This window comes from Burkholderia sp. Bp9099 (genome assembly GCF_003857805.1).
Classification (GTDB): domain Bacteria; phylum Pseudomonadota; class Gammaproteobacteria; order Burkholderiales; family Burkholderiaceae; genus Burkholderia.
Genome location: NZ_QTPU01000006.1, coordinates 1 through 57,671, shown reverse-complemented (window position 1 = coordinate 57,671; position 57,671 = coordinate 1). Strand labels below are relative to the sequence as shown.

Below are 57,671 nucleotides of genomic sequence, written 5' to 3'. Positions count from 1 at the left end.
CGCTGCGAGCGCCTGTCGCGCGATGAAGTCGATGCATGGCTCGCGCAGCAGGACGGCGGCGGCCCGCCGTCGATCGCGGGCGTCGCGCACGTCGCGAAGAGTGTGTCGCGCGACGCGTTCGACGCGGCGATCGCCGCGGTGCACGACGCGCTGCGGGCGGGCGATTCGTATCAGATCAACTACACGTACCGGCTGAATTTCGACATGTTCGGCACGCCGCTCGCGCTGTACCGGCGGCTGCGCGCGCGTCAGCCCGTGCGTTACGGCGCGCTGATCGCGCTGCCCGACGGCGCGTGGGTCGTGTCGTGCTCGCCGGAGCTGTTCGTCGAGAAGCACGGCGACGTGCTGCGCGCGCGGCCGATGAAGGGCACCGCGCCGCGCTCGGCCGATCCGCGCGACGATGCGGCGGCCGCCGCGTTCCTCGCGAGCGATCCGAAGAACCGCGCGGAAAACGTGATGATCGTCGACCTGCTGCGCAACGACGTGTCGCGGATCGCGCGCACGGGCACGGTCAAGGTGCCGGCGCTGTTCTCGGTCGAGCCGTATGCGTCGGTGTGGCAGATGACGTCGACGGTCGAGGCCGGCTGGCGTGACGGCACCTCGTTCGCGCAGATGCTGCGCGCGCTGTTTCCGTGCGGATCGATTACCGGTGCGCCGAAGCACAAGACGATGGAACTGATCGACGCGATCGAGTCGACGCCGCGCGGGCTCTATACGGGCGCGATCGGCTGGCTCGATGCACCGAAGGAAGGCCTTTCGGCAGGCGCTGCGGTGCCCGACGGCGTGGCCGGCTGCGGCGATTTCTGCCTGTCGGTCGCGATCCGGACGCTGACGCTCGATGCGATCGCCGTCGATGCGGCCGCAACGATCGGCTCGCGCGACGCGGCAACGGCCGCTAGCGGCCGGCGGCGCGGCAGGATGGGTGTCGGCGCGGGCATCGTGCTCGACAGCGTCGCCGCCGACGAATATGCGGAGTGTGAATTGAAAGCGCGATTCCTGACCGATGCCGATCCCGGCTTCCAGTTGTTCGAAACCACGGCCGCGACACGTGCGGACGGCATCCGGCATCTCGAGCGCCATCTCGCGCGGCTGCAGCGCAGCGCGGATGCGTTCGGCTTCCGCCTCGACGCCGACGCGTTGCGCCGCGAGATCGACGCGCGCTGCGCGGCGCTGGACGGCGACGGCCCGTACCGGATGAAGCTCGCGCTCGCGAAGGACGGCACGGTCGACATCACGGCCGCGGCGCTGAAGCCGCTGCCCGCGGGGCCGGTCGGCGTGATGCTCGCGTCCGCGCACGGCTTCGCGCCGACCCGCGCGGACGATGCGTTGCTCTTGCACAAGACGACGCACCGCGCGGAATACGATCGCGCGTGGCAGGCGGCGGAAGCGCTCGGCGGCTTCGACATGCTGTTCGTCAACGAGCGCGGCGAGGTGACGGAAGGCGGGCGGTCGAATGTGTTCGTGAAGCGTGATGGCGTGTGGTTGACGCCGCCGTTGTCGTGCGGCGTGTTGCCCGGCGTGATGCGCGGTGTGCTGCTCGACGATCCGGCGCTAGGCGCAAAAGAGCGTGTGCTGACGCTCGACGATGTGCTGAACGCAGACGAGTTGATGATCTGCAATGCGTTGCGCGGGTCGGTCGCGGCGCGGCTGATTCAAGGCAGCGCACCGGCCTGAACGCGGATTACTTCCGCGGCGTGCATTGCCAGCTTTGTACGATGGCGTGCCCACGCCTGTAACGCGCGACGCAAGTCTGCGCCTGTCTGCCGAGCGGTCGTGCGATCACGACGCTCGTATTCCCGTAGTCGCATGAGACCCAGTAATCCTCACGGTTTTCAGCGAGCGACCAGGTATAGACGTCGCTTTTGGGTTCGGAGCGCGAGCGGTTCGGCAGCAAGGACATCATCCGGTCCGGCGGCCCTGACCAGAAGGTGACGCTGGCAAGCGGGTAGGTGCTTTGCGTGTCGAAGCTTTTCCAGCCATCGGGTGGTTGACCGTCGAGTTGCTGGGTAACGGCAACGCGTGCGGGGCAGTCTTCGGTCGCAGCGGACGCGGGTAATGCGACGAGTGAACTGCATGCGAGCGCGGCGATGGCGAGCAGCCGATACGGTGTTTGGCGGATGAGCGTCATTATTTCACGACCGAAAATGCATCGGCGTTATTGCTCGGATCGATGTAACGGCCATTTTTGTCCTTGCCTTTGAACGGAATGCATCTTCTCTGAATTGCCTTGAGTGAGCGCCATTGTTCAACGACGTGGATACCGCGCACATCCTGGCCCAGATAGAACGCCGCATGATTCCCATGCGATCGGCTTGGGTAGCGATCGTTCTCGAAAGTCGCAATGACGGTACCGGCGCGGATACTCCCGTCGCCGCCTATCTTTTTTCTGGGCGCCAGATGGCGGTGGGGCCGACGGAAGTAAAAATTTTGACCAGCGCGACGCATTCTCCGTCGCCTGCCAGCTTTTGCCCGACGAGGTCAGCCGCCTTTTCATACACGTGCGCCATCCTTTCCACTCCTTCGATCGACGAAGGCTTGATGGTCGCAGCGACGAAGGTGTGCAGGAATAGGACGAGTTAGAAAGTACGCGCTGTTCGTCATGCACTACGAGAAACGGCGCACCGCATCGCGGCCACGTCAGCGAGTGTGCCGCAGCAAGCGCCGACCGCGCGCCACGGCACGCCCGTCCCGCGTCAGAACGAGTGTTCCGGGCCCGGGAACGTGCGGTCCTTCACCGCGCTCACGTACGCCTCGACGGCCGCCTGGATGTTCGGCTGCCCCTGCATGAAATCCTTCACGAAACGCGGCCGCTTGCCGGGGAAGATGCCGAGCATGTCGTGCAGCACCAGCACCTGACCCGAGCAATCGAGCCCTGCGCCGATGCCGATCGTCGGGATCTTCAGCATGTGCGTGACTTCGGACGCGACGAGCGTCGGCACCGCCTCGAGCACCACGAGCTGCGCGCCCGCATCTTCGATCGCCCGCGCATCGCGCAGCAACTGCGCGGCGCCGGCTTCCGTGCGGCCCTGCACCTTGAAGCCCCCGAACGCATGCACCGACTGCGGCGTGAGGCCGAGGTGCGCACACACCGGCACCGAGCGTTCGACGAGGAAGCGGATCGTGTCGGCGAGCCATTCGCCGCCTTCGAGCTTCACCATCTGCGCGCCGGCGCGCATCAGCGTGACCGCGTTCGCGAACGCCTCGGCCGGCGTGCCGTACGTGCCGAACGGCAGATCGGCGACGACGAGCGCGCGCGGCTGCACGCGCGCGACGCATGCGGTGTGGTACGCGATGTCGTCGAGCGACACCGGGAGCGTGGTCGTGTGGCCCTGCAGCACGTTGCCGAGCGAGTCGCCGATCAGCAGCACGTCGGTGCCGGCGCGATCGAGCAGCGCGGAAAAGCTCGCGTCGTAGCAGGTGAGCATCGCGATCTTCTCGTCGGCTTCGCGCATTGCCTGCAGCTTGGGCACCGTGACGGCAGGCCGGCTCGATTCCTGGAGATAGGTCATGGGAAATCCGGTTCGATGGGGAGGAACGACAGGCGAGGACGCGTCAGCGCGTCGTCTCGCCCTTGACGAAGAATTCCTTGCGGCCGCGCATCGTGTCGATGCGCTCGATCAGCAGCGCGAGGTCTTCGGGGGAATCCAGCGGGTTCAGGTGTTCGGCTGCGACCGTCAGCACCGGCGTGCGGTCGTAGTGATAGAAGAATTCGTTGTATGCATCGACGAGCGAGCGCAGGTACGCGTCGCTGATCTGCAGCTCCATCGGCAGCCCGCGCTTCTGGATGCGCGAGAACAGCACCTCGGGGCTCGCCTGCAGGTAGACGACGAGATCGGGCGCGGGTGCCTGCGGCACGTCGAGGTGCGTCGCGATCGACCGGTACAGCTGCCATTCGTCTTCCGGCAGGTTCAGCCGCGCGAAGATGTCGTTCTTCTGCGGCATGAAATCGGCGACGACGGGCCGGCCCGTATCGAGCGCGCCGATCAGTTCGCGCGCCTGCTGCGCGCGCTGCAGCGCGAACGACAGCTGCGCGGGCAGCGCGTAGCGCGCGGTGTCGCGATAGAAGCGTTCGAGGAACGGGTTGTCCTGCGGGCGTTCGAGCAGCGCCTGCATCGACCAGCGCTCGGCGAAGAGGCGCGCGAGCGTCGTCTTGCCGACGCCGATCGGGCCTTCGATCACGAGGTAGCGATGCGGGGCGCGCAGGTCGGGCGCGGTGACGGTCAGCGGAGTGGTGTTCATCGGCAGGGGTTCTTGTCGGCGTCGGCGCCGGCGGCAAGGGCCTTCTGCATCAGGCATTGGCAGGTCTGCACCTTCTCGACGCGCTGATCGGCGACGGCGGCGAGGAACGCATCGGCGCGGCCGCGCGCGGGGATGTCGAGCGCCGGTTCGATTTCGACGAGCGGCACGAGCGCGAATGCGCGATCGGTGAGGCGCGGATGCGGGACGATCAGGTCGGGTTCGTCGATCGAATCGGAGCCGAACAGCAGGATGTCGAGGTCGAGCGTACGCGGCGCGTTGCGATACGGGCGCTCGCGCCCGAAGTGATGTTCGATCTTCTGGCAGAGCGCGAGCAGCTCCCGGGCCGACAGCGTCGTGTCGAGCTTGACGACGCAGTTGTAGTAATCGTCGCCGCCCGCTTCGAAGGGCGCCGTGCGATACAGGCTCGATTTGCCGAGGATCGAGATGGTGCGCTGCTGCGCGAGGCACACCACCGCGTCCTTCAGGGTCTGGCGCGCATCGCCGAGATTCGCCCCCAGTCCGATATATGCAACCGTCATGGCATCACTTCCTACGTCGTTCGCCGGCGAGCGCGTCAGTCGTCGGAACCGCCCGCGGTGTCCGGCGCCTGCTCGGCGGCGCCTTCGCCCGGCTTGCGGTTTCGCGCACCGCCGCGGCGGCGCCGCTTGCGGGGCGATTTTTCCTTCGAGCCGCCCTGCGTGAGGAGTGCCTCACGGGCGGCCGCGTCGCCTTCGATGAAATCCGTCCACCACTGTCCGACTTCCGCATCGAGCTCGCCGGATTCGCAGCGTAACAGGAGGAAATCATACCCCGCTCTAAACCTTTGGTGTTCCAGCAGCCGCATCGCGCTGCGGCCCGAGCGTTTTTCGAGGCGCAGTTGCAGGCCCCAGATCTCGCGCATGTCGGCCGAGTAGCGCTTGTGGATCGCGAGCTTCTCGGTCTGCATGTCGAGCACGTCGTCCATCGCGCGATGGAGCGCCGGCACCGGGATTTCGCCCTCCGCCGTGTATTGCTCGAAGCGCTGGCGCATGTCGTGCCACAGCAGCGTCGCGAACAGGAAGCCCGGCGACACCGGCTTGCCGGCGCGCACGCGCGCATCGGTGTTGTTCAGCGCGAGCGTGATGAACTTCTCGCCCTGCGGCTGCTCGAGCACGACGTCGAGCAGCGGCAGCAGCCCGTGGTGCAGGCCTTCCTTGCGCAGCTGCTGCAGGCACGCGAGCGCATGGCCCGACAGCAGCAGCTTCAGCATTTCGTCGAACAGGCGCGCGGCCGGCACGTTGTTGATCAGGTCGGCGAGCGCGTTGATCGGCTCGCGCGTGTGCGGCTCGATCTCGAAGCCGAGCTTCGCCGCGAAGCGCACGACGCGCAGCATCCGCACCGGATCCTCGCGGAAGCGCGTGGCCGGGTCGCCGATCATCCGCAACAGGCGGGCGCGCATGTCGGCCATCCCGTCGTGGTAGTCGAGCACCGTCTGCGTCGACGGGTCGTAGTACATCGCGTTGATCGTGAAGTCGCGGCGCGCGGCATCTTCGTGCTGTTCGCCCCACACGTTGTCGCGCAGCACGCGGCCGCTCGCGTCCACCGCATGCGTGCGGCGGTCGAGCTCGTCGCGCTTCAGGCGCTTCGGCGGCTCGGCCGCGGCCGCTTCGGGCGGCGCGTCGACCAGCGCGCGGAACGTCGACACCTCGATCAGTTCCTGGCCGAACTGCACGTGGACGATCTGGAAGCGGCGGCCGATCAGGCGCGCGCGGCGGAACAGGCGCTGCACCTCGGTCGGCGTCGCGTCGGTCGCGACGTCGAAGTCCTTCGGCGCGATGCCGAGCAGCAGGTCGCGCACGGCGCCGCCGACGATGAACGCGCGAAAGCCCGCCTGCTGCAGCGTGTCGGTCACGCGCACGGCGTTCCGCGAGATCAGCGACGGATCGATCTGGTGCACGCTGGCCGGCACGACGGTCGGCTCGTGGTTGCTGCGCGCCTTCCTGGCGCCGCCGCCGCGGCTCCCCTTCGCGGGGCGCGGGGCAGGGGCCGTTTCGACGGCGGGCGCCTCGACGGGTGACGTGTGTTCGGCGCCGTCCTGGCCGAGCAGCTTGCGAATGAATTTTTTGATCACGACGTTCAGAAGAGATCGAGGATGCGCCAGCCGCGGTCGCTTGCATGCGCACGCAGCGTGTCGTCGGGGTTGGTCGCGATCGGGTCGGTGACTTTCTCGAGCAACGGGATGTCGTTGTGCGAGTCGCTGTAGAAGTAGCTGTGTTCGAAGTCGTCCCAGTGCTTGCCGAGCGACGCGAGCCACGCTTCGGTGCGCACGATCTTGCCTTCGCGATAGCTCGGCGTGCCGGTCGGCCGGCCCGTGTACGGCGAGTCGGGATGGCCGTCGGTCGTTTCGACCTCGCACGCGATCAGCGTGTCGACGCCGAACGCGGTCGCGATCGGACGCGTGATGAACTCGTTGGTCGCGGTCACGACGCAGCACAGGTCGCCGGCATCGAGGTGCTTGCGCACGAGTTCGAGCGCGGCGGGCGTCATCGCGGGGCGGATCACCTCGTGCATGTACTGCTCGTGCCATTCGGCCAGTTGCGCGCGCGAATACTTCGCGAGCGGCGTGAGCATCGCGCACAGGTAAGCATGGATGTCGAGCTTGCCGGCCTTGTAGTCGGCGAAGAACTGATCGTTCTGACGCGAGAAGCTTTCCGCGTCGACGATGCCGAGCTTCACCATGAAGCGGCCCCATTCGTGGTCGCTATCGGTCGGGATCAGCGTGTGATCGAGGTCAAAGAGTGCCAGATTAGTCATGGAAGCGCATTTTACTCGAAGCGGTTCGGGCCTGTGCCCGGTGGTGCGATGTCGTCGCCGGGGCGGGCCAGCATCCGGCGCAGCAGCGGCAGCGTGACGGCGCGTTTCTGCTCGAGCGAGAAGCGGTCGAGCGCGTCGAGCAGCGCCATCAGGCTCGGCATGTCGCGGCGGAAATGGGTGAGCAGGTAAGCGGCGATGTCGTCGGTGAGCGCGATCCCGCGCTCCTTCGCCGCGAGCTTCAGTACGGCGATCTTGCCGGCGTCGGACGGCGGCGACAGGTGGAACACGAGCCCCCAGCCGAGGCGCGTGCGCAGATCCTCGCGCACGTCGAGCGCGAGCGGCGCCGCGGGGCCCGCCGCGACGAACGCGCTCGACGGGTGCGCGCGGACCTCGTTGAACAGGTTGAACAGGGCGACCTGCTGCGTGTCGCTCATCTTGTCGCAGTCGTCGATCGCGTAGATGCCGATGCGCGGGTCGAACGTGAACGCGCCGAGCGGGCTTTGCGGCGTCAGATAGCGCGCGTAGCCGTACGACGCGTCGCTCACGAGCGCCTGCAGCAGGTGGGTGCGGCCGCTGCCGGGCTCGCCCCAGATGTAGAACGACCGGTCCGGCACGGGCCCCGCCGCGAGCGCGAGGTCGAGCTTCTGGAGCCGCGAGATGAGCTCGTCGTTCTCCTCATTCATGATGAAGTTGTCGAACGTGGCGGGCGGCGGCGTGCCGAGATCGAGCGTCAGTTGACGGGACACAACAGTCACAATGCAGGTCGGTTGATGAAACGCGCGCCGTACGCCGGGCACGCGCGCGGGGCTGCTCCGGTGCCTGAACACGCGGCCGCACGCACGGCGGCGCGCGGTTTCCGGCGCGGCTCGCGGGGCGATGAAAACGGGGACGTGTCGACCAAGATGCAATCCCTGACGATTCGGTGCTGGGAATTCCGGCCAACGGGCCGGCTTCGGGTAAAATCGCATTTTACCGACCTTCTCGCATTCCCCCATGAATCCTCCGAAATCCGCTCCCGACGCCCAAGGTCTGTCCTACCGCGACGCAGGCGTCGACATCGACGCGGGCGACGCGCTCATCGACAAGATCAAGCCTTTTGCGAAGAAAACCCTGCGCGACGGCGTGCTCGGCGGCATCGGCGGGTTCGGCGCGCTGTTCGAAGTGCCGAAGAAGTACCAGGAGCCCGTGCTCGTGTCGGGCACCGACGGCGTCGGCACCAAGCTCAAGCTGGCGTTTCATCTGAACAAACATGACACCGTCGGCCAGGATCTGGTGGCGATGAGCGTGAACGACATCCTCGTGCAGGGCGCCGAGCCGCTGTTCTTCCTCGATTACTTCGCGTGCGGCAAGCTCGACGTCGACACGGCCGCGACCGTCGTCAAGGGCATCGCGCACGGCTGCGAACTGTCGGGCTGCGCGCTGATCGGCGGTGAAACGGCCGAAATGCCGGGCATGTACCCGGACGGCGAATACGACCTGGCCGGTTTCGCGGTCGGCGCGGTCGAGAAGAGCAAGATCATCGACGGCAGCACGATCGCCGAAGGCGACGTGGTGCTCGGCCTTGCCTCGAGCGGCATCCACTCGAACGGCTTCTCGCTCGTGCGCAAGATCATCGAGCGCGCGAACCCCGACCTGTCGGCCGATTTCCACGGCCGCTCGCTGGCCGACACGCTGATGGCGCCGACGCGCATCTACGTGAAGCCGCTGCTCGCGCTGATGCAGAAGCTGTCGGTGAAGGGCATGGCCCACATCACCGGCGGCGGCCTCGTCGAGAACATTCCGCGCGTGCTGCGCGAAGGCCTCACGGCCGAGCTCGACCAGACCGCGTGGCCGCTGCCGCCGCTGTTCAAGTGGCTGCAGGAGCACGGCGGCGTCGCCGACGCGGAAATGCACCGGGTGTTCAACTGCGGGATCGGGATGGCCGTGATCGTCTCGGCGGCCGATGCCGACGCGGCGATCGCCGACCTGACGGCCGCCGGCGAACAGGTGTGGAAGATCGGCACCGTGCGTGCGAGCCGCGAAGGCGAGGCGCAGACGGTCGTGGTCTGACGCAGCGCACGCAGGATGCAGCAAGGAGAGCCGCCCGGAGTCGATCCGGGCGGCTTTTTTTCTGGCGTGGCGCTTGGCGTATTGGCGGGCGGCCCGAAAGAGGAACGACGCTGACCGAAGACGAGGGTATCGCGCGCAAGCAGGATCGATGCGCGGCGATCCTGCCCCGTTATTGATCGTCGATGCGGCCGTCGAGCACGCGTTCGAGCGTGTCGAGCGCCTGCGCCGTCGAATCCGGCGCGACGCAGTCGACGACGATCCGCTCCGGCATCGCGCGCAGCCACGTGATCTGCCGTTTGCACAGCTGGCGCGTCGCGAAGATGCCTTTGTCGCGCATGGTCCGGTAGTCGGTGTCGCCGTCGAGGAATTCCCATGCCTGCCGGTAGCCGACACAGCGCATCGACGGCAGGCCGAGATGCAGATCCTCGCGGCGGCGCAGCCGTTCGACTTCGTCGATGAAGCCCGCGTCGAGCATCGCGTCGAAGCGTTGCGCGATGCGCGCGTGCAGCACCGCGCGGTCCGACGGTTCGAGCGCGACCGGCACGAAGCGATAGGCCGCGGCCGCGTCGTCCGCGCGCCGCGGCGCGGCGAGCAGCGCCGACATCGGCTGCCCGCTCAGCAGGAACACTTCGAGCGCGCGCTGGATCCGCTGCGAATCGTTCGGTGCGAGCCGCGCGGCCGTCGCGGGGTCGACCTGCGCGAGCCGCGCGTGGAGTGCCGGCCAGCCGTCGCGCGCGGCCTCGGCGTCGAGCTCCGCGCGCACGGCCGGATCGGCGGTCGGCAGGTCGTTGAGGCCCTGCGTGAGCGCCTTGTAGTACAGCATCGTGCCGCCCGCGAGCAGCGGCGTGCGGCCGCGCGCGGCGATCTCGCCGATCAGGCGCAGCGCGTCCGCGCGGAATTCGGCCGCCGAATATGCATCGGCCGGGTCGATGATGTCGATCAGGTGATGCGGCACGCTCGCGCGCTCGTCGCGCGTCGGTTTCGCGGTGCCGATGTCCATGTCGCGGTAGACGAGCGCCGAATCGACGCTGACGATCTCGATCGGACGGCGCGCGGCGAGCGCCAGCGCGGCGGCCGTCTTGCCGGAGGCGGTGGGGCCGAGCAGGCAGGCGATCGTCGTCGGGGCGGACTGCGGTGAAGCGTTCATTGCCCGCGCATGAAGAGACGGTCGAGATCGTTCAGCGTGAGCTGATACCACGTCGGCCGGCCGTGATTGCACTGGTCCGCACGTTCGGTCGCTTCCATCTGGCGCAGCAGCGCGTTCATCTCGTCGAGCGTCAGGCGCCGGTTCGCGCGCACCGCGTGGTGACACGCAAGCGTGCCGAGCAACTCGTGCTGGCGTTCGGTGAGCACGCGCGAACCGCCGAACGCGTGCAGGTCGGCGAGCACCGCGCGCGCGAGCGACTGCAGGTCCGCGTCCTTCAGCAGCGCGGGCACCGCGCGGATCGCGAGCGACGTCGGCGACAGCACCGCGAGGTCGAAGCCGAGCGATTCGAGCGTGTCGCGTTCTTCCTCGACCGTGCCGATCTCGACCGGCGTCGCCGTCATCGAGATCGGCAGCAGCAGCGACTGCACGGCGACCGTGCGGTCGGCGAGCGCGTTCTTGAACTGTTCGTACAGGATCCGTTCGTGCGCCGCGTGCATGTCGACGATCACGAGGCCGTGCGCGTTCTGCGCGAGCACGTAGATCCCGTGGATCTGGCCGAGCGCGAAGCCGAGCGGCTGCTCGTCGTGCGCGGTGGCGGCGAGCGGCGACGCGACGAAGCCCGACAGCGGCGCGGCCGGCGCGGCCGGCGCAGCCGCTGCATCGGCCGCGTCGCGCGCGACGATCGTCGTGCCGTCCGGCGTGCCCGCGCCGGTGTCCTTGCGGCCGAACAGCGCGTCGTAGAGCGCGAGCGGCTGCGCGACCGGCAGCGTGCCCTGCGTCATGCGCGCCTGGCGCATCCACGTGTTGCCCGACGACGAGGAGGACGACGGCGACGAGAAGCCGCTGCCGCCCGTGCCGGCGGCCGCGCCCTGGCCGAGCGGCGTATTCAGGAACGACGCGGGGCCGCTCGGCGCCGGTGAGAGTTGTGCGGCATGGCCGCCCACGGTGGTTTCCGGCGACGCGCCTGCATGGCGCGCGAGCGCGCGCTGCACCGCGTGGAAGACGTACTGGTGGATCGAGCGCGAATCGCGGAACCGCACCTCGATCTTCGACGGGTGCACGTTCACGTCGACGGCTTCGGGCGGCAGATCGAGGAACAGCACGTACGACGGGTAACGGTCGCCGTGGAGGACATCCTCGTACGCCGCGCGCACCGCGTGCGTGAGCAGCTTGTCGCGCACGAAGCGGCCGTTGACGAAGAAGTATTGCTGGTCGGCGCGGCCGCGGCTCGCGGTCGGCAGGCCCGCGCAGCCGTAGACGGCGAGCGGCCCGGCCTGCTCGTCGAGCGGCAGGTGTGCGGTCGCGAAGCCGTCGCCAAGGATCTTCGCGACGCGCTGTGCGGGTTCGGTCGCGTTCCAGTGCTCGACGGCCTTGCCGTTGTGCAGCACCGAGATCGCGACGTCCGGCCGCGCGAGCGCCGCGCGGCGGATCATTTCGAGGCAGTGGCCGAACTCGGTCTGCTCGCTTTTCAGGAATTTGCGGCGCGCGGGCGTGTTGAAGTACAGCTCGCGCACCTCGATCGTCGTGCCGACCGCGCCGGCGGCCGGCGACAGCGCGCCCGTGGTCGCGTCGATCTTCGTCGCATGCGCGACCTCGGCCGTGCGGCTCGTGATCGACATCTCGGCGACCGACGCGATCGACGCGAGCGCTTCGCCGCGAAAACCCAGCGTCGCGACCGCCTCGAGCTCCTCGAGCGAGCGGATCTTGCTCGTCGCGTGGCGCATAAGCGCGAGTGGCAGTTCGTCGGGCGGAATCCCGCAGCCGTCGTCGGTGATCGAGATGCGCTTGACCCCGCCTTCCTCGAGCACGATGCGCAGCGTCGTCGCGCCGGCGTCCATCGCGTTCTCGAGCAACTCCTTGACGACCGACGCCGGGCGTTCGACCACCTCGCCGGCGGCGATCTGGCTGATCAGCTGGTCGGGCAGGGGCTGGATCGCGCGCAGCGGGCGCGCGGCGGGCGTGGGCACGGCGCCTGCGGCCGTTTCGGTGATTTCGGACATGGCCGAATTATAGCGAGGCGGCGGCGGATGCCGTGGCCGGGGCCGCTTACGTTTTTTTCACGGAGCCTTAAGGTAGTTTCGGTATGATGACTGCGTTCCGCGCACCGCCTTGTCCGGCGGGCACTTCCGCTTTTCGGCCACTCCGGCCCTTTCGCCTTCGAGGAATCGCATTTGGATACGCTGCTTCATTTCGTCAACCTGGTCCTGCATATCGACGCGTTCCTCGGCGACTTCATCCGGCAGTACGGTGCGTGGGTGTATCTGGTGCTGTTCCTGATCGTGTTCTGCGAGACGGGGCTCGTCGTGTTGCCGTTCCTGCCGGGCGATTCGCTGCTGTTCATCGGCGGCGCGTTCGCGGCGACGGGCGACATGAACGTCGGCGGGCTGATCGTGCTGCTGCTGGTCGCGGCGATTGCCGGCAATACCGTGAACTACCTGATCGGCCGCTGGGTCGGGCCCAAGGTGTTCAATACGCATATCCCGGTGCTCGAGCGCTTCCTCGATCGCGCTGCGCTGCAGAAGACCCACTCGTTCTACGACAAGCACGGCGGCAAGACGATCGTGCTCGCGCGCTTCATCCCGGTCGTGCGCACGTTCGCACCGTTCGTCGCCGGCGCGTCGTCGATGAGCGTCGCGCGCTTCCAGCTGTTCAACGTGATCGGCGCGTTGCTCTGGGTGCTGCTGCTGGTGCTGCTCGGCTACTTCTTCGGCAATATTCCGTTCATCCGCCAGTATCTGAACGTGATCGTGCTGGCGGGGATCGGCGCGGCGATCGTGCCGGTCGCGCTCGGCGCGCTGTGGAAGCTGGTGCGCGGGCGGCATTCGGGCGGTACGCAGAACACGCGCGGCCACTGAGCCTGCGCGTTTTCGCTTCGGCGCAGTAAAAAGCGTGGCAGTTGCCACGCTTTTTTTCGTCCGTGCGGTTCGTGCGGTCCGATCGATTGCCGATGTGCGGTATCGGCCGATCCGGCTGCTTGACGCCGGCTGCTTCAGTCAGAATCCTGCGAACCGCTTGGCGACACCGTTCCTCAGGTCGTGCGATGGAAGATCGGCGTTTCGGGCGTCGGGTATTGCGCGTCGCGGAACGTCTCGAGGATCACGCGGTTGGTGTCGCAGTACACCTGCCAGTAGTTCTCCGGCTGCGTCGACGGACGCACGAACAGCAGCGGGCCTTCCGGCGTGAACTGCAGCACGCCGACGTCCGGCGCAGGCACCTTCATCACGTTCGGGATCAACTGGATCTGCGTCTTCAGGCGGTTGATCGCATCGGCCGCGTCGACGCCGTTCGCGATCTTCGCGGTCAGGTCCACGCGGCGATGCGGCGTCGCGCTGTAGTTCGCGATGTTGTCCGAGAAGATCTTGTTGTTGCCGACGATCGTCACGACGTTGTCGGCGGTGATGATCGTCGTGCCGAACAGGCCGAGTTCCTTCACCGTGCCCGTGACGCCGCCCGCGCTGATCACGTCGCCGATCTTGAACGGACGCAGCACCTGCATGAACACGCCGGCGGCGAAGTGCGCGAGCAGGCCGCCCCACGCCGTGCCGATCGCGAGGCCGAGGCCGGCGAGCAGGGCGGCGAACGACGTGGTCTGAACACCGAAGATCTGCAGGATCGCAAGGATCAGCAGGATCGTCAGCAGCACGCTGACTACGGAGGTCAGGTAGTCGGTGAGCGTCGGGTCGACCTTGCCGCTGCGGCGTACCACCTTGCCCAGCAGGCGCGTGCCGAGGCGGATCGCCCAGCGGCCGATGAACCACAGGACGATCGCGGCGAGGAGGTTGAGGCCGAAGTCGAGGCCGCGGGTCATCAGGAATTGCTGAGTGGATTCCAGGTTCGGCATGGGGGCTCCATAAATGAAAAAGGGGCCGGCAGGCGGCTTTTCGACGGAAGGTTATAACCGAAGAGAAGTCGATCGAGGATGAAAGAGTGTTAAAACCCCGAGCGATGCAGCAGGGGAGATGTTTTCCCGACGCTTATGCCGAAGCGCGGAAATGCCCGAGTCGCCGGATTGCCGTGCGGACTGTTTGGGGAAAATATTCTATGAATGATGCGCGTTTTTTGTGGGGCATGTCGGATAATGCTGCCGAAAATATCACGATACAAATCCATATCTCTCGACCATGCCTACACGAAAAAACGGGGTTCCGCGTTGCGTGCTGATTACGGGTGCAACGGGCGGCATCGGTTCCGCGCTGGCGCAGGAATACGCGCGTGCCGGCTCGGCGGTACTCATTTTGCACGGCCGCAATACCGCGCTGCTGCAACAGGTGAGTGACGCCTGTACCTCGCTCGGTGCGCGTGTCATCACGGCGGCATTCGATGTTCGCGATCACGAGACGTTGCGGAATTGGGTCAGCGAAATGAGCGCGGCCGAAGCGCCAGATCTCGTGATCGCAAATGCCGGCGTCAATATCAATACCGGCCCCGGGCATCAAGGCGAAGACTGGGAGGACATGCACCGTCTGCTGGACGTGAACGTGAAGGCAAGCATCGCCACCGCGCATGCGGCGATGCCCGCGATGCGCGCGCGCCGCGCAGGGCAGATCGCACTGGTCAGCTCTCTTGCCGCATGGCGAGGATTGCCCGAGACGCCCAGCTACAGTGCGAGCAAGGCTGCGGTGAAGGCCTACGGGGAAGCGATGCGCGACGGGCTGGCTGCGGAGGGTGTCAAGGTCAACGTGATCATGCCTGGCTACGTCGAGTCGCAGATGTGCTTCGATATGCCCGGTCCGAAGCCATTCCTCTGGAAAGCGCCGAAGGCGGCGCGCGTGATACGCGTGGGCCTGAGCACCAACCGTGCGCGAATCAGCTTTCCATTCCCACTGAACCTCGGATGTTTCCTGCTGGCCGGATTACATCCGGCCGTATCCGGCTGGTTCCTGAGTCGGCTGGGTTACGAGTAAGCGCGACTTGCTCGGGCGCGGTGCGAATCATCCCGATCGGGGCTGGCTGTTCGGCAGGGGGAAGTTGAAGGAGCTTCTGTGCGGCCACGCGCAGTGCGTGTAGGCGGGCCGGATCGCCGGCCAGCGCGCATAGTGCATCCACCCAGATCTGCGGATCATTGGCGAGCAAGAGGCCGTTCTCGGCGTGCCGGATGACCTCTTGATACGGGCCCGCGGCGGCATACAGCCCCACCGCGCGGCAGCGGGCGATATCGTAGGCCTTCACGTGCGCGCGCGTAGTGTTGAACGCGGAGGGTAGCAGCGGGGCGAGGCCGATATGGCCGTCGAGAAGGCGGCAGTGGCCGCGATAGTTGGCCCAGTCCATCGGATGTACGACCCGTGTGCGTGGCAGGCTGCGAAAGAGCACATTCACCGCATGCGCGCCAATCAGCTCGAAATGGACGTTCGGACAGCGTGCGAGCACTTGCGCGATGATCGGTTGCAGCCATGTGATCTCGGCTTCATGAGCGGCGCTGCCGTGATAGAACACGAGGATCGGCGATTCCGGTGCGTCGACTACAGCGTTGCGTACCTGCAGCGGGCGGGCATCCTCCGGCAATGCACGCGGCGTCACGAGTTTAGCCGCCCGCTCCGGATAGCGATCGCGTAGTGCCTGCGTCGAAAACCAGTATTCCGTGGCAAGGTCGCGGATGTCCGCGGTATGCGCATGGCAGTATTTGCGGAGTTTTTTCACATACGGGCGAGGCAGCCCGTTCCATGACCGTGGCTGCAGCAGGTCATCGTCCATGAAATACACGATTCGCGCCAATTGCGCGCGATGAATGTGCAATGCGCGCGCCCATCGCGTGTTCAGGTAGCGGATGATCACGACGGCCGTCCCCGTCGCCAGGTCACCGGATTCCGGCAATGCACTGTCCAGGTTTTTATAGACGACAGGCAGCCCCGACTCCCGCAGGCGCGGCAGCACGTAATAATCCGTGGACGGATTTTCACCTTGATGAAGAACGAGCCAACGTAGCACCGCCGTGTTGCCACGGAGGTGAGACGGGCCGTGTGCCGATTTTCGGTATAGGAGCCTGCGCAACATCAGAACATCAAATGCGTGTGGTTGGTCGGCGCGCGTATGCGCGACTCGTGCAAAATCATCCCGGCATGAGCGGGCGTTCTGGACTTTTTGTTGATTGGGTGATTCTAAAGATGTTTGATCGTGTGTGCGCAACTGGCAATGACAAATTTATATGGCTCCACCCTCGTAATAATTTTTAATATTGTAAATTATTTACATTTGTGATGTCGGTACGGGTTGATGTTGCATCCGCAACCGATGGCAGGCCATGGGGCGGAGCGGCCGCTCCAGTGTGCATTAATCGGCTTGCCGGTCTCTTTGAAGGGGATTGCCCGTTAAAATGTCGACATCCACCGGATACGGCAGTGGTGGTGGGTCGAGAAGTACAATGCGATTGCTCCCGCGCGAGGATGAGGGCAGGTGGTGAGCGCATGAATTGCATCATGCGCGCAGCATTTCTGCCGTTGTCGTCCGGTTGCGCGGATCGATATCCGAAGGTCCGCTCGACATGACCGTCCCGGTGGGCGCATCGATATTCCATTACTCCGGCTTCGCAGGATATACCTCCGCTTTCGGCAATTACCGGATCGCGTGAGCGCGTGTGGCCGCATTTGTCGAGGCTCAAGTTTTTGACTGATTTTTCTGTTGGCCGGGGCGAAGTCGCCGGGCAGCCGCTTCGCAAAGCGTCGATAGGTTCGCTGCCGCGCGCCTATACGATGGCGCCGGGCGTGAACCGCATCCCGACACTCGCCGCGTTGCTGGATGATTTTCAACTGCACTACCGGCCGGTGGGCCAGCCGGTCGCGGGTGCGGGTGTCCTTGCATGGGGGCGCCGTCCGAGCGCAATGGCCGCCGAGCGCTACGCGAAGAAACATGGCCTCGCGGTCTATCACATCGAAGACGGCTTCGTGCGTTCAGTCGGACTCGGCAAGGACGACCCTCCGCTTTCGGTCATTTTCGACGATGTCGGGCTTTATCTCGACGGCAGCCAGCCATCGAGGCTGGAATCCCTGATTGCGCAGCCGCTGCGCGACGACCAGATCACGCGGGCTCGCGCACTGGCTGCGGCATGGCGGGACGGCCGCGTGTCCAAATACAACCACAGCCGCGACCTGGACAGGGCATTGCCCGATGGATGCATATTGGTCGTGGACCAGACGCGTGGCGATGCCTCGATTTCCTGCGGTCTTGCCGACGCGTCCAGCTTCCACCGCATGCTGGAAGCCGCGCTGCGCGATCATCCCGATCGCACGATTCTGCTCAAGGTTCATCCCGACGTCGTGTCCGGCCGCAAGCAAGGCCATTTCGATCTCGACGCGGTGCGCGCGATGCCGCGCGTGCGCGTGCTGGCCGACAGCGCGCATCCGGCCAGTGTGCTGCCGCTGGTTCACGAGGTTTATACGGTGACTTCGCAACTCGGTTTCGAGGCATTGATATGGGGGCTGCCGGTGCGTGTATTCGGCATGCCGTTCTACGCGGGGTGGGGGCTGACTCGGGACGAGTTGCCGGCACCCGGGCGACGCGGTATGGCCACGTTGGAGCAACTCGTTCATGCTGCGCTGATCGATTATTGCCGCTATGTCGATCCGGAAACCGGCAAGCGCTGCGAGGTTGAAGCCGTGATCGCGTGGCTGGCATTGCAGCGCCGGATGCGGCAACGATTTCCCGTCGAGATCGATGCGCTCGGGTTTTCAGGCTGGAAGAAGGACTATGTGCGTCAGTTTTTCGGCGGCAGCGCCGTTCGATTTCGCTGGCGGGTGCCGCGGGCGAGCGATGCCGCCGTGGCCACGTGGGGACGCAAGCTTGACGACCGGCTTGCCCCCGCATTGTCCGCGATGCACCCGGTCATCCGCGTCGAGGACGGCTTCGTGCGCTCCGTCGGCCTCGGCGCCGACCTGACTCGCCCGTTGTCGTGGGTGCAGGACGACATCGGCATCTATTACGATGCCACCCGGCCTTCCAGACTGGAAATGCTGCTTGCACACGCGACGTTTTCCCCCGAACTGGTTGAACGTGCAGCCAGCCTGCGCCGGGCCATCTGCGATGCGGGCATTACCAAGTACAACCTCGCCGGCCGCGCGAACTGGAGCCGTCCGCAGGGGCGGCGCGTGATTCTGGTGCCCGGACAGGTCGAGACGGATGCGTCGATCCGCTTCGGTGCGTCGGATATTCGCAGCAATATGGATCTGTTGCGTGCGGTTCGGGTCGCCAATCCCGATGCGTACCTGCTGTACAAGCCGCACCCGGACGTCGTGGCCGGCCTGCGCAATGTGGGGCGCGGCGAGGGCGACGCGGCGCAGTGGTGCGACGAGACGCTTGGCTCAGTTTCGTTTCACGAACTGCTCGGCAGCGTGGACGAAGTGCATGTGCTGACGTCGCTGGCCGGGTTTGAGGCGCTGATGCGTGGCGTGAAGGTCGTGACTTACGGGCAGCCTTTCTACGCGGGCTGGGGCATGACACGCGATGCCGGCTTGACGGAAGCGGTGCGTCAGCGGCGCGCTCGTGTGCTGAAGCTCGACGAGCTCGTGGCGGCGGCGCTGATTCTGTATCCCACCTATGTGAGCCGAGCGACGAAGCGCTTCACCACGCCGGAGCGGGCACTGCAGGAACTCGTCGAATGGCGTGCTACGCCGCAGGTGCCACGTTGGCGCCACTGGGTTGCACGTCTGTTTCGGGAGGCTTAGCCACGGGGCGCGTACCTGCCGGCTCGATGCCGCTGCCTTTCAACGAACCGAAGATCGGAACGTTCGACCGCAGCGCGCGATCGAGCCGCGGGGGCGGATCGACGAAGGCGCCGTGGCCATTGACCTCGTCTTTCATCACGCGGCGTACGATTTCGACGCACGCTGCGTCGCGGCCCGCACGGTTGTAGAACGAGCCATGTATCTGGACGGTGGCGGCAATTGCGGCCACGAAGTCGTTGAGCAACGGCTTATTGACGCGCTCGGGCTTGGTCCAAAACGTTTCCAGCGAACCCTGGTGCGTGAGTCCTGCGATGTCGTACATCGCCATGCCGAGCACTTTCACCGGGCAATTGGCACGCAACGCGTGCAGGCCCACGGTCGAATTCACCGTAATGACCCCCTTGCTGTGCTTGATCGTGCGCTTGAGGTCGCAGTCCGTCACGGCAATGACGCGCGATTCCACGTCATAGCGTTTTGCCGTGCGCGCGACGAATTTCTCCCAGCGCTCCATGCCATTGTCGAGCGGATGCAGCTTGATGATCAGTGAGCCGTCCTGCGGAGCATGCTGGGCGAACGACGAAATGACTTCCTCGATCACTTGCCGTTGATCGTTGTATGCCGAATTGGCTCGCAGCTGGTAATCGGCCTGCATTTGCAGCGCGAGCATCCAGTAAAGATCGTCCGAATGTCGCAATACGTCCGCGGCGGCAACCCGCGCGGGCTCATGCAGGCGCTGGCTGACCATCCGCGGCAGCCAGCGCAGATAGTCCAGTAATGGCAGGTAATATTTGTCGGTGCGATAGAGCGGGAAAAAATATGGTACTAGCGAGGTCAGGAGGTTATAAAGCACCTCGTTGAACGCTTCTTGCCCGAAGCTGTGTGAATAATGCTTGGTGTCCGGCTTGAATGGTCCGACACGGCGGGCAATTGCGCGGATCGCCTTTGGGTCCGTGGGGAAGTGTGACAGCGTGCCCATGCCGCCGCGCTCGAGGGTGAGCCAGTCGGGGCGCAGGTAACCGAATTCGATTGAGTACGTGCGAATACCGAGTGATTCGGCGACTTCGCGCGCGACCGCATGATAGGGCAGGCGGTCGGCAAAGTAGATGATGTCGGTGATCTCGTGGCGCACCAGATAATCGCGCAGAAAGCCGGCCCAGCGGCTAAAGCGGCCGCGGTAGTTGACCGCGCCCGGTTTGCGCCAGTAGGCCCAATCTCCCAGAGACAGATTGATTCGATGCGTGCGCACGAGTGCGGCATCGAAGTGGTCGCTCAACTGACGCCAGAAAAGCGAGGGCGGCCCCTGGAGAAATAGGATTGATCGGTGCATGACGGATACTTTTAGGTTTTTCTAGTCTTCCTCAGGCCGTGAATTATAATCGCGGATCCCAAGTTGCGTCATAGTCAAGACAGGTAGTGAAGAAGTGGCGGCTGATATCAATTGTGAGAGGAATAGCCGCACGTCCATGGTGTGGCTGATAGAAGGGCTGGCGGTAGGCAATGGCGAGGCATGCGTTGCGACCGCAGTGCTGACGCTGGATGGCGGCCGGACACAATATTTAAAAGTTTTAATAAGCAGCAAGGGACGCGTACAGGAGCTGGTCAAGACTGACGCGGCTGTGCGGGCTGTCCATTTGGTCGTGGACGGCGACGAAAAGCCTGTTCGTGCGGAATTCCTTCATTGTCGCCGCCAGAGTTTCGCAGTGTATCGTTTGCGGCAACTCTGGAGAGTGGCTTGCACGTTGTACAAGCAGCCTTTGCATCGATGTACCCGAGCTGGACTCACGCTGGCTACGCTTTTTTCCGATATTGATTACGCGTACGACGTGGCTTGCCGTTTTCGGGCAAATGTGTTCCGTGGTGGCTACTCAGGGTGGTATCAGGAGTTCTATGCTATTAGTCCGGCGGACCGCGCGTTGATGGTCCGTCGTGCCGAAAATTGGCATTTCTCACCAAGATTTAACATTTTTTTGTCGATAAACCGGCAAACTACCCGGGCTAATATCGATGCGACGCGAGCCAGTCTGGCGGCGCAAACCTATCAGCGATTCGACGTCGAGTTGCTGGAAGGCGATCCCGCGGCAGATTGGTCACGTTTGATTTCGACGCCGCTCGAGCAGAATGCATGGTGCCTCGTTATCAGGGCGGGAGTCACGCTATCTGAGCAGGCGTTGTTCTGTCTCGCGGATGCCGTAGTCAAAGTCCCGGACGCCGCGGTCGTCTATGCGGATCACGACATTCAGCGCGCCGACCGCGAATTGCACGATCCTGTTTTCAAGCCGGATTGGTCACCCGAACTGCTGCGCTCCACCAATTACATTGGAGAGGCGTTCGTCTGGAACAGCCGGTATGCGCACCGTTTGCCCGAATTCGGAGCGGAAGTGAATGGGGCGAATGTCATGCATGCGTTTCTGTTACGTTTGAGCGAACTGGGCTCCCCGATGGTGCATGTGCCTGCGCCACTCTGGCATCTGATGTCCCGCGAGGAGCCGATTGACGGCGCGGAGACCGCTCGCGCGGTGGCCGCGCATTTGAACCGTGTCGGGATATCGGCAAAGGTTGATGCTACGGGGCCGGGCAGATGCCGGGTACGTTACGCGGTAGCGGAGCCGGCTCCTTTGGTCAGTATCGTCATTCCGACGCGCGATCAGTTGGGGCACCTGCGTCGTTGCATCGCCAGTGTGCTGGAAAAGACGCGTTACGGACCGTACGAGATTCTCGTCGTGGACAACCAGAGCATCGAACGCGAAACACTGGACTACCTGCGGAACTTGCAGCAGGTGGCCAATGTTCGGGTGTTGCCGTTCGATGAGCCATTCAATTACTCGCGTATCAACAATGTGGCGATCGCCAAGGCGAAGGGCGAGTTGGTGTGTTTGCTCAACAACGATACCGAGGTGATCTCGCCGGACTGGTTGGGGGAAATGGTGGGGGTGTTGTCGAGCACAGCTGTCGGTGCGGTGGGTGCGAAACTGCTTTACGAGGACGACACCGTACAACACGCCGGCGACACGGTGGGTTCGGGCGGGTGCGCCAATCATTTGCACTCGGGCATTGGTGCGGATGAGCCGGGCTACGCAGGTAGGGCTTTGGTTACGCAGGATCTATCGGCCGTGACCGCAGCGTGCTTGCTTACCAGAAAGTCGCTGTATTTGGCGCTCGGAGGGTTGAACGAAAAGAATCTCAAAGTCGCCTTCAACGACGTGGATTACTGCTTGCGCGTCCGTGAGGAGGGCTTGCGTGTTGTATGGACGCCTCACGCGCTCTTGTATCACTTCGAGTCGCGTTCACGAGGTAAGGACGTTACCCGTGCACAGCAACGTCGCGCCAGAGCGGAAGTGAGATATATGAGCAAGCGCTGGGCGGATGTCATGCGCCACGATCCGTTTTACAACCCCAACCTCAATTATCTACAGGCTGATTTTGCCTTGAGCGCTACACCGAATGTTCCTCGACCGTGGGCCTTTCGAAGAAATCTGATCCAAAGGATCTGGAACTGCGTAGTTTCCCAGTAAATCGATTACGAAAAAATGACAATCAATAATATCAAAAAACATAAACTATTTATGGGCATAGTAGTTGTGCCTATGATACTCGCTCTCGCATATTACATCGTTCTTGCGCAAGATCGCTTTACGAGTACATCTGAAGTAGTGGTGAAAAAGGTAGGCTCGAACGAAGGCGGGAGTGGTGGCGGGGCGGCGGCCGCTCAGGCTTCGGGTTTGTCCGTGCTGCTGGGTGGTGGCGCTTCTAGTTCTCTTGAGGAAACGCTTTATGTTCGTGAATTCGTTCTCTCGCAAGACATGTTAAATGTTTTGCAGGAAAGGCTGCATTGGAGCGATCATTATGCCGGACGTCTGCGCGATCCATGGTATTACCTGTCGCCGAATGCATCAAAGGAAAAATTGCTTAAGTACTATCAGCGGATGGTGACGGCCAGCTTTGATGAGTCGACAGGTTTGCTGACTATTCGCGTGCAGGCTTTCGATAGAGAATTTGCGGAGAAGTCGCTTAAGACAATCATTGCTGAGAGCGACAATTTCGTCAATAGCGTTTCGCATCGCTTGGCGCTCGAGCAGGTCGAGTTTGCCGAGAGCGAAGTGGAACGCGCGCGCGATGTCTACGATCGTAAACGGGATACAGTGCTGGCATTTCAAGGCAATAACAATGTCCTGGACGCGCAGAGATCGGCTTTGGCTCGCAACGATGTGATTTCGCAGCTTCAGGCAGAGGAAATCAAGGCGGATACTGCACTTCGAGCAATGCGGGCTAGTCTGAGTGAAAATAGTCCACAAGTTCGACAGCAGCAAATTCGCGTTCAGGCCCTTCGCCAGCAAATTGCGGTTGAGCAAAATAAGTTGACGGCAAAAAGTTCCGACAACCAGATGAATGTGGTTGCGGCAAGATTCCGTAATCTTGAATTGGATGCTCGAATTGCCGAGGACATGTATAAGGCGTCGGCAATTGCCCTGAATGAGGCACACAATCAGGCCGCAAAGAAATTGCGCGCCCTTGTCGTGATTGTGAATCCTAATATGCCGGATGAATCACTTTTGCCGCGTCGTTTTTATAACCTGTTTACGATTCTGGTGATCTTGTTGCTAGTATATGGTGTCACGCGCTTTGTGATTGCGACGATCAAGGACCATCGAGATTAAGAATCGGATTTGCTACGGTATGTACAAAAAATATTCCCTTTTCGGCACCCGGCAGAACCTCGTGCGCTGCCTGCGGGCTACGGCGTTACTCTCCAGTGTGGCGTCCCTGAGCGCTTGCGGCATTTTGTCGGGAGCTGGCCCGTATATGACCAGCATTACATCGGCGTCGAACGCCGGCAACAGCGACTATCCGTACACGCTCATTGAACTTGCACCTGGCAATATCGCGCCGTACGTTCGTCCGCCTGAAAGTGCACCCCGAAAGCAGGTTGCTCCTCAAGAGGTGCCGGAGGTGCAGCTTGTGCCCGGGGATGTGATCAAGGTGTTGATCTCGGACGACAACATGGCCGGTACTACGGTATTCGCTCCGCTTGCACAAGGGGGTACCGTCTTCGACAAAGTGCGCGTGAATTCTGACGGGGGAATTTCTCTTCCCTATATGGGCACGAAGAAGGTCAGCGGAAAGAACCTTGATCAGGTCGAGGCCATTATCCGCAAGGGGGTGATGGGGCGTGCGAGCGAGCCGCAAGTGCATGTTGAACTCGTCAATGACCTGTCCAGCTCGGTTCTGGTCGCGGGAGCGGTGAAGAGTCCGGGGCGCTACTCGGCACTCCAAGGGCCCTTGACCATACTTGACGCCATCAATCAGGCCGGTGGCCCGGTGCTGGAACCATATTTGATCAACGTTGTGCTCCGTACAGGAAAAAAGGTATCTGCGTACAACTATCAGGATCTATTGTCGGGCGGAAATATTCCGGTTCCACCGAAATCCGAGATCATCTTGAATCGTGCGCGAGAGCGGTTCGTGGCGATGGGGGCAGTCGGTAAGCCGGGGTTGCACGATCTGCCGTCATCGAATCCTACGCTGCTGGAAGTTCTAGGTTCGGTTGGAGGATTGAGCGAACGCAGCGCAAACCCTCAGGGCGTATTTGTTTTTCGTCTAGCTGATACTGCGGAAAAAGGCAAGCCTGAAGCGGAGGTCTTTCATCTGGACATGCGCGAACCGGTATCCATGTTTCTTGCAAAGAAATTTCTGGTGCTACCCGAGGATACGGTTTATGTGACAAATGCGCCGACATATGAGATGCAGAAGATTATTGCTCCTATCGTCCAAGTGATGTTGTTGGGCAGGTATGCGACCGATTATTAAAATTGATGACCATGTCAGAAATTGATTCTGGTTTTAAGGCGAAGCGGACATCGCTGAGAATATTCCAGTCGGTGCTATTTGCGCTGTTTTTAAGAGAAATGCAGACGCGATTCGGGGCACGGAGAATGGGCGTTGTGTGGGTTGTCATGGAGCCGTTGAGTATTCTCGTGGTTATCCTGACCTTTTACGCCTTTTTTAAAGTAAGTCCAGTGCAGGGTCTTGATTTCATCATCTATATGGTTAGTGGAATCGTCCCATTCCACATGATGAGAAATATTTCGTGGAGAATGATCGATGCAATACAGGCTAACCAAGGGTTATTTTCCTATCGACAGGTTTTGCCGTTCGATACTTTTATCGCTCGCATGGTTGTCGAGATCTGCGTTTACTCATGTGCCTACGTAATCATTTGCTTTTTTCTTGGGTTTTGGTTCGATCACGATGTTTTGATCAGTGATCCGCTGGCATGGTGTTTGTCGATCGCAATGGGGATCGTGGTCGCATTTTCGATCGGTGTGTTGTTCGCTATTATTGGGCACGCATTTCCGCGATTGAAGCTAGCCCTCCGGTTGTCGTATCTTCCCATATACCTGACATCGGGGGTATTTTATCCAGTATGGCGGATATCCGATGAAAAATTGTCGTGGTTGGCATGGAATCCTTATCTTGAGGTAATCGATAATGTCAGATCTTCCATGTTTGCGAGTTATCCGAAGGTAGAGCAACTGGACGTCTTTTATCCGATATACTTTTCCTGTTTTGCATTGTTTTTGTCCATGCTTCTGTATCGCTGGCGTAGAGAAGATCTTCGGAAATTCACACAGACATGATCGAACTACAAAACCTGACGAAATCCTATGTGACCACACGTGGGAGAAAGTATATCTTTCGAAATTTATCGTTCAGCGTCCCTCCCGACAAGAACATCGCATTGATTGGGCGAAACGGAGCGGGCAAGAGCACCTTGATGAGGTTGCTATGCGGAACAGATATACCTGACAGTGGAAAGATCGTTACCGACAAGCGGATTTCATGGCCAGTCGGTCTTGGTGGAGGATACCAAGGATCGTTGACTGGCCGTCAAAATGCAAAATTCGTATGTCGGACACTGGGAGCAGAAGGAGCGGCGCTCGATAAGGTGCTGGCCTATGTCGAGAATTTTGCAGAATTGGGCGAATACTTCGAGCAGCCAGTCAATACTTACTCGTCAGGCATGCGGGCAAGACTGGCTTTCGGAATGAGCTTGGCATTTGACTTCGACTACTACATGGTTGACGAGGCAATGTCGGTAGGGGATGCACACTTTCGTGAGAAGGCGGAAGCTGAGTTCAAGCGACGCGTGGGAAAAGCAAACCTGATCCTCGTGACACATGGGATGGCCCAGGTTCGAAAAATGTGCGATATTGTTCTGCTGCTCAACAATGGAGAGGTCACGGTGTTTGACGACGTTGAGCAAGGGATAGCGGTATATATGAAACTGTGAGATTCGAGACCGTCATTTTGTTTGGATGGTTCAAAATGACGGAAAACTCAATGCCTCGTGATGACTGATAAGATTGGAATTGCTTCTATTTTTAGAAATGAGTATCCATTCATAGTTGAATGGCTCGCCTATCACCGTTCGCTCGGTGTTAGGCGATTTTTTATTGCGGATAATGAAAGCGATGATGGTACTCGTGAATTGTTGCAGATCCTACATGATCTGGGTTACATAAATCTCGTGCTTCAGCCGGTCATCGATGGTGAGAATTCGCAACTCGCGGCATATCAAAGGATTCTGGAGTTATATGGTGCCGAAACAGAGTGGCTGGCATTTATCGATGCCGATGAGTTTGTCAATATTGAAAGAAATGATCTATCGTTAGTTGAATATTTGCGGCGAATTTCCAAAATAAAAAATGTTGGCGCCATAGCTATAAATTGGGCGGTCTATGGATCCTCGCGTTGGATGACGGCTAGTCGTGAATTCGTTACCGATAGATTTACGATGCGGGCTGAGCAAAATAGACCTATTAATCGACATTATAAAACATTCATCAGGACGTCTGCGTGTAGAGGTGTTGGAACCAATCCACATTCGTTCAAACTTAAAAGAGACTGGGTCTATGTCGATTCCTCGGGGCGAAAACTCGGAGATGGTGAATGGGGCGGCCTGACGAAAGATGTTGCCTGGAGCGGAATACGAATAAATCACTATGTGGTCAAGTCGCGTAGTGAATTTTTCACCAAGAAGAGACCGCGCGGGCGGCCCGGCGGAAAAACCAGGGCCGCTGAATTTTTTGCACAGCACGATATCAATGATGTCGAGGACGGGCTGGGCAAACTCAGAGCAAGAGCATTGTTGCGGGAATATGATGAAATTGTTGCGGCTTTGAAGATCGCCGGCCTCGAGTATGGTGTGGAAGATGGAGAGAATGATCCTTTGCACTTCACCGGTGGCGGCGGGATGAAATTCAGAGTCGATAGTGTTTTTTGTGAAGGTGGTCGAATCGAATGCAAGGGATGGGTCGACGGACCGAAAAATGATTGCATTGATTTCAAGATACTTGTTAACTATGCTTGTGTGGTGAAGGCAATCAGTATCGAAAGAATGGTCCGTGCGGACGTTGCGAGGCACTTGAAGGGAAATCCCGACGTGCGTTACGGATTCAAGTGTGTCTTCGATGCGAAAAAGCTAGTCGAAAAGCGTGAGGCTATCGAACAGCTTGAACTTTGCATAGGAGGAGGTAAAAGCAGTGTTGATGTTCTTGCCAGGCTGAAAATCTGAATGGGGAAAGTGTGCGGAGGTATATTTTGACGATGGCTAGATATTTAATGCGAATAAATCGCAATTTCCTGTCGACATGCCTCATTTTTTTAATCTTCGTCTCGGGTGTATTTGGCTTTATAGGAAACTTAGAGGCGCGAGAGGTCGGCATCGCTTACACGACATTCCATAACTGGAAAAAAGCTTGGGGCACTCCGCTTCTCGGGCATTATTCGGCGGACGATCCACATGTCATTCAGGAGCATGCAAAGTGGTTGAGTGGCGCTGGAGTTGATTTTATTTTTATTGATTGGTCGAACGATATTGATTATGTGCCTGACTGTGGTTGCCGGAAGGATATTGAAGCTCTGGAAACGGCGACCTACACGCTGGCGGATGAATATAAAAAGCTCGAAGATCATCCCAAGATAGCCATCATGCTTGGTATTCCCGGGACTCCAGAGGCAATTGAGGATGGAAGGCTTCAGAAAAAGGCTGATCAAGTATACAGGGATTTTGTAAGAAATCCAAATCGAGCGGCATTGTACCAAAAATATGAAGGAAAGCCGCTTTTGATTGTTTACGTAGGAACGCCCTCACCATTCAAGAGGTCGCTGCCAAACTGGAATGACCCACGGTTTACTGTGAGATGGCTAACGGGTTTTGTTTCTCAGCAGCCAAATTTACTCCTGGATAATCAAGTGAGCAAATATGGCTATCTGTCATGGGAGGATCGCGGTCCTCAAACTTATACCATGCTGGGAGGCCATCCGGAGGCTATGACGATTACCGCGAGCTGGCGGCCGGATTCAAATGCGCGTATCGCCGGACGGACCCGCATGGGGGGCGATACATTTAGAGAGGAGTGGCAGCGCGCGATAGACAAGAAGGTCGACCTTGCGTTGGTTGTTTCATGGAATGAATGGGCACTGTCTGAACAGAAGAGTGCTGAGGGGAGCAAGGATATCGAGCCGTCTATCGAATTCAAGGATTTTTATTTACGTCTGCTCGCTAAGGAAATTGCTAGATTCAAACGGGCGGATTGAAAGCCTGAATGGGCAAGGGGTGGTTGTTTGGGCTTGTTAGCGAACGACACAATTCGCAATTTGGAATATGTCGTTCGCTTTTGCCGAAATTTATGCCGTGGTCAGCATTCGCAGATTGTTCTTTTCAAAGAAATCGGCGAAATTTGACCTGTATTTGTTGTAGCCGTTGGTGAATTTCGAAATGTCGCTTGAGGAATAGAGGCTGGAAAAATCGATGTCGCTTCTAAGGTCAATCTCAGTCTCGTTGACAAAAGGAATATTCAGCGCCGTGGCCACTTCCGCTGTCCGGGAGTCATGTACGATCAGTGTGGCCGGCGTTCCCGCCAATAATGATGCGATCGCCCCATGCAGGCGCGTACCAACATACATGGCTTTGCTGTTCATGAATGCAAGCCATGACGTCAGATCAAAAAATACGTGAGTTTTCTCAGTGATGTAATTTGCTACGCGACTTTCGTTTTCGCCGTACAACGCCCCCAGAATATTTGTCGCCTTGGCGAGAATCTCCTGGTTGCTGAACCGTTTCAGGGCGAAATACATATCAGCTAGTTCAGATTGCAGCACTTGATGCAGGTTAAACTTCATGGCCTGTCGATACAGATGGATCTGAAAAAGATTTGCGCTTTGAAAGCCGTGACGAGTTCCGCCTACGACAATGCCATTGCTCATTTCGCTCGAGAAATTCTTAATGGCAGGCGCCTGCTTGCCCGCAAGTAGCAACGAAGGGCAGCCAGTTACGCTGACGTTCTTGATTCCGTACGCCTCAAGCACGGAGGCTGAAAAATCGCCTCTGGTGGAGATAGTGCTGGAGCGCTCGGCAATCAATCTAACCAAATTGAGCGTTCCTTCCTTGAGTTTCGGAATTTCAGATCGCAACGAGGATTGTGCGCCAAGGCCCACGATAACGATCGGTAGCTTGGTTCTTCTCAACCGCTCGTATAGAGATCCAAGATCAATGTCGGAATTCAGCCAGTTCGCCGCAGCAAGCACGATGCAATCTTTGTCTTCCAGATCGGCATCGGTGAATCCGAGATGTCCTTTGGTTGACCCTTGAATATTCTGATACAGACTTTCACTGAAAAGAAGATTTCCGGTGTTTTTTCCGCTGTTGGAAAATGCTTGATCGAGCGTTATTTTGCTGATGTTCTCTTGGGAAAAAATTCCAAGTACTGCCGGTGATTTAAACATAATAAATTTATCGAGTTTTGGCGATAGTTGTTGGCTATCGCCAATTTTATTAGGGTCAAATTTCTGTGCGGCTATCTTCCCAGCCTTGGGTTCGCCCTCTCACCAGAAGCTTGTTCGACTTTAGCCGTTGCTTGAGGTCGGAGTTCTTGATTCCATTTTTCATTGCAAAATGGTAATCCCTGGCATCCATATGCGCAATGGCTGCGTCTTCGTCACTGTGCAGTCTTACTCCGAACTGCTGTGCCCAAAACTTGCCTTCGGCCGTAGCGGTTTTGAATTGTGCCTGATCGGGAAGATTGTGAGAATGCAGGACAATTGCATCGTTTGCATATGCCTTTTGATAGCCCGCTTTAATTGCAAGCGATGCCCATACGTAGTCTTCTCCCCATTCGATTTCCGGATACGGGAGGCTCCTCCAAATTTTCCGGGACATCGCCGAGTTGTTGTCGGAGTAGAAATATGCGAGCATGCGCCAGTTAACTCCTCCTCGATAACAATAGCTGGGAAGTCCGACTTCGGAATCGATTACAGATGGTAGTAGCGCCAAATTATCAAAGTGTTCGTTGATATCCCTCTCGATAAACAACCCGTGCTCCGGATAAGCAGCGTGCCGGCCGGTAACGCCGGCGACGCGATCACCCATGCCGAAGCCGCTAATCAAGGATGACAGCCAGTGCTTGTTGGCGGGTGTGGCGTCCTGGGTAATGATTGCCACGTAGTCGCCTTCTGTCATCGAGATTCCAAGATTCCGAGTTCGTCCATGTTGGAATTCATTTTGTGGAATCTGAGCGAAGCGGACATTGCGATTTTTGAATCTATTGACAATTTCCGCTGTATTGTCTGTGGATGAGCTGTCAATTACTAATACGTCATAAGAGAAATCGCACTCTTGATTGGTGACGGCATCGAGAACCTTGTGGAACTCGCTTCCCGCGTTATATGTTGGAATGAAAACCGAAACGCGAGGTTTCTTTATAATAAGGGGTGAGCCGATCGACGATGCGATATTTTCAAATTTCGATTCCACGAGTTTTTCAATGACGGCACTTTCGATCTTTCTGGCGCTATTTTCCCAAGAGCTCGCGGCAATAAATTCGAGTCCGTTTTTGCGCTGAACTTCTCTCTTGCGAGGCGAGTTCAGCAAATCGTTGATCGTGTCGACGATGCCGTGAGGTGAGGGCGGTGCGAATGCGACCTCATCGTTATGAAAAATTGCCCGCGTGCTGGGCACGTCAAGCTCGACAACCGGAAGTCCGCAAGCCATCATTTCCAAGGGAATCAGGGAATAATTGGTGGCGGAGTAGACGAGGCCAATGTCCATTGACCTATAGAGTTCCGCGAGCCTTTCGTGGCTCAAAATGCCATGCTGTTCATACGGAAAATCGTAATTGACTTCAATGTTTTCCTCTCCAAACAAGTGGGCCTTGAACCGCCTGCCTGATCGATGGAGTTGCTCGAGTGCGGCGAACCCCAGCTCAACAGCTCGTCTTGGTGTATACGGGCGTGCATAGAAGGCGATTTGCACTTCGTGTTCGGGTGAGTAGGTGGCCGCGGCAGAGGTCGAGAGCGGGAAGTAAATATCGTGATCGGCAGCCAGGTCCCAACGACGCGACCATACGCCACGCTCCTTCATGATCTTGTCAAGCCAGGCACCCGCACACAAAGCAGAGAATCCAAAGTCATAGGTGCTCTCGGCCACAAGGCGATTGGCGCCTGCGGGATGGAAATCGGGTTCGAAATCCTGAACGAAATAGAATCGCTCCTTGAATTTCGTTGCTCGGCTAACGGGGAATGCGGTCCAGCAGTCCGTTGCAATAATGACATCCCCGGAAAGTTGGCGCAGATCTTCGGGCAAGAAGAGAACGGAAACGTTCTTTCCGATGGGCATATACCAATCAATGATGCGCTGCCGGGCAACTTCCTCGCTTGGCATGTTCGTGGCGTTCTGCAGCCAGATGGTCTGCTGGTGTCCGAATTGCTCGAGGAATCTGACCATCCGGAAAATGGTCGTATGCCCTCCCGCGCCCTTGCCAAAACTGGGCAGAACCCAATGGATGTCGAGTGCTTTCCCGTTGAATGCACGCGACAACGGCTTGAGTGGAAGAGGCGGGCGGGCCGCCGCTCGAGCGCTGTCGCGCGGCCACGCGTCGGTGATTTCCGAATTGGTCGCATCTCGTCCAGGAGCCGGCAGCGGCTCTCCAAGCAAGGCGCGCATAGGAGACGTATAGGAATGGACCGTGAATCCTCCTGCGCGGATGGTCATCGGCATGACTCGTTCTAGCGCGTGCGCCAACGTGTTGTCGACCTGGCCTTCCTCGGTTTCGAACAGATCCAGGTTATTGATCTTTTCAATCAACGGCAGCAGCGATCGGGTCCGGAACCAGCACATCGAGCCAGCGGCAAATTCGTTGGAGATGTATTCCTCGCTGATACCGAGAAAGCGCAGCAGATTCTTTACATTCTCCGTATTTGGATTGCTGACCGTGTATTTTTTGACTTCGTAGAAATTCTCTGGATACAGTGCACCGATTTTTTGATCGATAGTAAATTGATCAATGATTGCATTGACCAATTCCTTGCTACCCATGGTTTGATCAAAAATGTAATGGCGCCAGATATTTCCCCAGTTGATGTGCCTGCTTTGCTTCGTGTGGAGGTGGAGTACCAAGTCGTAGTCTTTCCACACGTGCACCGAGCCGACCAGGAACGGACCGATATCACGCCCCTGGTTTGGCACAAGGATGACGTCTTTCGTAAATTCAGGAAGATGCCTGTTCAGATAGTTGACGCAAAATATCCGATCTGCTTCGCTGCAAACGGTCAATGCGATATGCGTTCCGCTCGGAAAGTTCTGTAACCCCTTCGCGATTTCGCCGAGCAATTCGGGGTAGTAGCAATGAGCATGAACGCAGACACTCGTTTCCGGACTGAGTTTGAAGGTCGGATAGATTGTAGTAGTGCTGTTGGGTCGCGTTAGTACATTTTTCTGACGACCGTGCTTAATGTAATGGAGCAGCGGATTCTGGTCCGGATTATCTTTAAGATTGAATGTTTTATAGAAAAAGCTATCAAAATTCGGGTTTGGATTCCTGCTTTCCTTGAATCCGAAATTCATGTAGTGAAGGAATGGGGCAATTCCGGACGCTTTGACATCCGGATACATCGACAGATAGAAATTCTCGTCGAATTCAAGGCGACACAATTCTTCGGATGAGGCCGGTTTGGTGGCGAGATCCTTCCTTTTGCCTTGGCGTACATAGTGAATCAGAGGATTCTGCTTTGAGGCTCGGCCAAGGTGAGTGTTTCTGTAATAAATTCCATCGAATTCAGGGTTGGGATTTCGTCCTTCCTTGTAGCCATGATCCATGTAATGCGCGAATGGATCGATTCCGGATTCTTTGACATCCGGATAGTGGGACAAATAGAAGTCTGCGTCGAACTCGCGACGGTACAGTTCAGTGAGCGGATCTGAGGGGGGCGTGTCGGTCACCGCGCTGGCGATCTCCAGTCCTTGAATTTCCAGAGGTGAGGTCAACTGCGCCGTCTGAACATCTGCAATCAAGGCAGGCGAGAATAGCTGCGCAGCCTGTCGTGCATCGTGGATTGCTTTTCCATTCCAGTTGTATTCTCCATAAAGCATGATGCAGCATGCGGCTGGGTCAGATACGTCCGGATTAATGTGAGGATGTGCTGCTAGGAACGCATCGCGGTCAAATGAAGCGGACGGAATGCGTCCTTCTTTCCAACCATGCATGATGTAATGCAGGAGAGGGTTGATCCCTTTCAGTCTGACATCCTCATACGTCTTCAAATAAAAATTGGAGTCAAAGAAAAATGAGGGATTAATCTGCTTGCTTTTCCAGTTATTCAGGTAGTGATCGGCTGGATCTTGCTTGGCTGTCAGCTTGGCAGATTCTCGATAGATATCGCCGTCAAAGAATATCGAATTTTTGACTAGGTCGGATTTCCAGTTATTGGTCTTTTTTGAGAAAAACATATGTGCACGGCCCTTTATTTTGAACGGAATGGTTTGATGGTCAGATCAGATGTCCCGCTGGTCTGTATGGTAGCTGGAAATATCGATGGCTCTTGTGAGATCTTGAACGGCTCGTCATATGAGAGGGAGTGCGTGTCGGTGACATTCACCGCACTCCGGACGCGGAGATTTGGGTATTCGTCGTATCGAACACAGTCAGCCCGTCATTTGTTGATCAATGTTTTCATCGCCTCAACCGTCCTGTCGATCTGCGCTTCACTATGCGTACAAGCGATGAAGAACCGCAGCCGCGCCGACTGCTCCGGAACGGCTGGATAAAGAATGGGCTGCACATTGATCCCTTGCTCGAAGAGCGCGTCCGACCATTTGGTCGCCCGCAGCGAACTCCCGAGAATCGCGGGAATCACGGCAATCCCCGCGCTGCTTCCCGTATCGATCCCCGCAGCCTTGGCCTGCGCAAGAAAATACTGCCCGCGTGCCTGCAACGTCGCCACGCGTTCCGGCAACTCCAGCATGCGCCGCAGCGCCGCGAGCGAAGCCGCGGCCACCGGCGGCGGCATCCCCACGCTGTACAGGAACCCGGGCGCCAGAAACTTCAGGTGCTCGACGAGCGCGGTTTCACCGGCGATATAGCCGCCACAGCCGGCCAGCGATTTGCTGAGCGTGCCCATCCAGATATCGACGGCATCGCCGGCGAGGCCGAAGTGCTCGCGAATCCCGCGCCCCGTCTTGCCCATCACGCCCATCGAATGTGCTTCGTCCACCATCAGGAAAGCCCGATGGCGGCGTTTGATGTCGACAAAGCGCGGCAGGTCGGGGTAGTCGCCGTCCATGCTGTAGATGCCTTCGAGCACGATCAGCACGCGCTCGAAATGGTGCCGCTGTTCTGTCAACAACCGTTCGAGCGCATCGGCGTCGTTGTGCGCGAACGAAAAGCGCTTCGCGCCGGAAAGCTGGATCCCCTGCAGCACGCTGTTGTGGATCAGCTCGTCGTGGATCACCAGATCGCGCGGTCCGAACAGATAGCCGATCGTGGTCACGTTGGCCGCATGGCCGCTCACGAACGTGATGGCGTCGTCGACGCCGTACAGATCGGCGAGCGCGCGTTCGAGCTCGCGGTGGATCGGGCGTTCGCCCGATACCAGGCGGCTTGCCGACACGGACGTGCCGTACCGGTCGATCGCGTCCTTGGCGGCCTGCGAGACAACCGGATCTCCCGACATGTCGAGGTAGTTGTAGCTGGCGTAATTGATGTACGTGTTGCCGGCGATGTCGGTCTGCGCGCCGGCAGTGCCTTCGTGCAGCTTGAAGAACGGGCTGCGCACGCCGAGCCGGGCGGCGCCGTCGTTCATGATGCGCAACTGGCGGTAGCCCGGATACTGGTCGAAGCGCGTGTACGCTTCCGGCACGGACGAAGCCTTTTTCCGGCCCGCGACGGGCGAGGCCGCGGGCTGGTCGCGCCCGGCTTCGCGCAGCTTGCGTTCGAGTGCCTGCTGGATGAGCTTGTTCTTCAGGGCCGAGGTCAGGCCCGGCAGGCCAGTGGTCTTGGTCTTGCTCATGTCGTCGCGCCTATCGGATCATGCGTTGCGGCTTGTGGCCCGCTTCTTGTGCGGCCTTGATTTCGTCGGTGAATTCGGCAATCGCTTCGCTGGAAACATCCTCGGTGTGCTGGGCCACCACGTGGGCCACCTGCTGGGCGACGGTGTCGGGCTCGGCCGGCTCGTCGCCGCGCAGCACCTCGATCAGTCGCGTCGCCAGCTTGGTCAGGGTAGGGCTCTCGGATAGCGCCATGACCGGCAGCCGGACGCCGAAACGGCTTTCGAGCGCCACCACCAGTTCCACACCCATCAGCGAGTCAAGCCCCATGTCGTAGACGGAGCGGTCGGGGTCGATCTTGTCGGCCGGCACGCGCAGGATCTCGCTCACCTCGTGCTTGATCATGTCGACCACCGCCGGGTGAAGTTCCTCGTCGTTCAGCGTGGCCAGCAATTCGGCGACGTCGTCGCTGCCGTCTTCGTCCTGGTGCGAGGTGGCCGCATCGCGCGCCACCCACGCGAACTTGGGCGTCTGCGCGCTGGGCAGGAAGCGGGCGAGCGAGCGCCAGTCGAGTTCGAGCACGCCGAGGTCGCCGGTGTTGGCGAGCAGCATGTCCTCCAGTGCGTCGAGTGCCGTCGCGGCGGGAAGCGCGCTGCCGCCCATGCGGTTTTGCAGCGCGTCCTTGACCTTCTGGTTGCGCGCGAGGAAGCCCGCATCGGCAATCGCGCCCCAGCGCGGGCTCGTGGCGGGCAGGCCGCGCGCGCGCCGGTGGCGGGCGAGCGCTTCGAGCCAGCCGTTTGCGGCCACATAGTTCGATTGGCCGGGGTTGCCGAACAGCGTGGTGCCCGACGAATGGAACACGAAAAAGTCCAGCGGCAGCGCGCGGGTCAGCTCGTCGAGGTGCAGCGCGCCGATGATTTTGGGCGCCATCACGCGTTCGATCTGTGCGGCGGTTGCGCCACGCACGAGACCGTCGTCGATGACCATCGCGGCATGCACGATCCCGCGCAGCGGCGGCATCTGCGCATCCACGTGCGCGAGCAGTGCGGCGAGCGCCGCGCGGTCGGTCACGTCGCACGGCGCGGCATGCACGGCGACGCCGCGTTCGCGCAGCGCGGCGATCGCTTCCTGAGCCTCTTCCGACGCCGGGCCGCTGCGGCTCACGAGCACCAGATGGCGTGCGCCCTTGTCGGCGAGCCATTGCGCGGTGCGCAGGCCGAACCCGGAGAGGCCGCCGGTGACGAGGTAGCTGGCGTCGCCGCGCAACTGCAGTTCGCCGTCGGCCACGGCCGCTTGCGCCGGGGCGCTGGCGTGCAAGCCGCGACGATAGGTGATGACGATCTTGCCGATCTGGCGCGCCTGCTGCATGTGGCGGAACGCATCGACGATGTCGTTCGCGTCGAACGCGTGATACGGCAGCGGGCGCAGCACGCCTTCCTCGAACAGCGCCATCATCTCGCCGTACAGGCGCCGGGTCAGGTCGGGTCGCTTCGACATCAACTGGTCGGCGTCGATGCCGAAGTAGCTGATGTTGTTCCGGAACGGGCGCAACCCGATGCGCGTGTTCTCGTAGAAGTCGCGTTTGCCGAGTTCCAGGAACCGGCCGAACGGCTTCAGCGCGCGCAGGTTGCGGTTGATGGCTTCGCCCGCGAGCGAATTGAGCACGACGTCGACGCCTTCGCCATCGGTGGCCGCGAGGATTTCGTCGGCGAAGTCGAGCGAGCGCGAATCGTAGATGTGCTTCACGCCCATCAGGCGCAGGAAATCGCGTTTTTCGTCCGAGCCGGCGCTCGCGTGAATCTCCGCGCCGATCCATTGTGCGAACTGGATGGCCGCGATGCCGACACCGCCGGCGGCGCCATGGATCAGCACGCGTTCGCCGGGCTCGAGCCGGGCCAGGTGATGGAACGCGTAGTAGACGGTGAAGAACGTGCTCGGGATGGTGGCCGCGGCCTCGAACGACAGGCTGCGCGGAATGTGCGACAGCGCGCTCGACTGCGTCACGACGACGTTGCCGAAGCTGGCCGGCCCGAAGCCGACCACGGCGTCGCCCGGCTTGTATCCGGTGACCTTGCGGCCCACGCGCTCGACGACGCCGGAGAACTCGAGGCCCAGCGTCGGGCCGGCAAAGCCGTTTTCGATCGCTTCGTCGGACAACAGGCCGAGCGTGTACATCACGTCACGGAAATTCAGGCCGGTGGCCTCGACGCGGATTTGCAGCTCGTCCTCGCGCATGTCGGGCAGCGTATGGGCTTCCCAGCGCAGGTTGCGCAGCTGGCCCGGTACCTCGAAGCCGAGGCGCAGCGCGGTGTCCGTGGCGGATGCGGGCATCGCCGGCGCTTCGGGATGCGGGCGTGGGTTCTTGCGCAGGCGTGGCGCGTAACGCTCGCCTGACGCACCCAGCGCCACTTCCTGTTCGCCGTCCGGCCACAGCAGTTCGCGTGCGAGCGCTTCCAGTGGCAACGGGGCGGCCTGCGGCAGGTCGACGAGACGCACGTCGAAGCCGGCGGCCTCGTTGATCATCGTGCGGCCGTAGAGCCACAGCGAAGCGTCGTTCAGCGTTGCATATCCGTCGGTATGCGCGGCAGGCAGGAACGGCGCGGCGCCGGCGGTCAGCAGCCACAGCGTGGTCTTCAGGCCGGCGCGCTCGCAGGCCGACGCGAGCCCGGCGGCCAGCGAGCAGCGCTGCACCTGAGCCAGCAGCAGGCGTTGCGGATCGCCGGTGTCCAGGTTGGCGCCGCAGGCGAGGCCAGCAAGATGCACAATGCCGCGGATGTCGCCGAGCTCGGCTTGTGCGCGCTGGAGCAGCGCATCCAGCTGTTCGGGCGCGACGTCCGTCTCCACGCGCACCGGCAAGCGGCGGCGGTTCGACAGATAGTCGGCCAGCTTGCGTGCGGCGCCGGATTCGCCTGCCGTGTGCGCGTCGGCGAGAATCAGCCAGCCGCCTTGCGGCAGCTGCGGCTGCGCGACGGCGGGCGCTTCTACCGGCAGGCCGGCAGCGAGCAGATAGGGGCCGGACGCGCTTTCCGGCGCGAGTTCCAACGGTTCGTCGCAGTCGAGGCCGAACTGGGCCAGTTCGGTTTGCCAGTAGGCCGCGGTGCGTTGCGGGGTGCCGGACGTGCCGTCGGCGCGCTTGGTCCACCAAGCGGCGTTGCCGCCGAAGATGAAGTCCATCCACGCGGCGGGTTGCGTGCCCCACAGCAGCAGCGTGCCACCGGGCTTCAGGCGGTTCGCGCCATATTGCAGCGCCTGCTGCGCGGCTTCCAGGCTGCCGAAGTCGCAATGGAAGATGATCAGGTCGGCGTCGCGGCTCGTGCTCGCCGCGCTTGCGTCGATCCGCTGGACCGACAGCTCGGGGCAGTGCTCGCGCAGGCGTTCCGCCTGTTCGAGCGCGGCGTCCTCGGTGCTTGCGTAGCCGAAGTCGGCGACGGCGAAATCCAGGCGGCGGCACAGGTCGGCTGCGACGCGCGATGCGCCGGCGCCGATTTCCAGAATGCCGATGCGCTGGTCGGGCGCGCGGGCAAGCAGTGCTTTCTCGAGATGGGCGCCCAGCGTGTCGGACAGCCGCCGGGTTGCCGTGTCGCCGAGCACGTAGTGCGCCAGTTCGACGGGCGAGATGTCGCGCGGGCAGATGTTCGCCCACTCGGTTTCGCCGCTCAGCAACGCCGGCAGGTGCAGGCCGATGCGGCCGGTCGCGTGCACCAGCGTGAAGTAGTCGGGGTATTCGCGCAGCAGGCTGTTCCAGATGTCGGCCGTGCTTGCGCCGTCATCCTGCGACGCGTCGATCTGCCAGTCCTGCGAATCGGGAAGTCGGCGCGCGTTGCGGCCGAGCAGCCAGTCGAGCAGCGGTGCCGCATGCGGTGCGGCATCGCGACAGGCGGTGAGCGCGCTCGCGTCGAGGTTGCCATTCGTCGACAACGTCAGCAGTGCCTCGGTGGCGTAGCGGTCGCACAGCGTTTCCAGCAGCGGATCGACTTCCTGCGCATAGCGTTCGAGCAGGCCGTCCGTCACGATGGCGCGGACCATCGCGCGCAGCGCAGGCTGCAGCGCATTGCGTCGCAGCGCGGGGCTCGCCTGTTGCGGGCTTTGCGGATGCGGGCTCGGAATCGCGGCGTAGTCGAGGAACGCGAGCGGCTCGGCTTGCGCCTTCGACAGCCGCACGCTACGGAAGCGCGCTTCGCTGATGGCCGCGATCTGCTGTCCTTGTTCGTCGAACAGCGCGAACTCGGCGGTGAGCGAATGCGGCGCGCGCTTCAACAGGCGCGCACGCACCCGATGCGGCGTGCCGAGACCCGCGCGCCAGCGCAGCCGGCCGATGCGGGTCGGCACGAACGCGACACCCTGGCCGAGCGACGGATCGTCCTTCAGCATCTGGATGATGAGCTGGAACGTGCAGTCGAGCAGCGCCGGGTGCAGCAGGCTGTGCGGCAGGCTCTCGGCGAGCGCTTGCGGCGCGTGCAGCACGGCGACTACGTCGCGCGGCGATTCGAGCCAGCCGTGCGACACCGCCTGGAAGGCCGGGCCGTAGTCCAGTTCGGCCGCGCGCGTCAGCGCGAGGTGCGTCGCGCCCGTGAAGTCGGGCTCGCGCGCGGGCAGCGCGGGCGCGGTTTCGGCCAGCTGCTGCGGATTCGCGCCCGACAGCAGGCGGCCGCTCGCGTGTACGGTCCACGGGTCGGTGCCGCCGACCTGCTTGCTGCGCAGCCGGAAGCGGCCGTCGCTGTCGTCGAGCGACAGTCGCGTGATCTTGCTCGGGGCGGCGGACAGCAGCAGCGGCGCATGAATTTCGAGCTCCTCGATGTCCGCGTTGTCGCCGGGGTGCCATTGCAGCGCGGCGGCGAGCGCGATTTCCGCGAAGCCGGAGCCCGGGAACACGGTCGCGTGGCCGACGACGTGATCGGCCAGCCATGGCTCGAGCTGCGTATCGAGCTGGTTTTCCCACGCCGGCTGCGTCTGCTGGCTCATCTTGTAGCCGAGCAGCCGATGCACGCGGCGGCGTCCGAGCTGGTTCAGCGATTCGGTCGTGACGGGGTGCCAGTAGCGCTCGCGCTGCCATGCGTACGACGGCAGTTCGGTGCGTGCCGCACCGGTCGGGAAGAAGTAGGCCCAGTCGACCGGCGCGCCGCTGATGAGAGTCTGGGCAACGGCGGCTTGCACGCGCTCTGGCGCGTCGTCGTTGCGACGGCCGGTCGGGATGCAGTGCCCGGTCTTGCCGTGATGCTTGAGCATCTCGTTGACGTAGCTGCGCAGCACCGGCGCGGGGCCGACTTCGATCAGCACGTTGCTGCCTTGCGCGACGAGGCTGTCGAGTGCCTGCGCGAAGCGTACCGGCACGCGGATGTTGCGCCACCAGTAATCGGCGTCGAGCGCCGCGCCGTCGAGCAGCGCGCCGGCCACGGTCGAGAAGAACGGCACGTTGCCGCGTTGCGGACGGATATGCGCGAGCGCCTGTTTGAGGGGGGCTTCGATCGGATCCATTGCGCTGCTGTGGAACGCGTAATCGAGATCGAGCTGCTTGTAGAAGACACGCCGCTCGGCCAGCACGTGGCCGACCTGTTCCAGCGCGTCCACGGCGCCCGCGAGCGTCGCGCCCTTGATGCTGTTGTAGCCGGCGACGCACAGCGTGTGCCGAAGGCCGAGTTCGTCCAGCAGTGCGGCGGCGGCGAGGCCGTCCATGCCGACTGCCGCCATGCGTCCCTGGCCCTTCGTGCGCCCTTGCTGCTGGCTGCGGTGGTAGATCACCGTGATCGCATCGGCCAGCGTGAGCGCGCCGCACGCCCAGGCGGCAGCGACTTCGCCGACGCTGTGGCCGGTGACGGCGGCAGGCTGCACGCCTTGCGCCGCGAGCATGCGCGTGATGCCGACCTGGATGGCGAAGAGGGCGGGTTGCGCGACTTCGGTGCGCTCATAGACGCCGCCCTGTGCTTCGCGCTCGAACAGCTCCTTGAGTGACCAGCCGGCGAGCCCGGTGAACAGGCGGTCGATCTCGGCCACAGACTCGGCGAACACGGGATGCGTGAGCAGCTTGCCGCCCATGCCGGCCCATTGCGAACCGTTGCCGGAATAGACGAATACCGGGCCCTGCGCGTCCCGCACGGCCACACCGTTGTGTACGGCCGGGTTTGATGCTTCGTCCGCGCCGATCTGGTCGAGCAGTTCCGCTACGCTGTCGTTGTCGGCCCCGAATACGACAGCACGCTTGTCGTGCCAGTCGCGGCGCAGCGCGGCTTCATAGGCGACGTCGTACAGCGCCGGCGCCCACGGGCCGCGCAGCGTGTCGGCGAGCTTGCGGGCATTGGCCTGCAGTGCTTCCGCGCTGCGGCCGCTCACGATCATCGGCACGGCGGCCGGCGGGTTCGGCAGCGCATGGGCAGCACGGCCGGTTTGCGTCGGCGTCTGCAGGATCACGTGCGCGTTCGCGCCGCCGAAACCGAATGAGTTCACGCCGATGGTCAGCGTGCCGGTCTCGCGCAGCGGATGCGGCTTGGTCACGACCGCGATGTTCCAGTCGTCGAAGCGGATGTTCGGGTTGAATTCCTGGATGCCGATCGTGGCCGGCACCACGCGATGCCGCAGGCTGTAGATGGCCTTGACCAGCCCAGCGACGCCCGATGCTGCTTCGAGGTGGCCAAGGTTGCTCTTGACCGAACCGATCGGCAACGGCGCGTCGGTGGGGCGTTGCTGGCCGAGCGCCTGCCCGATCGCACGGGTTTCGATCGGATCGCCCACCGGCGTTCCGGTGCCGTGCGCTTCCAGGTAATCGATGGCTTCAGGCGGAATGCCCGCCTCTTCGTAGGCCCGGCGCATCAGCGCGGTCTGCGCGTCGACGCTCGGCACGGTGAGGCCTGACTTGCGGCCGTCGGTGTTGACCGCGGTACCCGCCACGACGGCGAGGATCCGATCGCCATCGGCCACCGCCTGGTCGTAGTCCTTCAGCAGGAACAGGCCGCCGCCTTCCGAGCGCACGTAACCGTCGCCCGACGCGTCGAAGACCTTGCAGCGCCCGTTCGGCGACAGCATCGATGCCTTCGAGAAGGTGATGAAACCATAAGGATGCAGGTGCAAGCTGACGCCGCCCGCGATCGCGTGACTGATTTCGCCGTTGACGATCGCGCGGCACGCGAGGTGAAACGCCACCATCGCCGACGAGCACGCGGTATCGATGGCGAGGCTCGGGCCGCGCAGGTCGAAGACGTAAGACAGGCGGTTGGCGGCGATGCTGGCGGTGTTGCCGGTCGCCATCGACGCGTCGACCGTGGCGAGATCGTCGGCCATCCGGTACGAGTAGTCGGCGCTGGCGATGCCGACGAAGACGCCGCAATCGCTGCCGCGCAGCGACGACGGTTTGACGCCGGCGTTTTCGATGCTTTCCCAGCAGAGTTCCAGCAACAGCCGTTGCTGAGGATCCATCAGCGCGGCTTCGCGCGGCGAGATCCCGAAGAAGTCGGCGTCGAAGCCCGAGACATCGCCGATCGAACCGGCAGCGAATGTGTACGCGGTGCCCGGATGTTCCTTGGCCGGATGCAGGTACGCATCCTTTGACCATCTGGCAGCCTCGACTTCGGTCACGCAGTCCTTGCCGTTGAGCAGATCGCTCCAGTAGTGACGACTATCTGTTCCCGGAAATCGAAATGCCAATCCGACTAAAGCGACGCGTTTGCTCATGAGCTTCTTTTCTTTGTGACTGGCTGACTGTGTGTTTCCCTGTTAATGCGTGGAGTTGCGAGATGGCCCGGATGTACGCGTATGGGAGTAGGAATTGCCGTGTCCGCCAGCCTTGGGACATGGGCGCGACCCGCGATTTTATCCCGAAAGCTGGCTGAAACGTAAATTCGCTCTTATTGTCCGCGAATCCTGGTCCGGTGCGCGACCTTGACAGACCGGGGTTTCCGTTTGTCGACACTGATTCGCAGGACGTTATGTTTTGCTCACAACCTTACTGATTGTCTGCAAGTGGGGCGCAGACGTGCTCGACGGGATGAAGGCAATGTTACGCCAGTAATATTTGCTTTTCCGAGATGGCGGTGATACTGCAAACGGGCGTTTTCATCTCTTGCTCCGAAGTATTTTTCGGTGTACCGGAATCATGTATGAGGATTTAAAGTACCGCACGGGGTCCGCGTATTTCGAGGCGGTGTTCAGTAGGAAAGAACGGGTAATGGCTTGACAAGAACTAGTATGTTTTAGCCGCCTTCAGGCCGCCGGTTGCATGACGGCGGGAATAAGATTGCCGCCGCGCTTCTGGAAGCACGGCGGCGGCTGGCGTTACATCCCCTTCATGCACAGCTCGAGCGCAGCTTCCCAATGCGGCGCGCGCACGTCGAAGTGCTCGGCCAGTTTCTCGTTCGACATCCGCGAATTGGCCGGGCGGCTGGCGGGTGTCGGATAGGCGCTGGCGGGAATCGGCATGACCGCAGGCTTCCTTGGTAGATTCGAGAGACGGAAAATCGCCTCGGCGAAGCCGTGCCACGAAGTCGAACCCGCCGCGCACAGGTGATAGATGCCTGAATGCGCGTTCCACCATGCTTCCCGACCGGCCGCGCCGGCGGCGGCGGCCTGTGCGACGACATGGGCGGTCAGCGTTGCGATCGTGTTCGACCAAGTCGGCGCACCGATCTGGTCCGCGACGATCTTCAGTTCGTCGCGCTCGGCGCCCAGGCGCAGCATCGTCAGCAGAAAGTTCTTGCCGCGCGCGCCGTACACCCAGCTCGTGCGGAAGATCAGATGCGCGCAGCCGGCGGCCGCGATCGCCTGTTCGCCCGCGAGCTTGGTCTTGCCATAGACGTTTTGCGGATCGACGGGATCGTCCTCGACGTACGGGCCGTCCTTTGTCCCGGCAAAGACGTAATCGGTCGAGTAGTGAATCAGCGCCGCGCCGATGCGCTTCGCCTCTTCGGCCAGCACCGCGGGCGCCTCGGCGTTCAGGCGCGTGGCAAGCGCGACGTCGGTCTGCGCCTGATCCACCGCCGTGTACGCGGCCGGATTCACGATCAGGTCGGGCTTCACTTCACGCACGACCTCGCGCACCTGGTCGAGGCGCGACAGGTCGAGCCGGTTGCGGTCGAGCGCGACCACGTTACCGAGCCCTTGCAGCGTGCGCGCCAGCTCGAATCCCACCTGGCCGTTGATTCCGGTGAGCAGGATGGTTCGCGGTTCGGGCGTTTGCACGGCGGCCCTCACTGGAAGCACTCGGCTTCGGCGAGCCGCTTGCCCGCCGCGTCTTTCGCGGCCAGCAGCGGTTCGCCGTCGAGCGGCCATTCGATGCCGATCTCCGGATCGTTCCACAGCAGGCTGCGCTCGTGCTCCGGGAACCAGTAGTCGGTGGTTTTGTAGAGGAATTGTGCGGACTCCGACAGCACCACGAAGCCGTGCGCGAAGCCGGGCGGCACCCACAGCTGGCGATGGTTGTCGGCCGACAGCGTCACACCGACCCATTTGCCGAAATTCGGCGAACTGCGCCGGATGTCGACTGCGACGTCGAACACCTCGCCTTCGACCACGCGCACGAGCTTGCCCTGCGCGTGCTCGATCTGGTAGTGGAGCCCGCGCAGCACACCCTTCGCGGAACGCGAGTGGTTGTCCTGGACGAACTCGACGTCGGCCTCGACGAGCGCCGCGAATTCGCGCCCGTTGAAGCTCTCGTAGAAATAGCCACGCGCGTCGCCGAATACTTTCGGCTCGACGATCTTGACTTCGGGGAGCGCCGTAGCAGTTACCGTGATGGCCATGCAACCTGATCCGTAAGAATGTTCAGCAAATATTTGCCGTAGCCGTTTTTCGACAGCGGCTGCGCGAGCTTCTGTACCTGTTCGGCATCGATCCAGTGCCTGCGGTACGCGATCTCCTCGGGGCAGGCGACGACCAGACCTTGCCGCTTCTGCAGCGTCGCGATGAAGCTGGCGGCCTCGATCAGCGAATCGTGGGTGCCGGTGTCGAGCCATGCATAGCCGCGGCCCATGATCTCGACGTTCAACGCGCCGTCGGCGAGATAGCGGGAATTGACGTCGGTGATTTCGAGTTCGCCGCGCGGCGACGGCTCGATGTCGGCGGCGATGTCGCACACGCGGTTGTCGTAGAAGTAGAGGCCGGTCACGGCGTAGTGCGAACGCGGCTTGGCCGGCTTCTCTTCGATCGATACGGCACGGAAGTGCTGGTCGAACTCGACGACGCCGTAACGCTCCGGATCGTGTACGTGATAGGCGAACACCGTTGCGCCAGCGTCCTGCGCGTCTGCGTGCTCGAGCTGCTTGGCCAGGTCGTGACCATAGAAGATGTTGTCGCCGAGGATAAGCGCCGACGGGTCGTTGCCCACGAATTCGCGGCCGATGACGAACGCCTGCGCAAGACCGTCCGGTGACGGCTGCACCGCATACCGGATGTTCATCCCCCACTGGCTACCGTCGCCGAGCATGGCTTCGAAGCGCGGGGTGTCCTGCGGCGTCGAGATGATCAGCACGTCGCGAATGCCCGCTACCATCAGCGTCGACAGCGGGTAATAGATCATCGGCTTGTCGTAGACAGGAAGCAACTGCTTCGAGACCGAATGCGTGATCGGATAGAGCCGTGTGCCGGAACCGCCGGCGAGAATGATGCCCTTGCGCGCCATGTCCGTTCCCCTTACGCGCGGTGCGCGTAGTTCGTTGCGACCCACTTGCGGTACTCGCCCGAAGCGACTTCGTCGACCCATTCCTGATGGTCGAGATACCAGCGCACCGTTTTCGCGAGACCGGTTTCGAACGTTTCGGCGGGCTTCCAGCCGAGTTCGCGCTCGAGCTTGCGCGCATCGATCGCGTAGCGTCGGTCATGGCCCGGCCGGTCGGTCACGTAAGTGATCTGGTCGCGGTACGAGCCCGCCGATTTCGGTCGCAGTTCGTCCAGCAGGTCGCACAGCGTGTGCACGACCTCGAGATTCGTTTTCTCGTTCCACCCGCCGATGTTGTACGTTTCGCCGGTCTGGCCGCGCGCGAGTACCTCGCGGATCGCACTGCAGTGGTCGCCGACATACAGCCAGTCTCGTACATTCTGGCCATCGCCATACACGGGCAGCGGCTTGCCGGCGAGCGCGTTGGCGATCATCAGCGGAATGAGCTTCTCGGGGAACTGGTACTGGCCATAGTTGTTCGAGCAGTTCGTGGTCAGCGTCGGCAGGCCGTACGTATGCTGATACGCGCGCACGAGATGATCGGAACCGGCCTTGGTCGCCGAATAGGGGCTGTTCGGTGCGTACGGAGTCGTTTCGGAGAATTGCGGATCGGCAGGCGACAGCGAACCGAATACCTCGTCCGTGGAAACGTGCAGAAAACGGAATGCGGCCTTGTCCGCCTCCGGCAGCGTATTCCAGTACTGGCGCGCGGCTTCGAGCAGCGTAAATGTCCCGACGACATTGGTCTGAACAAAATCCGCCGGCCCGTGAATCGAGCGATCGACGTGGCTTTCCGCAGCGAAATGCAGGACCGCCCGAGGCTTGTATTCCGCGAACAGCGCGTCGAGTGCTGCACGGTCGCAGATATCGGCGTGCGCGAACACGTGCTTCGGGTTTCCGTGCAGCGATTTTAGCGTTCCGAGATTGCCCGCATAGGTCAATTTGTCGACGTTCAGAACCGATTCGTCCGATTGACGCAGCCAGTCAAGCACAAAGTTGGCACCGATAAAGCCGGCGCCACCTGTAACCAATATCATGTAGCCTCTCTCATTACGTTAATGGCAGTGAATCCTGCCTTGTTCTCGTTCGCGCGCTGCCCTCGGTTGACGCGCGTTGAAGAATATCAAGAAATCGTGCGAGCCTGGCGGACGTGGCGGACGTGGCGGGCTGGATTGCACGCATATTCTAGGATATTCCTCGGGGGCAACGCATGTGCCAACCGGACAGTCTGCGTTGAAAGACTATTAATTCTCTATACCGCGGGACCCGGCCGGTGCCGGTTGCGTACGGGGTATCACGATTTCCCGTGCTCTTGCGGGGAATTCATCAGACATGCAATCTCGCGCAAACATTTGCGCGAACCGCAGCAAAGAAACGGCAAGCGGGAGTTGATGTCGAATGCGGTGATGGTTTTTGCGATACTTGAAATCGGCGATAACTATACCATGCTCGATTCAGTCGGTGCGAATCACTCGTTTTATGTCGTGATTTAGTATTGCCGTGTCTTTGCTTTGCCGTCACGGCTGGTGGCGCCGTGGTCGTTGGCACGCCTGTCAGTTTATTCGCTAAATCCGGTTTGATTCGGACACATTTCGCCGTGGCGGCAGGAGTTGAAACGCAGCTTCAACCTACTTATGCCGCGGATTGAACGGCCGCTGCTGCACATCCGCCCCCTGCGCGACGATCGCCATGCTTTCCGGCACTTCCTCCCATGCGCCGCGCAAGTCGACGAGCGGCTCCGACACGACCATGAACGCGTCGTCGCCCGCTTCCGCGATGCGCGGGTTGTGCGGATAGAGTTCGTGCAGATGCTTGAACGACGTGCTGTGGAACAGCGAGCGCGATTGCCGTTCGCTCGAGTAGCGCACCGCGATGATCCGCTCACCGTCCGTCGCGCAGATCGTCATGTTGAGCGGCTCGGCAACGCGGTATCGCGCGGCGGTTTCCTCGACCATGCCGACCATCCGTTCGAGCGCCGGCAGCGGCGTCTGCTCCAGGCCGAAGGTCAGCGCGAGACGGAACATCAGCTCGGAGTCGGTCGTCCCTTCGATCGTCGGGAACAGTGCCGGGTCGACCTTCATCGTCAGGTCGCGGCGCAGCTTGTGGAAATCGCGAATCAGCCCGTTGTGCGCGAACAGCCAGCGGCCGTGGCGGAACGGATGGCAGTTGGTTTCCTGGACGGGCGTGTCGGTTGCCGCGCGGATATGTGCGATGAACATCCGCGAGCGGATCGCGCGCGCGGCTTCGCGCAGGTTGCGGTCGTTCCATGCGGGATGCACCGACCGATAGCGGAACGGCAGTTCCTCGGGGCGGCCGTACCAGCCGATGCCGAACCCGTCGCCGTTGGTGGTCGTGGCGCCCAGCTCCGAATGCAGGCTCTGGTCGATCAGCGAATGCTTCGCGCGAAACAGGACGGTCTCGAGATGGATCGGATTACCCGTATAGGCGAGCCAGCGGCACATGGAGCGCTCCTTCGCGATGAATCTTCTCGCGCATGGTAGCCGACTTCGCGGCGCCGGCGTACGCGACCGCGGCGCGTCCGCCGGCTGGCCGGCCGCGCCGGCGATCGTCCGCGAAGGATGCGGCGGGCGCCGCACCCTTCAGGTGCGCGTCACTCGCCGAGCGCGTCCATCACGCGGGCCGAATAGACGAGCGCCGCGCCCGCATTCAGCGCGATCGCGACGCCGAGCGCCTCGGCCACTTCCTCCTTGGTTGCGCCATGCTTCGCGGCTTCAGCCGTGTGCACCGCGATACAGCCATCGCAGCGTGTCGTGACGGCCACCGCGAGCGCGATCAGTTCGCGCGTCTTCGCGTCGAGATGGCCTGTCTTGGCGCCGGCGCCGGACAGCGCCTTGTAGCCGGCCAGCGTGTCGGGCGAGAGCTTCGCGATGTCGCCGATGCGCGTCGAGAGTTCCTTCCGGTATTCGTTCCAGTTCAGCATGATGCGTCCTTTCGAGAAGAGGTGGATCAGGCGGCGGATGCCGCGATCTCGGGCGATGCAGGACTTATTCTGAGCGTTCGCGCTGAGGGTTTCGATACGCTAGAGTGTCAATTTTTAGCGCAAACGTCTCATGGACGCATTGAGTCAACTGTTGTCGCTGGGCCGCAGCCATGTCGAGCTCGACGTGCGCTGCCTGCTCGACGGCCCGTTCGCGATGCCGCACGATCCGTTGCCGCCCGGCGAGGCGGCGTTTCACCTGCTGCTGTCCGGAACGTGCCGGCTGCGCACGGCCGACGGGCGCACGCTGCGGCTGGCCGACGGCGACTTCGTGCTGCTGCCGGCGGGCGACGCGCACGATTTGTCCGATGTCGGCGGTAGTGGCGCGCGGCCGCCGGTCGCGTCGCTGCGCGAGCCGGGCGTGGCCGGCGGTGCGGTGCTGCCGGTCAAGTCGAATCGCGATCCCGCGGATCCGGCCGATGCGAGCGTCGACCTGCTTTGCGGGCGCTTCATTTATGCGCGCGGCGCAGGTGAATTGCTGATGCGTACGTTACCGCGGGTGCTGCATGTCGGGCTGCGCGCGGCGTCGGGGCCCGCGTCGCTGCAACTGCTGACGAGCGTGCTGCGTGCCGAGGCATCGAGCGCGCAGCCGGGTGCGCGCGCGATCGTGAACGCGCTGGGGCAGGCATTGCTCGCCTACGCGTTGCGTGCGTACGGCCGCGATGCGCGCGTGCCGGCCGGCTGGCTCGCGCTGGCTGCCGATGCGCGGCTCGGCCCGTCGGTCCAGGCCGTGCTGCAGGCGCCGGCGCAAGCGTGGACGGTCGAATCGCTCGGCGCGGCATCCGCGATGTCGCGCGCGACCTATGCGCGGCATTTCCGCGAGAAGGCCGGGATGAGCGTCGGCGCGTTCGTCGCGCAGATCCGGATGATGCATGCATGCGCGCTGCTGCAGGACACGCAGCGCGGCCAGGCGGAGATCGGGCAGGCGGTCGGCTATCAGTCCGAGGCGGCGTTCGGCAAGGCGTTTCGCGCGGTGCTCGGCACGACGCCTGGGCGCTGGCGGCGCGCGCAGCGGGACACGTAAGACCGGCAGCGCGATCGTCGTGTGGTGCGGCAACGCGGCTACCATGCGCGAAATGTATTCCGATGAAAACGATTTCGAACAAGACCCAATGGCTGGGTCGCGCTGTTGATCGCGATCGCGCTGCTGGTCGTCGGCATTCTTCAATGCGACGCTGCAACCGAGCGAGAAGGGCTTCTACGCGATTTGTCGTTCGTGCTCGTGCTGTTCGTTCGGTGCGGTGACCGTGCAGAAGAATACGCGCGACATGCAGCGCGCCAAGCCGCGCTTCACCGACGCGGATTCCGCGCCGACCGTTCAGGAGTGACGGTGACGCCACGCGAAGCGTGGCGCCCGAGCGGGCCGCCTGTGTCGCATGGCACGCGCCGGCTCCCCGTTCGATCGACTTCGTCGAAAGCGGCGCGAGCATCATCGAGATGCCGAGCGCAATACTGCGGGAAGCAGACGCAAAAAAGCCTCCACTCGGGAGGCTTTTATTGCACTATCAAAGATAGTTGGTAGGGTGGGAGGGACTCGAACCCTCGACTCTCTGATTAAAAGTCAGATACTCTAACCAACTGAGTTACCACCCCACGTTCTTGAAACCGGTTGGTCCGTTGCGCTGACAACTTGCTCAACGACCCAAAGAGCAAAAGATTATATCGGCGAATTGAAGGGCTGTCAACAATTCGACACGGTAATTTATTTGATGCTCTCGATCTTGCCCTGCGCGGTCTGCGCAGCGTTCGATCCGGCGTACTGCGACACGACCTGCTCGAACGTCTTCTTCGCGGCCGCCTTCTGGCCTTGCTCGAGCTGGTTCGTCCCGATCGCGACGAGCGCGTCGGCCGCACGCGGATGCTGCGGATACTTGCTCACGATCGCTTGCCACGTCGCGGTCGAGCCGCGGTAGTCGCGCAGCGCGTATTGCGCATTGCCGAGCCAGTACTGCGCAGTCGGCTGGTACGGGCTCTGCGGGTACTTCGCGATGAAGCTGCGGAACGAGGCCGCGGCCGCCTTGAAGTTGCCGTTGCGGAATTGCTGCTGCGCCGCGCTGAGCGCATCCGTTTCACCCGGCTGCACGGTGCCTTCGACACCATCGATCGTCGCCTGTTGCGGCTCGAACTTCTTGAGCCGCGTGTCGAGATCCTGGTAATACTCCTTCTGCTGCCGCTCGAGCGTCGTCAGCCGATTCGTCAGATCCTCGTTCTCGCCGCGCAGCGTCGCGACCTGCTGGTTCAGCTGGTCGATACGGCCGGATTGATCGAGGATCGTACGCTGGGCGGCCGACAGCTGGCTGGACAGGTTGTCGCTCTTGCTGCGCAGATCGAGCACGGCGCGGCGCGCCTCGTTGTCGTCGAACATGCCGGCGTGCGCCGGCGCGGCCGACCACGCCGCGCCGACGACGCAGAACGCTGCGGCGATGCGCAGCCAGGATACACGGTGCGTCATACGGCAACTCTTCCGTTACTTACTGTTGGTAGACGAGGTCGGCGCGACGGTTCTGCGCCCACGATGCTTCGTCGTGACCCGCTGCTTGCGGCTTTTCCTTACCGAGGCTCACGGCTTCCATCTGCGAGTCGTTCACGCCGAGCAGTGCCATCGCGCGGCGGACAGCTTCCGCACGCTTCTGGCCCAGCGCGAGGTTGTACTCGCTCGTGCCGCGCTCGTCGGTGTTGCCCTGGATCAGCACGTGACGCTGCGGATGGCTCTTCAGGTACTGAGCGTGTTGCTGCATCAGCGGCTGGTACTCGTCCTTCACCGAATAGCTGTCGAAGTCGAAGTAGATGCTGCGCTTTGCGAGCGGGCTGTTCGGATCGTTCAGCGGATCGACGTTCACTTGCGCGACGTTGTCGGCGCTCGGCTGCGTGCTCATCGCACCCGCGTTGGCCTTGTCGTCGAGCTTCACACCCGACTTGCACGCTGCGAGCGCGCTGATCATCATCACGGCCAGGGCCAGACGAGCTTTATTCGACATCATGGTTACTCTCCTTGTGGTCATTGCATGAAGGGCCCCCACGACGGCTCACGAACGGAGCCGCCCTGGACGGACAGGATTTGCGGCGGCGCGCTGCCGTCGGAGGGCACTGCTGCCAGCACGTTACGACCACCCGACTGGGTCGCGTAGAGAAGGTACTGGCCGTTTGCCGCGAAGCTCGGCGATTCGTCGCGATTGGTATTCGTGACGGCGTTCGCCGCCCCGGATTGCAGATCCTGAACGTACAGCTTGAACCCCCCACCCGTGCGGGAGATGTAGGCGAGCAGCTTGCCGTCCGGGCTGATGCGCGGGCTGGTGTTGTAGCTGCCGGTGAAGGTCACGCGTTGTGCCGCGCCGGCGCTTTCGCCTTGTGCCGGCATCCGGTAGATCTGCGGCGCGCCGCCGCGATCGCTCGTGAAATAGATCCAGCGGCCGTCCGGCGAGTAGAACGGCTCGGTATCGATCGAGCTGCTCTGCGTGAGCCGGCGCAGACCGCCACCGGTTGCATTGACCGTATAGATTTGCGTATTGCCCGTCAGCGACAGGGCAACGGCCAGCGTGTTGCTGTCCGGCGACCACGCCGGCGCGCTGTTGTTGCCCTTCTGGTCGGAGACGATGTAGCGGCGGCCGGTCGGCAGGTCATGGATGTAGACGATCGGCTTCTTGCGCTCGAACGACACGTACGCGACCTTCGTGCCGCTCGGCGACCACGACGGCGAGATGATCGGCTCGGTGCTCGACAGCGCGATGCGCGGGTTCTGGCCGTCCGAATCCGAGATCTGCAGCTGGTAGCGGTTACCCGTCTTGATCACGTACGACAGGCGCGTGGCGAACACGCCGCGCACGCCGAGCAGCTTCTGGTAGATGTAGTCGGCGATCTTGTGGCCGGCCGTGCGCAGCGTGGTGTCGGTGGCCGTCAGCGACAGGCCGCCGAGGCTTTGCTGTTTCACGGTGTCGTACAGGATGAAGTTCACCTTGTACTGGCCGTTCGCTTCGCGGTTCACGCTGCCGGCGACGAACGCATTCGCGCCCTTGGCCTTCCATGCGCCGAGATCGACCGATGCGGTCTCGGGCACGGGCGTGCTGCCCGCGTCGATGTTGGTGAATTTGCCGCTACGGGCGAGGTCGGAGCGGACGATCGACGTGACCTGCTGCGGCAGGCCTGCCTCGTTCGCGAAGTTCGCGGTGGCGATGGGGAACTGGGTCGAACCGACGCCGGTGATCAGCACGTTGACCTGCGCGTTAGCGGCGCCGCCGGCCGCAATCAGACACGAGGCCACGAGTGCCCTGAAACCTAGTTTCGTCATCAAACTCATGCTTCTTGCTTCCCATGTGACTTGGATCGCTGCGCAACCGCAGAGACAGTAAAAATACCCGATTCGTTCCCGTCCGGCAGCGACGCACGGAGTGTAAGCGCATTTGCGATCACTCCGCCGCCTTGAAGGTAATCGTAATGTCGGACGGGGTACGACCGTTAGAATCGGGCGGCAATGGGACCGACGACTGGATCGCATTGACCACGGCTTGATCCCACCCCGAATTTCCGCTCGAACGGCGGATCGAAACACTGAGCACGTCGCCCGACGGCGTGCAGCGGATCGCGACCACAGTCGTCAGGCCCGCGCGCTCGCCGCCCCAGACGATGTTCGGCTTCACGCGGCGACGCACCTTGTCGGGATAGCCGGGCGATGCGGCATTGCCGCCGGAGCCCGTGCCGGTGCCGCTTTTCGCGAGGCCCTCGCCGCCGCCTTCGCCGGCGCCGGACATGCCCTGCATCTGCGCGAGGCGCGCGTTGCGCTCACGGTCGAGCTTCGCCTTCGCTGCCGCGTCGGCCTTCGCGCGCGCCGTCGCTTCAGCCTTCGCCTTGGCCTGGGCTTCCGCCTTCGCCTTCGCGGCCGCGTCGGCCCTGGCCTTCGCTGCCTGCTGCGCTTCCAGCTGCGCCTGCTTCTGTTGCTGCTGTTTCTGCTGCTGGAGTTTCTGTTGTTCGAGCTTCTGCTGCTCCACGAGCTGTTGTTGCTTGAGCTTGTCCGCCTGCTTCTGCCGTTCGCGCTCGGCGGCCTTCTGCGCGGCGAGCGCGGCAGCCTGCTGGGCCGCGAGCTGCTCGCGCCGGGTTTCCTCTTGCTGGGCCTTCAGTTGCTGCGCGCGGCGCTGCTGCTCGAGCAGCGCTTCGCGCGCGGCCGCTTCCTGCTGCCGTTTCTTCTGCTGCAGCGCGATGTCCGCCTGCTCGTCCCGGACCGGGGGAGGGGGCGGTGCGAGCTTCGCGGGCGGCGCGGGCGTGACGACGGGCCGCGGCGCGGGCACGTCGGGTACCTCGGTCCACAGCTCGGCCTCGGAGCCGGCCGGCGTGCTGTTCTGCCATTGCACGCCGTGATAGAGGAACAGCGCGAGCAGCACGTGCATCAGCGCGGCGAGCGCGAACGCGCGCCAGGTGCCGCGCTCGCGCGGGGGCTGAGACGGGTAGGCGTTGCCGCGCGTGGATTGCTGCCGGTTCATTGCGATTTGACGAGGAGGCCGACGCGCTTGACGCCGCGCGCCTTCAGATCCGACATCACGGTCATGACCGCATCGTACTGCACGGTCTTGTCGGCCGCGATCACGACGGGCTGGTCGGGATGATCGGCCTGCCGGGCCGAGATGAAGCTGTCGAGCTCGGCCTTGGTCATCGTGTCTTCCTGCGTCGCGCCGGCGTCGCTCTTGTACTTGACGCTCATCGTGCGGTCGGCCTTGATGTTGACGACGACGGGGGGCGTCTGTTCCTGCGGTGCTGCGTTGCCGACGGTCGGCAGATTGATGATCGACGGGGCGACGAGCGGTGCCGTGACCATGAAGATCACGAGCAGCACCAGCATCACGTCGATGTACGGCACGACGTTGATGTCGGCCATCGCGCGGCGCGAGCGGCCGCCGCGCATGCTGGATCGAATGGGGCTTCCTGCCATGGCGTGCTCCTTACTGGGCCTGGCGCTGCAGGATGTTCGAGAACTCTTCGATGAAGGTCTCGAAGCGGATCGCGAGGCGGTCGATGTCGTGCGCGTAGCGGTTGTACGCGACCACCGCCGGAATCGCGGCGAACAGGCCGATCGCGGTGGCGACGAGTGCCTCGGCGATGCCCGGTGCGACGTTCGCGAGCGTCGCCTGCTGCACGTTCGCGAGGCCGCGGAACGAGTTCATGATCCCCCAGACGGTGCCGAACAGGCCGATGTACGGGCTGACCGAGCCGACCGACGCGAGGAACGCGAGGTTCGCTTCGAGTACGTCCATTTCGCGCTGGAACGACGCGCGCATCGCGCGGCGTGCCCCGTCGAGCACGAGGCCCGGGTCGCTGATGCGCTTTTCCTTCGCCTTCAGGAATTCACGCATCCCCGATTCGAAGATCCGCTCGAGCGCGCCGATCGTGTGACGGTTGTTGGCCGCGCTCTGATACAGCGCCTGCAGGTCGCCGCCCGACCAGAAATCCCTTTCGAAGCGTTCGGTCTGCGCGCGTGCGCGGCGGATCGCGAACCACTTGCGGAAGATGAAGGTCCACGACATCAGCGACAGCAGCAACAGCAGCCCCATCACGGCCTGGGCCAGCACGCTCGCGTTGAGGACGAGGGAAATGATCGACAGGTCTTGAGAAGTGTTCATAGAGGTTTGAGTAACGTCCCTTCGGGGGTGTCCGGCGAGGGCGCACGGTATGCGTGTGGCGCGGCGCGCCGGCCTGGCCTGGCGCCGAACCTTGCTTAGTATCGATTCAGGAAGGCAAGTTCATGGGCCTTGTCTAAACGGTGCTCATCCGAGCTTCGTTGACAGTACGGCAGTCTGCCCGGCGTCGATGACGGGCCCGCGTTGCAGCGCGTCGAGCACGACCGGCGGGATCGCCGCGGGCCGGATGCCGATCTGTTCGACGCAGCCGAGGCGGATGTGTCCGGCGACGAGCAGCGTGTCGCCACGCCATGCTTCCTGCGTGAATTCCACCGAGGCGCGGCCGATGCGTCCGGGCCGGCTCGTGATCGTCAGCGTGTCGTCGAGTCGCGCCGGAGCGCGGTAGTCGAGCGTCGTGCTGCGGACGATGAAGATCGCGCCCGTGTCGTCGGCGAGCCGACGCTGGTCGATGCCGCACGCGCGCAGCCATTCGGTGCGAGCGCGCTCGAAGAATTTCAGGTAGTTGGCATAGAAGACGATGCCGCCTGCGTCGGTGTCCTCGTAGTACACGCGTACCGGCCAGGTGAAGCCGGAGTGCGAGTCCGGGGAGCGGGTAGGCTGAGTCATGGCGCGCATTTTACCGGAAGGCCGAGGCCGGATTCGTAACCGATTCGTAACGGAATGTAGTACGGCGCAGCATGCCGCGGGCCGGCCGGAGGCGGGCCCGCGGCTGCGCCCGTCGTGTCAGCCGCGATGGATCGTGAGGCCGGCCGGAGCCTGGGCGACCGGCATCATCTCGATCGTGTTGATGTTGACGTGCGCGGGGCGCGTCGCGATCCAGTAGATCGTGTCGGCGATGTCCTCGGCCGTGAGCGGCTGGACGTTCTGGTAGACGTTCGCCGCCTTCGCATCGTCGCCGCGGAAGCGGACGTTCGAGAATTCCGTGCCGCCGCAGAGGCCCGGCTCGATGTCGGTTACGCGCAACGGCGTGCCGATCAGGTCGGCGCGCAGGTTCAGGCTGAATTGTCTGACGAAAGCCTTGGTTGCGCCGTATACGTTCCCGCCCGGATACGGATAGGTGCCGGCCACCGAACCGAGGTTGAAGATATGGCCGCGGCCGCGCTCGATCATGCCGGGCAGCAACGCGTGCGTGACGGTCACGAGGCCCGAGCAGTTCGTATCGATCATGGTTTGCCACTCGTCGAGGCTGGCCTTGTGGGCCGGCTCGACACCGAGCGCGAGACCGGCGTTGTTGACGAGCACGTCGAGCGCCGCGAATTCGGCGGGAAGGGCGGCCGGCACGGCTTCTACTGCGGCGCGGTCGCGCACGTCGAGCTCGAGCGGCAGCAGTGCCTCGCCGAGTTCGGCCGCGAGCGCATCGAGACGATCCTTGCGGCGCGCGGTTGCGACGACGCGATGGCCGCCGTTGACGAAGGCTCGGGCGATTGCGGCGCCGAAGCCGGCGGACGCGCCTGTGACGAACACGATCATTGCTGCTCCTGGTCGGTAACAAAGTAGCGGATAGTATCCCGCAAGCCTACTGAGATTGCCGCACCGCGGCAAGGCGCCAAAGCGCGTCGGCACGGGTGCGTAAAATCTGGCCCTTATTGTTTCGGGGCCGCTGCCGCGCGGTTGCCTATTCATGACGCATCCAATAAACTAACGCGCTCATCACCCCTGCGTGACTGGCGATAGAACCCTTCGGGTTCAAGGTGGAGCATCCCACCGTGAAGCGCGGGGCGCCGTTTTTGCCGTTCGCCTGGGCAGCCGTTGTGCGCCGTTGCGTGCATCGCCGGTGGCTGTCCCGTCTCGCGTCATACGGATTCTTCCGCCACGTCGAGCTGGTTCCGCCAGCAGCGCAATGTACTCGGCCGCCCCGGTCAACCTGTACACACTTAACGGAAACCGTATGTTTGACAGAGCCCAAAGCACCATCGCGAACGTCGATCCCGAACTCTTTGCAGCGATCGAGCAGGAAAACCGCCGCCAGGAAGATCACATCGAGCTGATCGCGTCGGAAAACTACACGAGCCCGGCCGTGATGGCCGCACAGGGCTCGCAGCTCACGAACAAGTACGCGGAAGGTTATCCGGGCAAGCGCTACTACGGCGGCTGTGAGTACGTCGACGTGGTCGAGCAACTGGCGATCGACCGTGTGAAGCAGCTGTTCGGCGCGGAAGCCGCGAACGTGCAGCCGAACTCGGGTTCGCAGGCGAACCAGGGCGTGTTCTT

Annotated in this window: 45 protein-coding genes, 1 tRNA gene, 1 pseudogene and 1 riboswitch (1 of these 48 running past the window's edge); of the genes and pseudogenes, 15 read left to right on the top strand and 32 right to left on the bottom strand. The window is 62.1% G+C overall.

What is annotated here, in order from left to right:
* A protein-coding gene (locus DIE17_RS08065) for a chorismate-binding protein (protein ID WP_124487957.1) crosses the window boundary here: on the top strand, positions 1–1,674 show its 3' portion. Its footprint begins 264 nt before the window's first position; the window shows 1,674 of its 1,938 coding nt (coding positions 265–1,938); its start codon lies beyond the left edge, outside the window; the stop codon is at positions 1,672–1,674.
* A gap of 7 nt (positions 1,675–1,681) precedes the next feature.
* Here DIE17_RS08065 and DIE17_RS08060 read toward each other — a convergent pair whose 3' ends face one another.
* The 8 genes from DIE17_RS08060 to hda all read right to left on the bottom strand — a co-directional run bounded on the left by DIE17_RS08060 (position 1,682) and on the right by hda (position 7,778).
* Entirely contained in the window at positions 1,682–2,128 is a 447-nt protein-coding gene (locus DIE17_RS08060; protein WP_124487956.1) for an STY0301 family protein, read from the bottom strand.
* A complete protein-coding gene (locus tag DIE17_RS08055; protein WP_260426185.1) occupies positions 2,128–2,445 on the bottom strand; it encodes a BPSL0067 family protein in 318 nt (105 codons plus the stop codon). Before DIE17_RS08055 ends, DIE17_RS08060 begins: the two co-directional genes overlap by 1 nt.
* Positions 2,446–2,693: 248 nt before the next feature.
* Positions 2,694–3,509: a 3-methyl-2-oxobutanoate hydroxymethyltransferase gene (panB, locus tag DIE17_RS08050; protein ID WP_044844052.1), complete on the bottom strand. Its 816-nt coding sequence runs from the start codon at positions 3,507–3,509 to the stop codon at positions 2,694–2,696.
* Between the two features lie 43 nt (positions 3,510–3,552).
* Positions 3,553–4,239, bottom strand: coding sequence for a deoxynucleoside kinase (locus DIE17_RS08045; protein WP_124487955.1), 687 nt, complete (start codon positions 4,237–4,239; stop codon positions 3,553–3,555).
* Positions 4,236–4,778: a 2-amino-4-hydroxy-6-hydroxymethyldihydropteridine diphosphokinase gene (gene folK, locus DIE17_RS08040; RefSeq protein ID WP_044844054.1), complete on the bottom strand. Its 543-nt coding sequence runs from the start codon at positions 4,776–4,778 to the stop codon at positions 4,236–4,238. The genes DIE17_RS08045 and folK overlap by 4 nt, the downstream gene beginning before the upstream one ends.
* A 35-nt stretch (positions 4,779–4,813) precedes the next feature.
* Positions 4,814–6,349, bottom strand: a complete 1,536-nt coding sequence (pcnB, locus tag DIE17_RS08035; RefSeq protein ID WP_124487954.1) for a polynucleotide adenylyltransferase PcnB — start codon at positions 6,347–6,349, stop codon at positions 4,814–4,816.
* A 5-nt stretch (positions 6,350–6,354) separates the two neighbouring features.
* Complete coding sequence (locus DIE17_RS08030) at positions 6,355–7,032, bottom strand: HAD family hydrolase (protein WP_044844056.1); 678 nt, start codon at positions 7,030–7,032, stop codon at positions 6,355–6,357.
* A gap of 11 nt (positions 7,033–7,043) precedes the next feature.
* Positions 7,044–7,778 (bottom strand): DnaA regulatory inactivator Hda, encoded by a 735-nt coding sequence (hda, locus tag DIE17_RS08025; protein WP_044844057.1) that lies wholly within the window; start codon positions 7,776–7,778, stop codon positions 7,044–7,046.
* A 247-nt stretch (positions 7,779–8,025) separates the two neighbouring features.
* Here hda and purM point away from each other — a divergent pair, with 247 nt between their 5' ends.
* Positions 8,026–9,081 carry a phosphoribosylformylglycinamidine cyclo-ligase gene (gene purM, locus DIE17_RS08020; protein ID WP_124487953.1) on the top strand — a complete coding sequence of 352 codons (1,056 nt, stop codon included), beginning with the start codon at positions 8,026–8,028 and terminating at the stop codon, positions 9,079–9,081.
* 169 nt (positions 9,082–9,250) lie between these two features.
* Here the strand turns inward: purM and miaA are convergent, their stop codons facing one another.
* Together miaA and mutL are read right to left on the bottom strand one after the other, a co-directional pair.
* Positions 9,251–10,228 carry a tRNA (adenosine(37)-N6)-dimethylallyltransferase MiaA gene (gene miaA, locus DIE17_RS08015; RefSeq protein WP_124487952.1) on the bottom strand — a complete coding sequence of 326 codons (978 nt, stop codon included), beginning with the start codon at positions 10,226–10,228 and terminating at the stop codon, positions 9,251–9,253.
* A complete protein-coding gene (gene mutL, locus DIE17_RS08010) occupies positions 10,225–12,228 on the bottom strand; it encodes a DNA mismatch repair endonuclease MutL (protein WP_124487951.1) in 2,004 nt (667 codons plus the stop codon). Before mutL ends, miaA begins: the two co-directional genes overlap by 4 nt.
* 171 nt (positions 12,229–12,399) lie before the next feature.
* Between mutL and DIE17_RS08005 the strand changes: the two genes are divergently transcribed.
* Positions 12,400–13,083, top strand: a complete 684-nt coding sequence (locus DIE17_RS08005; RefSeq protein ID WP_124487950.1) for a DedA family protein — start codon at positions 12,400–12,402, stop codon at positions 13,081–13,083.
* A gap of 173 nt (positions 13,084–13,256) precedes the next feature.
* Here DIE17_RS08005 and DIE17_RS08000 read toward each other — a convergent pair whose 3' ends face one another.
* Positions 13,257–14,069 carry a mechanosensitive ion channel family protein gene (locus DIE17_RS08000; RefSeq protein ID WP_124487949.1) on the bottom strand — a complete coding sequence of 271 codons (813 nt, stop codon included), beginning with the start codon at positions 14,067–14,069 and terminating at the stop codon, positions 13,257–13,259.
* Positions 14,070–14,349: 280 nt separating this feature from the next.
* Here DIE17_RS08000 and DIE17_RS07995 point away from each other — a divergent pair, with 280 nt between their 5' ends.
* A complete protein-coding gene (locus tag DIE17_RS07995; RefSeq protein ID WP_124487948.1) occupies positions 14,350–15,132 on the top strand; it encodes an SDR family oxidoreductase in 783 nt (260 codons plus the stop codon).
* On the opposite strand, the gene DIE17_RS07990 is transcribed toward DIE17_RS07995, so the two are convergent.
* A complete protein-coding gene (locus DIE17_RS07990) occupies positions 15,035–16,099 on the bottom strand; it encodes a hypothetical protein (protein WP_260426186.1) in 1,065 nt (354 codons plus the stop codon). The genes DIE17_RS07995 and DIE17_RS07990 overlap by 98 nt on opposite strands.
* A 728-nt stretch (positions 16,100–16,827) precedes the next feature.
* Between DIE17_RS07990 and DIE17_RS07985 the strand changes: the two genes are divergently transcribed.
* Positions 16,828–18,882: a capsular polysaccharide biosynthesis protein gene (locus DIE17_RS07985; protein ID WP_124487946.1), complete on the top strand. Its 2,055-nt coding sequence runs from the start codon at positions 16,828–16,830 to the stop codon at positions 18,880–18,882.
* Here the strand turns inward: DIE17_RS07985 and DIE17_RS07980 are convergent.
* Positions 18,824–20,155, bottom strand: coding sequence for a capsule biosynthesis protein (locus DIE17_RS07980; protein ID WP_260426187.1), 1,332 nt, complete (start codon positions 20,153–20,155; stop codon positions 18,824–18,826). The genes DIE17_RS07985 and DIE17_RS07980 overlap by 59 nt on opposite strands.
* Before the next feature lie 190 nt (positions 20,156–20,345).
* On the opposite strand from DIE17_RS07980, the gene DIE17_RS07975 reads away from it, so the two are divergent.
* Genes DIE17_RS07975 through DIE17_RS07945 form a run of 7 tightly spaced genes read left to right on the top strand, consistent with a single transcriptional unit; the run spans position 20,346 to position 28,479 of the window.
* A complete protein-coding gene (locus tag DIE17_RS07975; protein WP_260426188.1) occupies positions 20,346–22,394 on the top strand; it encodes a glycosyltransferase family 2 protein in 2,049 nt (682 codons plus the stop codon).
* Positions 22,395–22,409: 15 nt separating this feature from the next.
* Positions 22,410–23,537, top strand: coding sequence for an ABC transporter permease (locus DIE17_RS07970; RefSeq protein WP_124572914.1), 1,128 nt, complete (start codon positions 22,410–22,412; stop codon positions 23,535–23,537).
* 19 nt (positions 23,538–23,556) lie between these two features.
* On the top strand, positions 23,557–24,687 hold the full coding sequence (locus DIE17_RS07965; RefSeq protein ID WP_124572916.1) for a polysaccharide biosynthesis/export family protein: 1,131 nt from the start codon (positions 23,557–23,559) through the stop codon (positions 24,685–24,687).
* 5 nt (positions 24,688–24,692) lie between these two features.
* Positions 24,693–25,517, top strand: a complete 825-nt coding sequence (locus DIE17_RS07960) for an ABC transporter permease (RefSeq protein ID WP_260426189.1) — start codon at positions 24,693–24,695, stop codon at positions 25,515–25,517.
* The gene (locus tag DIE17_RS07955; RefSeq protein WP_124572918.1) at positions 25,514–26,170 is read left to right on the top strand and encodes an ABC transporter ATP-binding protein; all 657 of its coding nucleotides are present in this window, start codon (positions 25,514–25,516) and stop codon (positions 26,168–26,170) included. Before DIE17_RS07960 ends, DIE17_RS07955 begins: the two co-directional genes overlap by 4 nt.
* Positions 26,171–26,230: 60 nt before the next feature.
* Complete coding sequence (locus DIE17_RS07950; RefSeq protein WP_124572920.1) at positions 26,231–27,454, top strand: glycosyltransferase family 2 protein; 1,224 nt, start codon at positions 26,231–26,233, stop codon at positions 27,452–27,454.
* A 32-nt stretch (positions 27,455–27,486) separates the two neighbouring features.
* Positions 27,487–28,479 (top strand): hypothetical protein, encoded by a 993-nt coding sequence (locus DIE17_RS07945; protein WP_124572922.1) that lies wholly within the window; start codon positions 27,487–27,489, stop codon positions 28,477–28,479.
* Positions 28,480–28,569: 90 nt separating this feature from the next.
* Here the strand turns inward: DIE17_RS07945 and DIE17_RS07940 are convergent, their stop codons facing one another.
* The 10 genes from DIE17_RS07940 to DIE17_RS07895 form a co-directional block, all read right to left on the bottom strand.
* The gene (locus DIE17_RS07940; protein ID WP_124572924.1) at positions 28,570–29,667 is read right to left on the bottom strand and encodes a polysaccharide pyruvyl transferase family protein; all 1,098 of its coding nucleotides are present in this window, start codon (positions 29,665–29,667) and stop codon (positions 28,570–28,572) included.
* A gap of 55 nt (positions 29,668–29,722) precedes the next feature.
* Entirely contained in the window at positions 29,723–33,664 is a 3,942-nt protein-coding gene (locus DIE17_RS07935) for a rhamnan synthesis F family protein (RefSeq protein ID WP_124572926.1), read from the bottom strand.
* Positions 33,665–33,867: 203 nt separating this feature from the next.
* Complete coding sequence (locus DIE17_RS07930; protein ID WP_124572928.1) at positions 33,868–35,223, bottom strand: aminotransferase class I/II-fold pyridoxal phosphate-dependent enzyme; 1,356 nt, start codon at positions 35,221–35,223, stop codon at positions 33,868–33,870.
* A 10-nt stretch (positions 35,224–35,233) separates the two neighbouring features.
* Entirely contained in the window at positions 35,234–42,862 is a 7,629-nt protein-coding gene (locus DIE17_RS07925; RefSeq protein ID WP_124920787.1) for a type I polyketide synthase, read from the bottom strand.
* A gap of 600 nt (positions 42,863–43,462) precedes the next feature.
* Positions 43,463–44,365 (bottom strand): dTDP-4-dehydrorhamnose reductase, encoded by a 903-nt coding sequence (rfbD, locus tag DIE17_RS07920; protein WP_124572932.1) that lies wholly within the window; start codon positions 44,363–44,365, stop codon positions 43,463–43,465.
* An 8-nt stretch (positions 44,366–44,373) separates the two neighbouring features.
* Positions 44,374–44,925 carry a dTDP-4-dehydrorhamnose 3,5-epimerase gene (rfbC, locus tag DIE17_RS07915; RefSeq protein WP_044844082.1) on the bottom strand — a complete coding sequence of 184 codons (552 nt, stop codon included), beginning with the start codon at positions 44,923–44,925 and terminating at the stop codon, positions 44,374–44,376.
* Positions 44,910–45,803, bottom strand: coding sequence for a glucose-1-phosphate thymidylyltransferase RfbA (gene rfbA / locus DIE17_RS07910; protein ID WP_044844083.1), 894 nt, complete (start codon positions 45,801–45,803; stop codon positions 44,910–44,912). The genes rfbC and rfbA overlap by 16 nt, the downstream gene beginning before the upstream one ends.
* An 11-nt stretch (positions 45,804–45,814) precedes the next feature.
* Positions 45,815–46,876, bottom strand: a complete 1,062-nt coding sequence (rfbB, locus tag DIE17_RS07905; RefSeq protein WP_124487933.1) for a dTDP-glucose 4,6-dehydratase — start codon at positions 46,874–46,876, stop codon at positions 45,815–45,817.
* Positions 46,877–47,467: 591 nt separating this feature from the next.
* A complete protein-coding gene (locus DIE17_RS07900) occupies positions 47,468–48,301 on the bottom strand; it encodes a class II glutamine amidotransferase (RefSeq protein ID WP_044844085.1) in 834 nt (277 codons plus the stop codon).
* A gap of 149 nt (positions 48,302–48,450) precedes the next feature.
* The gene (locus tag DIE17_RS07895) at positions 48,451–48,780 is read right to left on the bottom strand and encodes a carboxymuconolactone decarboxylase family protein (RefSeq protein ID WP_057926191.1); all 330 of its coding nucleotides are present in this window, start codon (positions 48,778–48,780) and stop codon (positions 48,451–48,453) included.
* 130 nt (positions 48,781–48,910) lie between these two features.
* On the opposite strand from DIE17_RS07895, the gene DIE17_RS07890 reads away from it, so the two are divergent.
* The gene (locus tag DIE17_RS07890) at positions 48,911–49,861 is read left to right on the top strand and encodes a cupin domain-containing protein (protein ID WP_124529692.1); all 951 of its coding nucleotides are present in this window, start codon (positions 48,911–48,913) and stop codon (positions 49,859–49,861) included.
* Between the two features lie 151 nt (positions 49,862–50,012).
* Positions 50,013–50,165: a hypothetical protein gene (locus tag DIE17_RS38305; RefSeq protein ID WP_409364371.1), complete on the top strand. Its 153-nt coding sequence runs from the start codon at positions 50,013–50,015 to the stop codon at positions 50,163–50,165.
* A 188-nt stretch (positions 50,166–50,353) separates the two neighbouring features.
* Here DIE17_RS38305 and DIE17_RS07880 read toward each other — a convergent pair.
* The 9 genes from DIE17_RS07880 to DIE17_RS07840 form a co-directional block, all read right to left on the bottom strand.
* Positions 50,354–50,430 (bottom strand) — tRNA-Lys (locus DIE17_RS07880).
* A gap of 109 nt (positions 50,431–50,539) precedes the next feature.
* Entirely contained in the window at positions 50,540–51,289 is a 750-nt protein-coding gene (gene ybgF, locus DIE17_RS07875; RefSeq protein ID WP_124487923.1) for a tol-pal system protein YbgF, read from the bottom strand.
* A gap of 19 nt (positions 51,290–51,308) precedes the next feature.
* The gene (gene pal, locus DIE17_RS07870) at positions 51,309–51,818 is read right to left on the bottom strand and encodes a peptidoglycan-associated lipoprotein Pal (protein ID WP_044844089.1); all 510 of its coding nucleotides are present in this window, start codon (positions 51,816–51,818) and stop codon (positions 51,309–51,311) included.
* A 17-nt stretch (positions 51,819–51,835) separates the two neighbouring features.
* Positions 51,836–53,131 (bottom strand): Tol-Pal system beta propeller repeat protein TolB, encoded by a 1,296-nt coding sequence (gene tolB / locus DIE17_RS07865; protein WP_124487922.1) that lies wholly within the window; start codon positions 53,129–53,131, stop codon positions 51,836–51,838.
* A gap of 109 nt (positions 53,132–53,240) precedes the next feature.
* Positions 53,241–54,308: a cell envelope integrity protein TolA gene (gene tolA, locus DIE17_RS07860; protein ID WP_044844091.1), complete on the bottom strand. Its 1,068-nt coding sequence runs from the start codon at positions 54,306–54,308 to the stop codon at positions 53,241–53,243.
* Positions 54,305–54,754 (bottom strand): protein TolR, encoded by a 450-nt coding sequence (gene tolR, locus DIE17_RS07855; protein ID WP_124487921.1) that lies wholly within the window; start codon positions 54,752–54,754, stop codon positions 54,305–54,307. Before tolR ends, tolA begins: the two co-directional genes overlap by 4 nt.
* 10 nt (positions 54,755–54,764) lie before the next feature.
* Positions 54,765–55,442, bottom strand: coding sequence for a protein TolQ (gene tolQ / locus DIE17_RS07850; RefSeq protein ID WP_010091489.1), 678 nt, complete (start codon positions 55,440–55,442; stop codon positions 54,765–54,767).
* Positions 55,443–55,586: 144 nt separating this feature from the next.
* On the bottom strand, positions 55,587–56,075 hold the full coding sequence (ybgC, locus tag DIE17_RS07845; protein ID WP_124487920.1) for a tol-pal system-associated acyl-CoA thioesterase: 489 nt from the start codon (positions 56,073–56,075) through the stop codon (positions 55,587–55,589).
* A 108-nt stretch (positions 56,076–56,183) separates the two neighbouring features.
* A complete protein-coding gene (locus DIE17_RS07840) occupies positions 56,184–56,930 on the bottom strand; it encodes an SDR family NAD(P)-dependent oxidoreductase (protein WP_044844094.1) in 747 nt (248 codons plus the stop codon).
* A 180-nt stretch (positions 56,931–57,110) separates the two neighbouring features.
* Positions 57,111–57,211, top strand: a riboswitch (ZMP/ZTP riboswitch).
* A 137-nt stretch (positions 57,212–57,348) separates the two neighbouring features.
* On the opposite strand from DIE17_RS07840, the pseudogene glyA reads away from it, so the two are divergent.
* Positions 57,349–57,671 (top strand): annotated as a pseudogene (glyA, locus tag DIE17_RS07830) (serine hydroxymethyltransferase); the annotation flags it as partial.

Bases quoted from the DNA above. Each gene is read 5' to 3' on its own strand.
- panB (WP_044844052.1), bottom strand. From the start codon at position 3,509: ATGACCTATCTCCAGGAATCGAGCCGGCCTGCCGTCACGGTGCCCAAG.
- DIE17_RS08045 (WP_124487955.1), bottom strand. From the start codon at position 4,239: ATGAACACCACTCCGCTGACCGTCACCGCGCCCGACCTGCGCGCCCCG.
- pal (WP_044844089.1), bottom strand. From the start codon at position 51,818: ATGATGTCGAATAAAGCTCGTCTGGCCCTGGCCGTGATGATGATCAGC.
- DIE17_RS07965 (WP_124572916.1), top strand. From the start codon at position 23,557: ATGTACAAAAAATATTCCCTTTTCGGCACCCGGCAGAACCTCGTGCGC.
- DIE17_RS07930 (WP_124572928.1), bottom strand. From the start codon at position 35,223: ATGAGCAAGACCAAGACCACTGGCCTGCCGGGCCTGACCTCGGCCCTG.
- DIE17_RS07890 (WP_124529692.1), top strand. From the start codon at position 48,911: ATGGACGCATTGAGTCAACTGTTGTCGCTGGGCCGCAGCCATGTCGAG.
- DIE17_RS08000 (WP_124487949.1), bottom strand. From the start codon at position 14,069: ATGCCGAACCTGGAATCCACTCAGCAATTCCTGATGACCCGCGGCCTC.
- DIE17_RS07950 (WP_124572920.1), top strand. From the start codon at position 26,231: ATGACTGATAAGATTGGAATTGCTTCTATTTTTAGAAATGAGTATCCA.
- miaA (WP_124487952.1), bottom strand. From the start codon at position 10,228: ATGAACGCTTCACCGCAGTCCGCCCCGACGACGATCGCCTGCCTGCTC.
- DIE17_RS08030 (WP_044844056.1), bottom strand. From the start codon at position 7,032: ATGACTAATCTGGCACTCTTTGACCTCGATCACACGCTGATCCCGACC.
- DIE17_RS07900 (WP_044844085.1), bottom strand. From the start codon at position 48,301: ATGTGCCGCTGGCTCGCCTATACGGGTAATCCGATCCATCTCGAGACC.
- DIE17_RS07940 (WP_124572924.1), bottom strand. From the start codon at position 29,667: ATGTTTAAATCACCGGCAGTACTTGGAATTTTTTCCCAAGAGAACATC.
- tolA (WP_044844091.1), bottom strand. From the start codon at position 54,308: ATGAACCGGCAGCAATCCACGCGCGGCAACGCCTACCCGTCTCAGCCC.
- DIE17_RS07960 (WP_260426189.1), top strand. From the start codon at position 24,693: ATGACCATGTCAGAAATTGATTCTGGTTTTAAGGCGAAGCGGACATCG.
- folK (WP_044844054.1), bottom strand. From the start codon at position 4,778: ATGACGGTTGCATATATCGGACTGGGGGCGAATCTCGGCGATGCGCGC.
- DIE17_RS07975 (WP_260426188.1), top strand. From the start codon at position 20,346: ATGGTGTGGCTGATAGAAGGGCTGGCGGTAGGCAATGGCGAGGCATGC.
- DIE17_RS07925 (WP_124920787.1), bottom strand. From the start codon at position 42,862: ATGAGCAAACGCGTCGCTTTAGTCGGATTGGCATTTCGATTTCCGGGA.
- purM (WP_124487953.1), top strand. From the start codon at position 8,026: ATGAATCCTCCGAAATCCGCTCCCGACGCCCAAGGTCTGTCCTACCGC.
- DIE17_RS07895 (WP_057926191.1), bottom strand. From the start codon at position 48,780: ATGCTGAACTGGAACGAATACCGGAAGGAACTCTCGACGCGCATCGGC.
- ybgC (WP_124487920.1), bottom strand. From the start codon at position 56,075: ATGCGCGCCATGACTCAGCCTACCCGCTCCCCGGACTCGCACTCCGGC.
- DIE17_RS08060 (WP_124487956.1), bottom strand. From the start codon at position 2,128: ATGACGCTCATCCGCCAAACACCGTATCGGCTGCTCGCCATCGCCGCG.
- DIE17_RS07995 (WP_124487948.1), top strand. From the start codon at position 14,350: ATGCCTACACGAAAAAACGGGGTTCCGCGTTGCGTGCTGATTACGGGT.
- DIE17_RS07970 (WP_124572914.1), top strand. From the start codon at position 22,410: ATGACAATCAATAATATCAAAAAACATAAACTATTTATGGGCATAGTA.
- rfbA (WP_044844083.1), bottom strand. From the start codon at position 45,803: ATGGCGCGCAAGGGCATCATTCTCGCCGGCGGTTCCGGCACACGGCTC.
- ybgF (WP_124487923.1), bottom strand. From the start codon at position 51,289: ATGACGCACCGTGTATCCTGGCTGCGCATCGCCGCAGCGTTCTGCGTC.
- rfbB (WP_124487933.1), bottom strand. From the start codon at position 46,876: ATGATATTGGTTACAGGTGGCGCCGGCTTTATCGGTGCCAACTTTGTG.
- DIE17_RS08055 (WP_260426185.1), bottom strand. From the start codon at position 2,445: ATGCGTCGCGCTGGTCAAAATTTTTACTTCCGTCGGCCCCACCGCCAT.
- mutL (WP_124487951.1), bottom strand. From the start codon at position 12,228: ATGTCCGAAATCACCGAAACGGCCGCAGGCGCCGTGCCCACGCCCGCC.
- tolQ (WP_010091489.1), bottom strand. From the start codon at position 55,442: ATGAACACTTCTCAAGACCTGTCGATCATTTCCCTCGTCCTCAACGCG.
- DIE17_RS07935 (WP_124572926.1), bottom strand. From the start codon at position 33,664: ATGTTTTTCTCAAAAAAGACCAATAACTGGAAATCCGACCTAGTCAAA.
- tolR (WP_124487921.1), bottom strand. From the start codon at position 54,754: ATGGCAGGAAGCCCCATTCGATCCAGCATGCGCGGCGGCCGCTCGCGC.
- DIE17_RS07955 (WP_124572918.1), top strand. From the start codon at position 25,514: ATGATCGAACTACAAAACCTGACGAAATCCTATGTGACCACACGTGGG.
- tolB (WP_124487922.1), bottom strand. From the start codon at position 53,131: ATGAGTTTGATGACGAAACTAGGTTTCAGGGCACTCGTGGCCTCGTGT.
- DIE17_RS07840 (WP_044844094.1), bottom strand. From the start codon at position 56,930: ATGATCGTGTTCGTCACAGGCGCGTCCGCCGGCTTCGGCGCCGCAATC.
- DIE17_RS07945 (WP_124572922.1), top strand. From the start codon at position 27,487: ATGGCTAGATATTTAATGCGAATAAATCGCAATTTCCTGTCGACATGC.
- rfbC (WP_044844082.1), bottom strand. From the start codon at position 44,925: ATGGCCATCACGGTAACTGCTACGGCGCTCCCCGAAGTCAAGATCGTC.